The organism is Desulfovibrio sp. (assembly GCF_009712225.1).
GTDB lineage: Bacteria > Desulfobacterota > Desulfovibrionia > Desulfovibrionales > Desulfovibrionaceae > Desulfovibrio.
On record NZ_WASP01000008.1, the window covers coordinates 57,672 to 115,342 of the forward strand.

Annotated in this window: 47 protein-coding genes and 1 tRNA gene (1 of these 48 only partly in view); 27 read left to right on the plus strand and 21 right to left on the minus strand. The window is 55.8% G+C overall.

Going from position 1 to position 57,671, the window contains the following annotated elements:
* Positions 1–230 precede the first annotated feature (230 nt).
* The gene (locus F8N36_RS10695) at positions 231–1,166 is read right to left on the minus strand and encodes an FkbM family methyltransferase (RefSeq protein WP_291332801.1); all 936 of its coding nucleotides are present in this window, start codon (positions 1,164–1,166) and stop codon (positions 231–233) included.
* Between the two features lie 383 nt (positions 1,167–1,549).
* Here F8N36_RS10695 and F8N36_RS10700 point away from each other — a divergent pair, with 383 nt between their 5' ends.
* The 11 genes from F8N36_RS10700 to F8N36_RS10750 all read left to right on the plus strand — a co-directional run bounded on the left by F8N36_RS10700 (position 1,550) and on the right by F8N36_RS10750 (position 17,567).
* On the plus strand, positions 1,550–3,478 hold the full coding sequence (locus tag F8N36_RS10700; protein WP_291332802.1) for an ABC transporter ATP-binding protein: 1,929 nt from the start codon (positions 1,550–1,552) through the stop codon (positions 3,476–3,478).
* A 193-nt stretch (positions 3,479–3,671) separates the two neighbouring features.
* The gene (locus tag F8N36_RS10705) at positions 3,672–5,429 is read left to right on the plus strand and encodes a hypothetical protein (protein WP_291332803.1); all 1,758 of its coding nucleotides are present in this window, start codon (positions 3,672–3,674) and stop codon (positions 5,427–5,429) included.
* Between the two features lie 711 nt (positions 5,430–6,140).
* Positions 6,141–7,022, plus strand: coding sequence for an NAD-dependent epimerase/dehydratase family protein (locus F8N36_RS10710; RefSeq protein ID WP_291332804.1), 882 nt, complete (start codon positions 6,141–6,143; stop codon positions 7,020–7,022).
* Between the two features lie 354 nt (positions 7,023–7,376).
* Entirely contained in the window at positions 7,377–9,287 is a 1,911-nt protein-coding gene (locus F8N36_RS10715) for a TIGR04326 family surface carbohydrate biosynthesis protein (protein ID WP_291332805.1), read from the plus strand.
* Positions 9,284–10,201 (plus strand): glycosyltransferase family A protein, encoded by a 918-nt coding sequence (locus F8N36_RS10720; protein ID WP_291332806.1) that lies wholly within the window; start codon positions 9,284–9,286, stop codon positions 10,199–10,201. The genes F8N36_RS10715 and F8N36_RS10720 overlap by 4 nt, the downstream gene beginning before the upstream one ends.
* 3 nt (positions 10,202–10,204) lie before the next feature.
* Positions 10,205–11,284, plus strand: coding sequence for a DegT/DnrJ/EryC1/StrS family aminotransferase (locus tag F8N36_RS10725; protein WP_291332807.1), 1,080 nt, complete (start codon positions 10,205–10,207; stop codon positions 11,282–11,284).
* Between the two features lie 9 nt (positions 11,285–11,293).
* Positions 11,294–12,373 (plus strand): GNAT family N-acetyltransferase, encoded by a 1,080-nt coding sequence (locus F8N36_RS10730; RefSeq protein ID WP_291332808.1) that lies wholly within the window; start codon positions 11,294–11,296, stop codon positions 12,371–12,373.
* Positions 12,374–12,446: 73 nt separating this feature from the next.
* Positions 12,447–14,165: a DUF6056 family protein gene (locus F8N36_RS10735; protein WP_291332809.1), complete on the plus strand. Its 1,719-nt coding sequence runs from the start codon at positions 12,447–12,449 to the stop codon at positions 14,163–14,165.
* A 241-nt stretch (positions 14,166–14,406) separates the two neighbouring features.
* Positions 14,407–15,561: a glycosyltransferase family 4 protein gene (locus F8N36_RS10740; protein WP_291332810.1), complete on the plus strand. Its 1,155-nt coding sequence runs from the start codon at positions 14,407–14,409 to the stop codon at positions 15,559–15,561.
* 7 nt (positions 15,562–15,568) lie between these two features.
* A complete protein-coding gene (locus tag F8N36_RS10745) occupies positions 15,569–16,609 on the plus strand; it encodes a polysaccharide deacetylase family protein (protein WP_291332811.1) in 1,041 nt (346 codons plus the stop codon).
* Positions 16,602–17,567: a glycosyltransferase family 2 protein gene (locus F8N36_RS10750; RefSeq protein ID WP_291332812.1), complete on the plus strand. Its 966-nt coding sequence runs from the start codon at positions 16,602–16,604 to the stop codon at positions 17,565–17,567. The genes F8N36_RS10745 and F8N36_RS10750 overlap by 8 nt, the downstream gene beginning before the upstream one ends.
* Positions 17,568–17,594: 27 nt before the next feature.
* Here F8N36_RS10750 and F8N36_RS10755 read toward each other — a convergent pair whose 3' ends face one another.
* The 7 genes from F8N36_RS10755 to F8N36_RS10785 all read right to left on the minus strand — a co-directional run bounded on the left by F8N36_RS10755 (position 17,595) and on the right by F8N36_RS10785 (position 25,749).
* Complete coding sequence (locus tag F8N36_RS10755) at positions 17,595–18,530, minus strand: GDP-L-fucose synthase (RefSeq protein ID WP_291332813.1); 936 nt, start codon at positions 18,528–18,530, stop codon at positions 17,595–17,597.
* A 3-nt stretch (positions 18,531–18,533) separates the two neighbouring features.
* On the minus strand, positions 18,534–19,682 hold the full coding sequence (gene gmd / locus F8N36_RS10760; protein WP_291332814.1) for a GDP-mannose 4,6-dehydratase: 1,149 nt from the start codon (positions 19,680–19,682) through the stop codon (positions 18,534–18,536).
* 73 nt (positions 19,683–19,755) lie between these two features.
* Positions 19,756–21,309, minus strand: a complete 1,554-nt coding sequence (locus tag F8N36_RS10765; RefSeq protein ID WP_291332815.1) for a mannose-1-phosphate guanylyltransferase/mannose-6-phosphate isomerase — start codon at positions 21,307–21,309, stop codon at positions 19,756–19,758.
* Positions 21,310–21,422: 113 nt separating this feature from the next.
* Positions 21,423–22,826 carry a phosphomannomutase gene (locus tag F8N36_RS10770; protein WP_291332816.1) on the minus strand — a complete coding sequence of 468 codons (1,404 nt, stop codon included), beginning with the start codon at positions 22,824–22,826 and terminating at the stop codon, positions 21,423–21,425.
* 296 nt (positions 22,827–23,122) lie between these two features.
* Positions 23,123–23,198: transfer RNA gene (locus tag F8N36_RS10775), tRNA-Ala, on the minus strand.
* 147 nt (positions 23,199–23,345) lie between these two features.
* Complete coding sequence (locus F8N36_RS10780; protein ID WP_291332817.1) at positions 23,346–24,965, minus strand: DUF3880 domain-containing protein; 1,620 nt, start codon at positions 24,963–24,965, stop codon at positions 23,346–23,348.
* A 247-nt stretch (positions 24,966–25,212) separates the two neighbouring features.
* On the minus strand, positions 25,213–25,749 hold the full coding sequence (locus tag F8N36_RS10785; RefSeq protein WP_291332818.1) for a superoxide dismutase family protein: 537 nt from the start codon (positions 25,747–25,749) through the stop codon (positions 25,213–25,215).
* A gap of 180 nt (positions 25,750–25,929) precedes the next feature.
* On the opposite strand from F8N36_RS10785, the gene F8N36_RS10790 reads away from it, so the two are divergent.
* The 9 genes from F8N36_RS10790 (at position 25,930) to F8N36_RS10830 (ending at position 35,974) form a co-directional block, all read left to right on the plus strand.
* Complete coding sequence (locus F8N36_RS10790; protein WP_291332819.1) at positions 25,930–26,610, plus strand: RlmE family RNA methyltransferase; 681 nt, start codon at positions 25,930–25,932, stop codon at positions 26,608–26,610.
* A gap of 32 nt (positions 26,611–26,642) precedes the next feature.
* Entirely contained in the window at positions 26,643–27,380 is a 738-nt protein-coding gene (locus tag F8N36_RS10795) for a YebC/PmpR family DNA-binding transcriptional regulator (protein ID WP_291332820.1), read from the plus strand.
* Positions 27,381–27,637: 257 nt separating this feature from the next.
* Positions 27,638–28,453 carry an ATP-binding cassette domain-containing protein gene (locus F8N36_RS10800; protein WP_291332821.1) on the plus strand — a complete coding sequence of 272 codons (816 nt, stop codon included), beginning with the start codon at positions 27,638–27,640 and terminating at the stop codon, positions 28,451–28,453.
* Positions 28,454–28,581: 128 nt separating this feature from the next.
* On the plus strand, positions 28,582–29,034 hold the full coding sequence (mlaD, locus tag F8N36_RS10805) for an outer membrane lipid asymmetry maintenance protein MlaD (protein ID WP_291332822.1): 453 nt from the start codon (positions 28,582–28,584) through the stop codon (positions 29,032–29,034).
* 2 nt (positions 29,035–29,036) lie between these two features.
* Positions 29,037–29,681 (plus strand): phospholipid-binding protein MlaC, encoded by a 645-nt coding sequence (locus F8N36_RS10810; RefSeq protein WP_291332823.1) that lies wholly within the window; start codon positions 29,037–29,039, stop codon positions 29,679–29,681.
* On the plus strand, positions 29,671–30,516 hold the full coding sequence (locus F8N36_RS10815; RefSeq protein ID WP_291332824.1) for a VacJ family lipoprotein: 846 nt from the start codon (positions 29,671–29,673) through the stop codon (positions 30,514–30,516). Before F8N36_RS10810 ends, F8N36_RS10815 begins: the two co-directional genes overlap by 11 nt.
* 385 nt (positions 30,517–30,901) lie before the next feature.
* A complete protein-coding gene (locus F8N36_RS10820) occupies positions 30,902–31,888 on the plus strand; it encodes an ABC transporter ATP-binding protein (RefSeq protein WP_291332825.1) in 987 nt (328 codons plus the stop codon).
* A 390-nt stretch (positions 31,889–32,278) separates the two neighbouring features.
* The gene (locus tag F8N36_RS10825; protein WP_291332826.1) at positions 32,279–34,036 is read left to right on the plus strand and encodes a methyl-accepting chemotaxis protein; all 1,758 of its coding nucleotides are present in this window, start codon (positions 32,279–32,281) and stop codon (positions 34,034–34,036) included.
* A gap of 180 nt (positions 34,037–34,216) precedes the next feature.
* The gene (locus tag F8N36_RS10830; protein ID WP_291332827.1) at positions 34,217–35,974 is read left to right on the plus strand and encodes a methyl-accepting chemotaxis protein; all 1,758 of its coding nucleotides are present in this window, start codon (positions 34,217–34,219) and stop codon (positions 35,972–35,974) included.
* A gap of 127 nt (positions 35,975–36,101) precedes the next feature.
* Here the strand turns inward: F8N36_RS10830 and F8N36_RS10835 are convergent, their stop codons facing one another.
* On the minus strand, positions 36,102–37,070 hold the full coding sequence (locus F8N36_RS10835; RefSeq protein WP_291332828.1) for a DMT family transporter: 969 nt from the start codon (positions 37,068–37,070) through the stop codon (positions 36,102–36,104).
* A gap of 109 nt (positions 37,071–37,179) precedes the next feature.
* On the opposite strand from F8N36_RS10835, the gene F8N36_RS10840 reads away from it, so the two are divergent.
* On the plus strand, positions 37,180–38,637 hold the full coding sequence (locus F8N36_RS10840) for a PLP-dependent aminotransferase family protein (protein WP_291332829.1): 1,458 nt from the start codon (positions 37,180–37,182) through the stop codon (positions 38,635–38,637).
* A 90-nt stretch (positions 38,638–38,727) separates the two neighbouring features.
* Here F8N36_RS10840 and F8N36_RS10845 read toward each other — a convergent pair whose 3' ends face one another.
* Entirely contained in the window at positions 38,728–40,527 is a 1,800-nt protein-coding gene (locus tag F8N36_RS10845) for a methyl-accepting chemotaxis protein (protein ID WP_291332830.1), read from the minus strand.
* A gap of 277 nt (positions 40,528–40,804) precedes the next feature.
* On the opposite strand from F8N36_RS10845, the gene F8N36_RS10850 reads away from it, so the two are divergent.
* Positions 40,805–40,963, plus strand: coding sequence for a hypothetical protein (locus F8N36_RS10850; protein WP_291332831.1), 159 nt, complete (start codon positions 40,805–40,807; stop codon positions 40,961–40,963).
* Positions 40,964–41,141: 178 nt separating this feature from the next.
* Here F8N36_RS10850 and ilvC read toward each other — a convergent pair whose 3' ends face one another.
* The 7 genes from ilvC to F8N36_RS10885 all read right to left on the minus strand — a co-directional run bounded on the left by ilvC (position 41,142) and on the right by F8N36_RS10885 (position 46,916).
* Complete coding sequence (ilvC, locus tag F8N36_RS10855) at positions 41,142–42,143, minus strand: ketol-acid reductoisomerase (RefSeq protein ID WP_291332832.1); 1,002 nt, start codon at positions 42,141–42,143, stop codon at positions 41,142–41,144.
* A gap of 348 nt (positions 42,144–42,491) precedes the next feature.
* On the minus strand, positions 42,492–42,980 hold the full coding sequence (gene ilvN / locus F8N36_RS10860; protein WP_291332833.1) for an acetolactate synthase small subunit: 489 nt from the start codon (positions 42,978–42,980) through the stop codon (positions 42,492–42,494).
* Positions 42,981–42,991: 11 nt separating this feature from the next.
* Entirely contained in the window at positions 42,992–44,683 is a 1,692-nt protein-coding gene (gene ilvB, locus F8N36_RS10865; RefSeq protein ID WP_291332834.1) for a biosynthetic-type acetolactate synthase large subunit, read from the minus strand.
* 25 nt (positions 44,684–44,708) lie between these two features.
* Positions 44,709–44,936, minus strand: a complete 228-nt coding sequence (locus F8N36_RS10870; protein WP_291332835.1) for a DUF465 domain-containing protein — start codon at positions 44,934–44,936, stop codon at positions 44,709–44,711.
* A gap of 194 nt (positions 44,937–45,130) precedes the next feature.
* A complete protein-coding gene (locus tag F8N36_RS10875) occupies positions 45,131–45,433 on the minus strand; it encodes a YggT family protein (protein WP_291332836.1) in 303 nt (100 codons plus the stop codon).
* Positions 45,434–45,477: 44 nt separating this feature from the next.
* Positions 45,478–46,158 (minus strand): HAD family hydrolase, encoded by a 681-nt coding sequence (locus F8N36_RS10880; RefSeq protein ID WP_291333076.1) that lies wholly within the window; start codon positions 46,156–46,158, stop codon positions 45,478–45,480.
* Positions 46,159–46,163: 5 nt separating this feature from the next.
* Positions 46,164–46,916, minus strand: coding sequence for a hypothetical protein (locus F8N36_RS10885; RefSeq protein WP_291332837.1), 753 nt, complete (start codon positions 46,914–46,916; stop codon positions 46,164–46,166).
* Between the two features lie 380 nt (positions 46,917–47,296).
* Between F8N36_RS10885 and pdxS the strand changes: the two genes are divergently transcribed.
* Positions 47,297–48,178 (plus strand): pyridoxal 5'-phosphate synthase lyase subunit PdxS, encoded by an 882-nt coding sequence (gene pdxS, locus F8N36_RS10890; protein WP_192113958.1) that lies wholly within the window; start codon positions 47,297–47,299, stop codon positions 48,176–48,178.
* Entirely contained in the window at positions 48,178–48,756 is a 579-nt protein-coding gene (pdxT, locus tag F8N36_RS10895; RefSeq protein WP_291332838.1) for a pyridoxal 5'-phosphate synthase glutaminase subunit PdxT, read from the plus strand. The genes pdxS and pdxT overlap by 1 nt, the downstream gene beginning before the upstream one ends.
* Here pdxT and F8N36_RS10900 read toward each other — a convergent pair.
* Positions 48,729–48,953 carry a hypothetical protein gene (locus F8N36_RS10900; RefSeq protein ID WP_291332839.1) on the minus strand — a complete coding sequence of 75 codons (225 nt, stop codon included), beginning with the start codon at positions 48,951–48,953 and terminating at the stop codon, positions 48,729–48,731. The genes pdxT and F8N36_RS10900 overlap by 28 nt on opposite strands.
* A 26-nt stretch (positions 48,954–48,979) precedes the next feature.
* Between F8N36_RS10900 and F8N36_RS10905 the strand changes: the two genes are divergently transcribed.
* Positions 48,980–49,375 carry a TraR/DksA C4-type zinc finger protein gene (locus F8N36_RS10905; protein ID WP_291332840.1) on the plus strand — a complete coding sequence of 132 codons (396 nt, stop codon included), beginning with the start codon at positions 48,980–48,982 and terminating at the stop codon, positions 49,373–49,375.
* 105 nt (positions 49,376–49,480) lie between these two features.
* The gene (locus F8N36_RS10910) at positions 49,481–51,235 is read left to right on the plus strand and encodes a GNAT family N-acyltransferase (RefSeq protein WP_291332841.1); all 1,755 of its coding nucleotides are present in this window, start codon (positions 49,481–49,483) and stop codon (positions 51,233–51,235) included.
* Between the two features lie 272 nt (positions 51,236–51,507).
* Here the strand turns inward: F8N36_RS10910 and F8N36_RS10915 are convergent, their stop codons facing one another.
* Positions 51,508–53,196 carry a bacteriohemerythrin gene (locus F8N36_RS10915; protein WP_291332842.1) on the minus strand — a complete coding sequence of 563 codons (1,689 nt, stop codon included), beginning with the start codon at positions 53,194–53,196 and terminating at the stop codon, positions 51,508–51,510.
* 96 nt (positions 53,197–53,292) lie between these two features.
* Between F8N36_RS10915 and yedF the strand changes: the two genes are divergently transcribed.
* Positions 53,293–53,895, plus strand: a complete 603-nt coding sequence (gene yedF / locus F8N36_RS10920) for a sulfurtransferase-like selenium metabolism protein YedF (protein ID WP_291332843.1) — start codon at positions 53,293–53,295, stop codon at positions 53,893–53,895.
* A gap of 146 nt (positions 53,896–54,041) precedes the next feature.
* On the opposite strand, the gene F8N36_RS10925 is transcribed toward yedF, so the two are convergent.
* Both F8N36_RS10925 and F8N36_RS10930 read right to left on the minus strand, forming a co-directional pair.
* Entirely contained in the window at positions 54,042–55,241 is a 1,200-nt protein-coding gene (locus tag F8N36_RS10925) for an iron-containing alcohol dehydrogenase (protein WP_291332844.1), read from the minus strand.
* A 553-nt stretch (positions 55,242–55,794) separates the two neighbouring features.
* On the minus strand, positions 55,795–57,671 hold the 3' portion of the coding sequence (locus tag F8N36_RS10930) for a hypothetical protein (RefSeq protein ID WP_291332845.1). 1,120 nt of this gene lie beyond the right edge of the window; only the last 1,877 of its 2,997 coding nucleotides appear in the window; the start codon falls outside the window, past its right edge; the stop codon is at positions 55,795–55,797.

The window sequence follows — 57,671 nt, forward strand, 5'->3', positions numbered from 1 at the left end:
TGAAGTCAAACCGCCAAATCTTTTGGCGGTCAAGCATCCATCAGCGGTCGAATCCGTCTGATCCAATAATGGCCATGATCTTTTATACGTGCCACAGTGATTAGCCGCAAACCCGAGTGTCCCTTGCCAACTGATCGCAAGCATTGAGTCCATGCAAGTACGGAGCGCAACATTAAATGACAAAATACGCTACGACGTTGACACGTTATCGCAACGGACAACTGTAAAAATTACGCCGATCGAACCCATATTTGATTGTAAGTATTTGAAAATGGGGTATCACCAGAGAACATTTCCGAGTGTACCTTTTTCTGCAACACAAACCCGCATTTTTGCATTATGTCTGATATTGTTGCAACCTGATCATGAAAATCATCGTTTCCTTCAATGAGCACACTTTTCACTTTTTCGTTACTCAAAACATCTTTCATCCCTGAAAGAACAAGATGCTCAATGCCATCAACATCAATCTTTATATAGTCTGGAACAGGAACAACACCGTTGGCTGCCAAGAAATCGCCCGTTGACCCTACCGTGGAGTACGCAAAGGCTGTCTCAAGAGGATTTCCATCAAATCCAAAATCTTTGCCAAATGTTGAACAGGCACTTCCATTGCATATATTGCTCAGTTTAAATGTACTGCACTCGGTAGCATCAGAAAGGGGAACAGGAACAATTACAATTTTGCTTTCAAGGCCGTTTGCAAAAATATTCTTTGCCAGAACTTCCAGATTAAAAACAGACGGTTCATAGGCGTACACGGCAGCTTGACGTGTCTGGGCGGCATAAAGGGAATACAGGCCCACATTGGCGCCGACATCCCACAGGGTAGCACCCTGATCCATTGAGTTAATCCACTCCAGGGTTTCGGGCTCTTTGGTGTGGAAAGTATCAGCTCTAAACCAAAGGAGGGAGTTACTGACACAGAGCTTAAGACTGAAGCGAGGTGCACCGGTGGAGCCGCCGCTGCCAAGATTAACTGTGTGCCACTGATTGTTGCATAGCTCTATAAGACAATCCTGCGTAAAACCACGGCGACTACGACCAATCTTTTTTTCAAGCCACACAAGATGACGGACAATCCCAAGTGAAACAGCCTGCAAAGCTGCATAATACAGATTTCCGGTTGCCTTTATAATAGGGATCTTTAACCATTTTGTTTTCATATCTATCTCCAAAAATCAGCCCAACGTCAGTCAACATTTCTATGTCTAGCAGATTTTTTTGCAATTTGGTATGCGAAACTCAAGTTCACTATCAAACCAGCTTCCATAACTACAAAAACACCCTTACAAAGGCAACATGACAGCAAATATACTATTTGAAGCAAGTTGAAAAGTAGGAAATGCGCGAGTCCGTGATTTTCGGCCAGACGGATTTCTCAAAATAAATTAGACCTCAGTTCTCCATCAGCATGGGCAGCGCGACCCTATCTATGGATGCCCATGGCAAATCGTTTAAAGAAGGGCTTTTTTGCGCTCACCCCAAAAATTCAAACAGCATTTTATGTTATTGAAAATTTTGCATAGCTGGCTTAAAAGGGTGGCAGATGGCATTTTCATTACTATTGCCAATCCGAAAATCAGCTGACACTGGCATTCGCCTCCCCCTTCCAGATAAGGGCTACCCAATCACCCTGCTGCTTGTGCGGATACCCTCAAGCACGCTACCACACTTCATGCTTCAATACAAACTCACCCACATTGCCAAGCAGTTTTACACCATTGCCAGCACTGCTAGCCGCAGACAGTTCATATGGCTTTGCTTTCTTAATATAATCATTGGTTTGTTTGAAATATGCGTTGCAGGCGGCATTTCATTGCTGGGTGTCGCAATGTCCTCACCAGAGGCCCTGACACGCTTCCCCCTGCTGCCAGTCATTGCCGCCTCCATCCCTTTTCCTGATCAGGTTCCCAACGCTTTGCGCATGCTTGCAGTTGTTATGACATGCATCGTCATTGCAACAGCCGCCAAAAATGCACTGTTAGCCTACCTGACGTGGCTACAAAACTATTTTGCCCAAAGCATGGCCTGGGCCATGGGTGAAAAGCTGTTTCAAAGCTTTCTTACTGCTCCATATTTATGGCATACGCGCCAAAATTCGGCAGAACTTCTGACGACGTTAAACTGGAAATCACACATTTCAATTTTTTCAGTTGCCCTACTTACGTTACTGACGCAAACGATTATTGCAATTTTCCTTTTCTCCAGCGTTCTCTTTGCCAACCCGGTGATGTCTGCATTTCTTTTTTGCACCATCGCCTTTTTTGCAATAGCCATTCACAAGTATGCACAAAAGCAACTCTACGGATTATCCACTGCCATACGCGAGTATGATATCCAAAATGCAAAAATTTGTATGGAAGGGCTGCATGGCATTCGAGAAATCATTATATATGACAAACTTGCTGCCTTTATGGATGCTTACTCGCAGTTTATTGATTCATACAGAAGAATTGCCAGCAAACAGTCGCTGTTTCCTGGTCTGCCGCAGTGGTGCCTTGAAAGTGCGGGGATGGCTCTGCTGCTTGTGGTATTGTTGTTTCTCATAGGCCTTGGCAACAGCGTGGCAGAAACCACTGGGCTCATTACCCTTTTGGCTGCGGTTTCGTGGAGACTGCTTCCCGCTGCCAACAAGGCTCTTGGCGCAATCATGAACATGCGCACTTCGCAGCCAATAGTGGAACGGTTCCTGACCCTGCTTGATACCCCGCAAAGTATTCCTGCCATCAGCGAGCGGGAACTCTTGCCTTTTGGCAATAATATTTTGCTACAAGATGTAACGTTTTCCTATCCAAACGCCGACAAACCTGCGCTTGATCACATCACGTTTTTGATCCCCAAGGGCAAGATGATCGGTCTTATTGGGCCCTCCGGCTCTGGTAAAAGCACACTGTCATCGATCATAAACGGTCTTGTGGTACCTGAAAGCGGCCAACTGCTGGTGGATGGCAAGCCCTGGGACCCCAAAAACAGCAGGCTTAAAATTGGTTATGTACCACAAAACCTGTATCTGCTAGATGCCAGCCTTGCAGAAAACATAGCATTCAGCCGGTGGGGCGAACCCATTGATGAGGCGCGGGTTCTCAAGTGCTGCAAGATGGCCGCCATTGATTTTCTAGAAGATCTTCCCACAGGTATCCATACAATTATTGGTGAACGCGGAGTACGGCTTTCTGGTGGGCAGGTGCAGCGAGTGGGTATAGCCCGTGCTCTTTACGACAACCCGGATATCCTGTTTTTTGATGAGGCCACCTCTGCCCTCGATGAGGGCGCAGAACGGGAAATACAGGCAACGGTAACATCCCTGAAATCGTCAATAACACTGCTCGTGATTGCACATCGCCTGCACACCGTTGCGGAATGCGACATCGTCTACTGGGTCGAAAAGGGCCGTATTGTACGCCAAGGAAGCCCCGCAGAAGTACTGCCCGAATATGAGGCAGCGCTTGCACAGACACCGGGGCAAACGGTATAATCTGCTATCAGCCAAGGCAATCTGCCAGTTATCTGGGCCTGCATTACCGACCTAGCCTCAATGAAGCTTCCTGAAGTTGGGATATAACTGAAACAATTGTCTCCGCGACGCAGCATACCGGAAGTGGCGCACCTTTTAACAAAGGTATGTTGGTGCCCACCAATTCGCAATCATCCCCCCCAAATACACTGCCATGTCAAACACCTATATTGCCCTTTCTGGCCTTGCCCCACACTGGGGAACCCATCGCAATACACTTCCACTGACAGACGGTTGCTGCATACGCGGCGGCGAGGAACACTGGCGTAACTTTGGCGACCCGGTAGACATGGTCCGTTTTCATGGTGAAGGTGAAGTAGTCGCCGCACAAAACTTATGCAACCAGCTTGCATTATCTTACATATCCATACTGTCAGATGCGCTCGAAGCACGACTTGACCTGAGGTACGGCCAACGCTTTTACCAACGGCTTGTTGCACCCTGGCTTGTCTGGTTTATTCAGGCCGCCTACGACAGATACATGTCCATAAGCAGAGCCGCTTCGATTCCGGGGGTTTGTTTTCTTACCGGCGAGGGCATCCCGCATCCTCGTCCCAGTGCTCTTGACCACCACTGCGAGACAGCAGGCAGTGACTGTTTCAATCTTCTTTTTTATTCTGACATTGTACGTGCGCTAAAACTCCCGGAAAAATCTCTGCCGGTTCTCGACCCATTTCCTGAAGGCAAATACTGCTTTGGCGATTCTGCTTCAAATATTTTTATCAAAACAGCGTTAAGAACAAGCCTTCTTGCTTTTGAAAAACTGTTTTCCCGCTCTACACATCTTTGCTATGATGCCTATGGGCTGGCCCCACTTCGTGACTTGCGTCACTATAAGCGAGGGCTGTTGCCCATGGCCCACAGCATCGAACTCAACCTTGAGTTGGACACCCGGTTCCGGTCTACTCCACTACCGAACTCATGCCCTGATGATTTTTCCCACGTTCTGAGCGCGCTGATCCCTCGCTATCTCCCTGTGGGATTGTGTGAAGCCATTCCGCATTTTGTTCAGTGGGCAAAAGCGCAAACACTACCAAAGCATGGCGCCATAGCCACCTCTGTTGGCCTGTACAATGACCCCGCCTTGATGGTGCTGGCTGGCGTTCGGCAGCGCCCTCTCGCTATTATAGAGCATGGCGGTAACGGCATGCTGCACCAAAGCGACCCACATCTTTTTGCGCAAATGATTACTGCTGACCGATATTATTCAATGGGACAGACCCAGTTTGCACTCCCATCACCCTATCTTGCATCTAACGGCAAACGCAAAAAACTTTCGCCGCCGCTGCTGGTTACCAACGACGGAGGGCGTTATTTGCCCAGAATAATGCCCACCGTGTGCGAAGGGTCGATGATTCCTTATCACCAGAGACGCAAGGTTTTTCTCTCTTCCATACCGTCTGAAGTTGCGCCGCAGATTCGCCTGTACTACACAGAATACGGGTGGGGAGTACGCCAGAGCACATTACAGGACTTTCCCCACATCCAGTTACAGGAAAGTGGCCAGGTTCCCATGCCGCAAGCGCTTTCTGATACTTGCTTGATAATACTGGACCATTACTCAACCTCCCTGCATCGCGCCATGGCAACTAATACTCCCACGATGATTTTCACGCCGCCAAGTGGATTCTCAGCAGAGGCAGAAGAGGTTATTCGCGTCATGCGCTCTGCCGATATCTGGCACGACACTCCAGAAGATGCTGCCCGTTTTTATTTGTCACTCATTGGGAGCAATGCGAGCAACTGGACTGAGGTAGAAGCCAATGTAAAGGACTGGTGGTTTGGTAGCGAAGTGCAGCAGGCACGCAAGGCTTTTTGCGATAAGTTTGCCCACACATCCCAGAGCTGGAGCAGGGAATGGCTTGTTGCCCTGGATGACCTTGCCGAAGAATGGGAAAGTCTTCGTAATTAAAATTTGTGGTTTCAGCATGAAATAGTTGGGATGTGCCCTAGTGAGCACCTGCCCCAGGTGGAGCATCGCAAAGAGTTATAAAAATATTTTGCAGCACAATCGCTGCACTCGAAAAAGCAGCTCTTTCTGTTGCCTCTATCTCTTTTTTGTTCCCGCCGCCTTTTCCCAGAGGGCATCAGCCTGCTCGCAAAGCATTCACGTTGGCGCACGTTATGTCCATGATTTACCGGACAGATGTTCTTGTGTGACGCGCCAGCCTCCCTGGCGAGGAGTATTAGCAGCGCACCGCCCGCTTTTACCAAGCGACTGATCATACCTGCGAGCAAGCCAGAAACAGTGAATACAATCCGTTCATCAGCTTGTGGCAATGCTGGCATACCTAGGCAAGATCAGCTCTCGACCCCTTCAGACTAATCGGCTATACGGGCGGCAGAGCCTAAACCAAAGGCGCCGGCAAAAATTTTATCCAGATACAGAGGAATGGGAACAGTCACAGCCTCCTGCGCTGATGATGACAGCACGCATAAAGTTTCTGCAACTTATGGGACAGAGCTTCTCAATTTTCGCATAAAAAACGGTGAAGATAGCATCGGCAATCCCTCTGAACTGTAACCTACGCTGAACTCTAAACAATACCATAACATAAAAAAAGTTTAACGTCCCTCACTGTGCAAAAGTACAAAGTATACCAGACCGTAAAATGAGGAAAATATGAAGAATAAGAGAATATTAATTACTGGCATTTCAGGTTTAATCGGAAGAGAAACTATAAATTTTCTAAAAGATAACGACTTTGAAATAGTTGCAATTTCCAACAATGCTCCTATTGCGGATAAAACAATTGAGCACATCAAGTGCAGCATTTTTGACACGCAATCTCTTCAATCTTTTATAGCATCGACAAAACCAACACACCTTTTACACCTGGCATGGAAATCAACTGGCAATTTTAATTCCAATGAAAATTACGACTTTATTTCATCTTCAATCAGTATGCTCAGGGCATTCGCCGAAAGTGGCGGGGGGAAAGTTGTAATCGCGGGAACCTATGTTGAATATGGATATAATAACAGCCTGTTAAGTGAATTTTCAAGCACAACATCGCCCTTGTACACATACGGACAATGCAAACAACACCTGCACGCCATTGCAGAGTCATTCTGCAAAAGCAATGACATTTCATTAAATTGGGGACGAGTGTTTTCAGTATACGGGCACGAGACAGACCCTCGACGCCTGACTGCATATGTGGTGAGCAACCTAAAGAATGACAAAGAAGTCATTATTAAAAGCGGATCATTAATACGTGACTATATTTATAGCAAAGATGCAGCAGAGGCATTTGTGTGCCTCCTTAAAAGCCCCATAAGTGGGCCAGTAAATATCTGTACGAGTGTTGCAACATCAATTCGTGATTATGTTTTAACAATTGGGAAATTATTGAACAAGGAACACCTTGTGCACTTTGTAGACGAAAAAAGTGATCAACCTGAACGGGTTGTCGGCGACAATACCAGGTTAATAAAAGAATTTGGATTCACTCCACAGTATACACTTACAGAAGGCCTCAAAGAGGCACTGATAAAATACTAGCAAACTGGCGCAACAGATTCCTGTATCAGCAAAAAACTTCCCCAAAAACCAGGATCAAGGCGGGGAGGCAATCCATCCCGGAGCAAGGCGTATTTATAAGCTGATGCCAGCCGGTTACGACAGCGGATGAAGAGAGCGTCGCCTGAAAATTCCTGCTGCGACAAGTGTCCTGATGGCACTATTCTGAGGAGTACATTCTCAAAAAAGCGCTGGTGAAAATCAGAAACGTACAAAGTTGCATGTGCAGCAGTGCAAGATAAAAACTGTCTTACATCCAACCTACACAATACAATAAACAATCAAATCCTGTTAATATTTTTTCAAGCAGAGAAACACAGTCGGGTTGCACATAGCATGATAAAATCCACAATTGGTCAATCGAACATCACGGGCCTCGACCAGAATCTCCCAGAATTACATGTCTACCAGAATGTAATGTCCAAGGAACATTCCGGAACTGGCCTTTTGTGGAACCAGTGGGACTGCAACTGCGCCAGCATTCTCGACCTCCAGACCCGTTACTTCGAGCAGATACGCGAAGAATTTCTCGAATTTATCTGCGCCCTGGGCAAGAGCGACATCCGGGGGAAAAAGCTTAAAGACCATTTTCGGCTTAAAGACGGATTTTCTACATGGTGGATATCCAGCCTGTTTGAACGGCACCCGAGCTGTTACGGCCAAAACCTGTTTGAGATATTCAAACTCCGCGCGCTTGAGATACATCTGACAAAAAATCCATGTGCGGCCCTGCACCTGCACGGCAACAATGCCCCTCTGGCTGAAGCCTTGGGGCAACTCTGCCTGGCGCTGGGCATTCCGTTTCACAGGCACGCAGCCGGCCCCAAGCCATCCCGTTCATTCAGGCAGCGCCTGAAAAAGGCCCTGCAATCCTGTTCCCCCACAAACACCATTTTTTATGCCTTCAAAGCCCTGCACTGGTGGTTCGCCACGCGCAGGCGCTTTCCCGCCAAGCCCTCAGTTACGCCGGGTAAAGGTTTGCTACTGGGCACATGGTTTCCCAATGTTGACAAGCAGGCCGCTGCCAAGGGGCACTTTCGCTCACGCTACTGGGAGGCAGCGCACGACGCATTGCCCAAGAACCTTCCTGTTCACTGGCTCTTTGTTCATGTTGATCCCAAAGAAAAAATTCAGGCCAATGTGCAACTGCGCGACAGCCTTATGCCAGAACACGGCAAAGGCGATATGACCTTTTGGGAAGAATGCGTGACACCAAGCGTGGCACTGGAGGCATTTAGCCAGTGGCTCTCTGTGGCTGCCAGGGCACGCAAGCTGAAAGCTGAAGTAGGCAAGGCCTTTATGTGGCCCAATTCCCACCTGAATGTTTACCCCCATCTGCGCGATGCGTGGCACGACTCCACTCAAGGTGGTTTTTTGCTGGATCAACTGCTATGTCGCAAAGGCATACAGGCGTATTGCCGCGCTATTGGACCACAGAACGCCTGCATTACATCCTCTGAGCTGCAGTCGTGGGAAAGACTGCTCTTTGAAGAACAACACCGGCAAGGCTGCCCCCATGTGCTGGCAGTACAGCACTCGATTGTCCGCGACGCAGACTTCAGATTTTTTGTTGCCCCCCAACAATGGACTGACAGCGAATTTACGCGCCTGATGCCCCACACCTTTTATGCCAACGGCAAGGCGGGGCTGATGGCGATGCGCCACGGCGGTTTTGCCGCCGACAGGCTGGATATGGTGGAAGCTGTGCGCTTCATGTATTTGGCAGAGGCAAAACCGCTTCCAGAAGTGGAGCCGCAACGGCTGCTTGTTGCCACATCCTATTTCGCCAAAGAAACAGAAGAGATGCTGAAACTGCTGGCAGAAGCCGCCAACAGCAGTAGCGCCCCGTTGCTGAACAATATTGTCATAAAGCCGCATCCATTCCTGCCCGTTGACCATCTGGTTGAAAAATATTTTTCCTCAAAGCCAGTTATTGCCGATGGCCCCATAGAAAACCACCTTACCCCTGGAACCGTCGTATTTGCAGAATCGGGCACCTCTGTGGCGTTGCTGGTGTTGTGCAGGCAGCTTCCCCTGCTGTTGTATATTGCGGCAGACACATTTGACCTTGGCATCATTCAGGCCGATACTCCGGTTGCCCGCATACGCACGGTGCAGGACCTGATTTCGGCCCTGCCACCCAAACCGCTTGGCTGCACTATTGACGACTACTTCTGCCTGGACACTTCGCTGCCGCGCTGGCACGAACTCTTCAACAAAATTTTTCAGAACGGTAACCATCAATGAACAAATCTAGTCAACAGCCGCTGTCAGGAGAGCATCCCTTTTTTTCTGTTATAATTCCGTCCTATAATTGCGCCCAATTTTTGCGCGAAGCGCTTCAAAGCCTGAACAACCAGACATTCCAGAATTTTGACGTGCATATTTCAGACAGCCACTCCACAGATGGCACTGACTGCGTCCCCCAGGAATTCCCCAATCTGCGCTGCACGGTTCACACCAATGACCGCTTTGGCAATATAGCCGCGTCACGCAACCTTGCCGCATCACACGCCACTGCTCCCTGGCTGGCTTTTTTGGATGCGGACGATTTCTGGACTCCAGACAAGCTCGCCCGCATCAAAGAGTCAATTGTCGCAAATCCTGAGGCCGTAATATTTTGCCATGCAGAGCATATTTTTCAGGATGGAAAGATCATAAGTGATCAATACTACTCACCACGAGGCGACCATCTTCCCTCAACCCTCATATTCGGGGGCAACGCGTTCAGCACGGCTGCCACGGTACTTCGCCGCGATATTTTTGAAAAAGTGGGCGGATTTGACGACAGAGAGGACATAATCACGGCTGAAGATTACAATTTGTGGATATGCGTCAGCCCTTATGGTGAAGCCGTCTTCCTCAAAGACATTCTTGGCTATTACCGGCTGCACGGCAGTAATTCCTCCGCAAAACTCAAGCGCCACCTGGATGCCACCGAAGCTGTGCTGCTTAAGCATCTGGCTCCGTATCGCGCCAGATATGCATGGGCCGTAAACAGGCGGATGTTCAGATTCACTGGCCGCTGTGCGATTGATATCCTGCGCCACAAGCACTGGATACCTGGCGCGCAATATGCCTTGAAGGCGGCAGGATACGCCCTGTGCATGGCTGTCAGCTGGCGTCCTGGCGTTCAGGCCTTTCCACACAGCCCTGAGTAACGCATGAGATTAACCCGCAAGCCTCCCACTCGTTATTGGCCCCTGCTGTGCAAACACAACCGGGGCAGCACCAGCCCCGACCAGCACTGGCTGTGGTGCGCTTCGGGGCGCGGAGGCATTGAACTTGCGTGCTCAGCCGCGAACCTGCGCGAGGGACAAACAGTACTGTTGCCTGAGTATATTTGCGATGTAGTGCTGCACCCCCTGCAGCGGCTCAAACTGAAAGCCGCATGGTATTCTCTGAATACGGATCTTACTCCGAATTGGCAAAGTCTTGAGGCGCAGTTGCCCGGCGTGCGGGCTGCACTGCTCATGCACCCGTTTGGCCAGCCGCAGGATGCTCCACGTTTTACAGCCTGCTGCAAAAAGGCGGGAGTGTTGTTTATTGAAGACAATGCCCACGGTTACGGCGCAACCTTAAACGGGCAATTGCTTGGAACATTTGGCGATATGGGCGTTACATCACCCTGGAAGCAGTATGCTGTTCCCCATGGGGCTGCACTGTGGCTTCAGGATCCGCAAACTGCAGACAAAGCCAAAAGCCAGTGCGCACACTGGCCTGTGGCCCCGGTTTCCATAGCAAAGTCATGGTGCAGATCACGCCTGCGTGATGTTCTTACGCTTGTTCCCACGCTGCGGCGGGCCATCATACCACCGCCTGATGCAGACATGGACGAACCCGAGCAACCGCAGCCCCCCTGCCTGGCTCACCCTGCGGTACTGGCTGTTCTTGCTGGTGTTCAGCCAGCGCGAGATGCCGCCCGGCGCCGTGCCATTTACGCAGAATGGCAAACCTTCACTGAGGGCAAGGAGCTTACCCCGGTTTTTTCATCACTGCATCCAGAGGCAGCCCCATTGTGCTTTGCGGCCTATACGGCCGATATAACCACCCGCCAGCGCTGGCTTCGCTGGGGTTGGCAGCACGACATTGCCGTGCACACCTGGCCCACCCTGCCAGAAGAGTTACGCAACCGGCCTCAGGCTGCCGACCGCTGGCAACGCCTGCTTTGCTTCCCCATCCACCAGGAAATGGACCCCAGCCTTTTACGCGCGATGTTGGACAGCCTGCCACCTCCATGTTAGAAGCCACGCATGCGCATCACCATTGAAAAATCTATTTCTCAACTGGATTCTGTCTGGCAACAATGGGAAACTGAAGGCAGTCTGCACGCTTTCCAAACACGGGCTTTTGTACAGACATGGATTGAAACCGCAGCAGCGGCGCAGCATCGCCTGCCCCGCCTGGCCCTGGTTGAGCTTGATAACGCTCCGGCCATGCTGTTCCCTCTGGTGCTTCGCCCCAGATTTGGCATGCAGGTTCTGGAATTTTGCGGCGGTCTGCTGTGTGATTATGAGGCTCCGGTTCTGGCCCCGGACTGTCCAGATCTGGACGCCCGAACCTTCCAGAATATCTGGAGCAGCATTGTTCGCCAAAGCGGAGCTCAGGCTGCGCATCTTCGCCAGATCAGCACGGTTATTCCCAATGCTGATGGAACAGAACGTTCCAACCCTCTCACCCTGCTGAAAGCCTGGAACGCTGGCTCCTCAAGTGCCTCGCATAGCGGCGGGGTGGACGGTGCAACGCATCTTGGGCGCATTCACAAGAAAAAACTGGCACAGGATTCCCGCCGCCAGCTCAAGCGGCTTGCTGAGCTGGGTGAAGTACGCTTTGCCACAGCAGCCCTGCCTGAAGAGGCCATTCGCTTCACAAAGGCCATGATTGTGCAGAAACGGCGGCGTTACGCAGAAACCGGCGTATTCGATATTTTTTCAATGCCGGGGCACAACGAATTTTATCTGCGCATGTCGCAGCAGTGGTGCGGGCCGCAGGACAGCCCACGCGTGCATGTTTCGGCCATGATGCTCGACGATACGATTCTGGCCACCCATTGGGGCCTGCAATGGCGCCACAGCTTCAATTATCTTATGCCAGCCCACGAAGGTGGGGCTTTGCAAAAGTATTCGTGTGGACGACTTCTACTCGAATGGCTCATATCGCAGGTGCTTGATAACGGTTGCACCTGTTTTGACTTTACCGTGGGCGCCGAAGGTTACAAGGCAGACTGGTGCAATATGGAGCTGCCCCTCTACGGGCACGTTCAGACAACAGGGGCACGCGGTCTTGCCTATGCGGCAATGCTGCGGCTGAAGCAGGCCATGGCGCGAACCTGAGGGTCAGCGCTCACCCAGCAAAACAAACATTGCCTGCAGTCGCCTGACATGTGCAGCCAGAAAGTGAACAAGTATGTGCAAAAACGCCGTTTTCATTGTGCTGTTGGCTATTTTTTTGCTCTTTTACTTTCTTGCATCTCATGCCCCGATGTTTGCGGACGATTATTCCTTTTTCTTCGACAACCACACCAATCTGCTGCAAACAATCTGGGAAAAGTACTTCACCTGGGGCGGGCGTCTGCTTGGGCATGCATGGATGATATCCGTGCAACACATAAGCCCCCAGCTTTTTGGCTTTATCGCAGCGGGTGCGGTATGCCTGCTTCTCACTGGTATACACCTGCTGACATACGGGCGCGAGTGGAAAGCGAACACAACCCTGTGGCAATGCCTGTTTCCTTTTGCCATTTTCTGGTTCTGCCTGCCTGAAGCATGGGAAGTTCTGCTCTGGCGAACAGGAACCATCTACCTGCTAGCCGCTTCGTGTGCCTGCTTTTTCCTTGTGCCATACCGCTTCTACATGGACTCTGGCAGGTGGTTGCCGCAGTGGCTGGCCTTGCCCTTTGTACTGTTTGCGTTCTCAATCCCTTTCTGGGTTGAAGTCGTCATTCTGCCCACGCTCTTTTTGGGGGCGTTTATGCTCTACCGCAGGCGCAGCCGCAACGTAACACCTGCATGGGCCATGGCGGCTCTGGCAGCTCTGGCGCTGGGCACGGTATTCAGCATTGGTGCTCCGGGCAACTTTGCAAGGGCGAATTCTGCCAACGCTTTTCAGCTGGCAACATTTATCTCTAATGCAATTACCCTAACCTATAAATATTTTTACACCATTTTCCCTTCCCTACTGGTTTCCGGCTTCTTCTTCGTGATATTCTGGAAAAAGCCCAACCCGGCGCAGGCCTTTCCCACAGCACTCGTTCTGGCTTTTCTTGCTTCCTCTGTTTTTTCAGCTGTCATAATTTTTGGCGGTGGCTCCGCGTCATACCGGGCTCTGAGCATGGCCTTTGTGCTGGCGCTTGTTGCGGCCAATATCTCCTTTGGTGCGGCCCTCGCCCGCTGGTCGGCACTCAAGGCGCTACCCGCCCTGTGCATACCGCTGCTCCTGTTTGCCACCCTTCAGACCTGCAGTGATTACCAGCACCTGTTGACCGCTCAGGACGCGCGCACGGCTCATGTAAAAGCGGCTTTGCAACGAAACGAGGACACCGTCTACGTTCAGGAATACCCGGCGGTACGGCAAAAAAACTATTTCTTCCTTGATACACTGCGGGGCAATCCCGTACCGTGGCCAGTGCAATTTTCAAAGTGGTTCGGGCTCAAAAATGCCTATCTGCTTATGGATGCGGCCCCCGCCACACTCAAGGATGCGGCCAGTCAGGCCTGGGCAGGTAACGTGACAATCGGCCAGGGCCTTGCTCTTCAGGGAGTCTACGTTACACCGCGCGACAACGGCAAAGTGGTTTCGGCAATCTTTCAGGGCGCAACAAGCACAATTGAAGAAATTTTTTTCCTTACTGTGGCGCAAGACAGCTCCCTGATACCGTCCATTGCCAAACACCTGCTGCCCGCCCAGCAATATCCCGCCAGACTGACCACTACTGTTGAAAAAATAGCCTCTGAGCTTTTTGACAGAACACGCATTGAAATCGGCCCAAACACCACTATGGACCAAGGCAACAATACTGCCCTGTTTTATGCCAAGCTGCACCCGCGAGGTGGAACAACCGGCAACATTGCTCTGGTAATTCGCATTAAGGCTCATGGCGAGGCATTCTATATCCGGTGTTTTTAGTACATTTGATACCGCTTGCGGTACAAATAAATCCGAGATATTATAATTAATACAGTTTGATTTTTCCGGGAGCGGGGAGAGCCGGCCCCAGGCGGGGTCAGTATATAGCAAACATATACTGATGCATGTTTCTATGAAGCTGAAGGTTGACACCACACTGCTTTAGACAAAATACACATTCCCTTTTTCCAATTAACAGGTAAAGTCTCACCAACAAAGACTGTGCTGCACACTATCAACGATGCATAACAAAAAAATTATTTTCCTTGATCAATATGGCTCTCTGGGTGGAGGGCAACAGGTGCTGCTGGAACTGGTACTGGCTGCACAATCTTTGCCTTGCGACATAACGGTACTCATCCCCCGTGGTAGCTGCGCCGACAGGCTTGCCTCCATGGGTGTGCAGGTGGAGCACATTCATGAATGCCAGCTCACCAGTGGTGAAAAAACGTTTAGCGACATATTGCAACTCATCGGCAGTGGCTTGCGTGTTTTTTTTCAGAAACGAAAACTGCTGAGAAATGCCGATGTAATTTATGTAAATGGCAACAGATTGATGCCAGTCGCCTTATTTTGCATGTTTTTCTTCGCAAAAAGGGCTGTCTTCCATATCCATCTCAACCACGGAAATCTTGAAAAATCCGTTTTTTCCTACATCATCAAGCTCCGTAATACGGTGGCAATAATCGCGCCGTCAGCCTTTATACGCACCCAGCTGTGCCAGTTCTCATCAAAATTCAACACCCCCAAATTGCGGCTTGTTGAAAATGGACTGGATTCACGCTTCAGCCAGATACCCTTTTGTGATCGATTTTTGGAAAAACCCATCCGCCACATTGGCATTGTCGGTCGCATTTCGCCAGAAAAAGGGCAGGATGTACTGCCGCATCTGGCGTTGCAGTTCCCAGAGTTGACCTTTCATGTTCTCGGAGATTCTGCCTTTTCCGACAGGCAATATGAAGAGCGGCTGAAGGCTGCCGCCCCTGACAACATAGTATTTCATGGATGGGTGGAGAACCTGCCAGCCAAGGTTGATGAAATCGGCTTGCAGATATGCCTTGCGCCTTCAAGATGCCCAGAGTCCAGTCCGGGGCGCAGCTTTGAAGCCGCTCCCCTTGTACCGCTGCAAATGCTTGCCTTGGGCTGCATGGTGGCGGTGCGCTCGCTTGGAAGCCTGGAATACCTTGCTAGGGAACTTTCCCTCCCTACTTTTGAAGAGGATCAGGACATTCCCGCCTGCCTGCAAACAATATTGCAAATGCCCGCACATCAGCTGAGTCAAAAGTGCCAACAAGGGTATACAACCGTAATGGCCCAATACAGTCATGACGCTTTTCAGCAACGCCTTCGTAGCCTGCTCGCCGATGTTTGCGGCGTACAAACCACAACACGGTGATCTGCTGATGCTTCCTCTGCCAATCAAACGCCTACTTGTGGAGACCGCACGGGGCGTGGGCCGATTGCCTGGCATTGCCCGCCTGAGTTCCCCGCTGCGCGGCAACCCTGTAATCGTGGGCTATCACCGGGTCCTGCCCCGGGATCAATGGCAAGAATACCCCTGCATTCATGCAGATCTGGCAGTCACACCGGCTCTGTTTTCCGAGCATATGGCCTACTGGGCTGCCAATGCCACCCCTATATCCATGGATGACGTTGCTCAGGGCAATCTGCCCAGACAGGCAGTTGCTGTGGGCTTTGATGATTTTTATGCCGATGTGGCTCTGCACGCTCTCCCCATACTGGAAAAATACAATATCCCCGCTGTTCTGTACTTATGCACAGATTTTGTGGAGGGCACCCCTTTTTTGTGGTGGTATGGCATTGATGCAGCAGTAAACAGTGGCGAGAAGCATCTGGATCTACATTTTGCAGGTGAGCACTTCACGGGGCCATTGCGTACACCTTCGCAACGCCTGTCCATGTTTCGCCGCCTCAATGCATTCTGCTTCAAGCAAAGTGAAGAGCAACAAAGGCTGTTCATCGAATGCCTTGGTACAACCCGGCACTGCTATCAGCGCGAAGCCCTGCCCACATGGGAGATGGTTGGCAAACTTGCAGCTCATCCGCTTGTCACCATTGGCGCACATACGCTGAATCACGGCGCGCTTGGAACACTCTCAGAGCATGAATGCCAGCGCCAGATGCAGCAATCACGCTTACTCATTGAAGAAAAGCTGGGCAAACCCGTGCGGCATCTGGCGTATCCCTTTGGGGGGCATAATGCTGCGTGGAACCGGGAATACGCTCTTGCCGCCGAGCTGGGTTTTGCCACAGCCGTAACCACAGAGCGTGGAACAAACAGCAGCTCCACCAGCCAGCACGCCTTGTTCCGTTCTGTTGTGCTGCAGGAACACGGGCTGTCCATGCTGGATTCGTTAAATACAGGATGGGACAACGCACTTCGGAACGCCAGAAAATGCATTTCAGGACGCGCCCATGCCTAAAATTACTATCGTTATTCCCGCGTACAATGCTGCTCCCTGGCTGCCTCACACCTTAAAATCTGTACAGCTGCAGACACACACCGACTTTATCTGCCAGGTTGTGGATGATGGTTCCACAGACAACACGGCTGCAACATTTGACAGCTGCGTTGGCAACGATCCCCGTTTTCGGCTGGCGCAGCAACAGAATGCAGGGGAGTGTCAGGCCCGCAATGCGGGTATTGGGATGGTGGAAACGCCGTTGGTTACCGTGCTGGACAGCGACGATATCTGGCACCCCACCTTCCTTGCACGCATGACCACAGCCCTTGCCAGTGATCGCGTTCGCCTTGCGTGGTGCCGCTTTGCAATGTTTATGGATGGTACCAGCCAGCGCAAGCCGCAGCCTTGGTGCAATGTCCACCAGACTGGCAACATATGGTGGGACATGCTGCTGGACTCAGTTTTTTGCATGGGGGCGTGGGCCGCAAAAACAGCAGATGTGCGCAGTGCGGGCCTGTTTGATCCATCCCTGAAGGTTGGTGGTGACCGCGATTTTGCCTTGCGCCTGCTGGCCCTGTGTTGCGCCAATGATCCCCATGCCGCTGTCGGCATAGACGAGGAACTTCTGTTCTACCGCCAACGAGCGGGCAGTGCCGTGCGCAATAGCGACGAAGCCCTTAAAACGGAATGGAATACCATGTGTCGCCACCTGGAACACCCGCTGGTTCCTGCGCAGATCAGACGCCGCGGCTATTCATTTCTGGCATTCAAGATGGCGGTTATTGCTGCTTTTGGCGGGCGGGATCTAAAGACTGCGTTTCACTGGTACGCCAGGGCTGTACGCCTGTGCCCCACCAATATGAATCTGTATCTGCTGCCCATCCGCAAGCTGGCAATGACCTTTTCCCGCAAGGAAGACCTGCCTTGGCTCCACGAATTTCTGGCAATGCCCCTTCCCGCTAAAGAAGCACATTAAATCCGTGAGCCGCGCGAAACTACTCTCCTAACTCCTGGGGCAGCTTTGCAAAAAAGCGCGATAGGTGTCGCGCAAGCCCTGTTCCAGCGCAATGCGCGGTTTCCAGCCCATACCAAAAAGCTTGCCCGAATCCATGAGTTTGCGCGGGGTTCCGTCTGACCTACTGGTATCGGTGCAGATTTCACCAGCAAATCCCACCACTCGCGCCACCATGCGGGCAATGTCCATAATGGTGTGTTCCACGCCGCTGCCCACGTTCACATGTTCAAAATCTGAATAGTTTTCTAGTAGAAACACGCAGGCTTCGGCCATGTCATCCACATGCAGAAATTCGCGCAGGGCCTTGCCCGTGCCCCAGATGGTCACGGATTCTGCGCCCGATTCCTTTGCCTCATGAAAGCGGCGTATGAAAGCGGGCAGCACGTGGCTGTTCTGCGGATGATAGTTGTCATTGGGCCCATACAGGTTGGTGGGCATGGCGCTGATGGCATCTAGGCCGTACTGCTGGCGGTAGGCCTGACACATTTTTATGCCCGATATTTTGGCAAGGGCGTAGGCCTCGTTGGTTGGCTCCAGCGCCCCGGTGAGCAGGTATTCTTCCTTGATGGGCTGAGGGCACAGCTTGGGATAAATGCATGATGACCCCAAAAACAGCAGTTTTTTGCAGCCATTACGCCAGGCACTGTCGATGACATTGTTCTGGATTTGCAGGTTCTGATAAATGAACTCTGCGGGATAGGTGGCATTGGCATGGATGCCGCCTACCCTGGCGGCGGCAAGAATCACAACGTCAGGACGGTGCCGGGCAAAAAAAGCACGCACCTCGGCCTGGTCGCACAAATCCAGCTCTGCGTGGGTACGCGTGAGCTGCCGTTCGTACCCTGCACCCGTCAGGGCGCGGCACAGGGCACTGCCCGCAAGGCCACGGTGCCCCGCCACAAATACCAGCCAATCCTTGCGCATGCGCTACTCGTTGTGGCTGAATGTTTTAAAGCCCGCCACCTTGCACACGGCATCGCGCATGCTCAGGGCAAGGTCTTCGCGCGCCATTTCGGCAACCATGTCTTCAAAGGGAATTTTTGGCTCCCACCCCAGCATTTCCTTGGCCTTGGCCGGAAGCCCCAGCAGGGTTTCCACCTCTGTAGGTCGAAAATAACGGGGGTCAACGCGCACAACAACGTCGCCGGGTTTGAGGTGGTTTTGCAGCCCACTCCGGTTGCCAGCCACATGCTGCAATCTGCTCACGTCAACGGCTGCCACCGTGCCGGTTTCGTCCACACCTTCGCCCTGCCAGCTCAGGCTCACCCCAAGCTCTGCGGCTGCCGCGTTGACAAAATCGCGCACAGAAAACTGCCGCCCGGTGGCAATAACAAAATCATCCGGCTTTTCCTGTTGCAGCATAAGCCACTGCATTTCCACATAATCTCTGGCATGTCCCCAGTCACGCCTGGCATTCATATTACCAAGGTACAGGCAATCCTGAAGCCCCAGCACCATGCGCGACATGGCGCGTGTAATCTTGCGGGTAACGAATGTTTCACCGCGCATGGGCGATTCGTGGTTAAAAAGAATGCCGTTGCAGGCATACATGCCGTACGCCTCGCGGTAATTGACCGTAATCCAGTAGGCGTACAGCTTGGCGCAGGCATAGGGCGAACGCGGGTAAAACGGAGTTTTTTCTGTTTGCGGAACTTCCTGCACCAGGCCAAAAAGTTCTGACGTCGAGGCCTGATAAAAACGGGCAGTGTCCGTCAGTCCGGCAATACGAATGGCCTCAAGCAGGCGCAGGGTTCCAAGGGCATCCACATCTGCCGTATATTCCGGCGATTCAAACGAAACCTGCACATGACTTTGTGCGGCCAGATTATACACCTCACCGGGTTTCACTTCCTGTATGAGGCGCACCAGATTGCTGGAATCGCTCAGATCGCCGTAATGCAGAATAAAGCGCCGGCCAAGGGTGTGGGGGTCTTCGTAAAGATGGTCTATGCGGTCAGTATTGAACAGTGATGCGCGCCGCTTGATACCGTGCACTTCATAGCCCTTGCGCAACAGAAATTCCGCAAGATAAGCCCCATCCTGACCGGTTATGCCGGTTATAAGTGCTTTTTTCATATTTTTTCTATTGCCCGCCAAATGATGAAGCTACACGCCCCGAATGTCTTGCTGCCTGCAACGAGACAAAAAACTACTTTGCACCACGCGCACTGTCCACGGCCTCTTGCGGCAGCACAGACGCCGGTTCTTCGCGCCCGTACACATCGGCAAAGCGCACTATGTCATCTTCGCCCAGATACGCGCCAGACTGGATTTCAATGAGCACCAGCGGGATAACGCCGGGATTTTTGAGCCGATGCCTTGCACCCACGGGTATGTAAGTGGACTGGTTTTCTGTAAAAAAATGCACAGAATCCCCGTTGGCGACCTCAGCCGTGCCGCTCACCACAACCCAGTGCTCGGCCCGGTGGTGGTGCATCTGCAACGAAAGCTCGGCACCGGGATTGACGACAATGCGCTTGACCTGAAAGCGCTCGCCCGTGGCAAGTGATTCGTAGCTGCCCCAGGGCCGGTACACAAGCCGGTGCTGACGGCATTCGGGCCGCTGGTCATGCTGCAGGCGGCTCACAATCTTTTTGACATCCTGCACCCGGTCGCGCGGCGCAACCAGCACTGCATCCTGAGTTTCCACCACCACAAGACCGGTAACACCCACGGCTGCCACCAGCCGGTGGCTGGCATTGAGATAACAGTCTTGCGCATCCTCGGTCATTACGTCGCCAAGGCTTACGTTACCGCAGTGGTCACGCTGCCCGACCTGATAAAAGGCCTCCCACGAACCAAGGTCGCTCCAGCTCATGTCCAGCGGCACCACCGCCGCCAGCGAAGTGTGCTCCATCACAGCGTAATCCATGGAATCAGCAGGGCAAGCCCCAAAGGCATCCTTGTCTGGGCGGCAAAAAGCATAATCTTTTTTGCGGCCTTGCCAGGCTTTTTTGCAGGCTGTGTAAATGCCCGGAGCAAAACGTTCAAGCTCTTGCAGATACACAGAGGTTCGCAGCAAAAACATGCCGCTGTTCCACAGGTAGCCGCCCTTGCCCAGCATGGCGGCAGCCGCCTGCGCGTCGGGTTTTTCCACAAAGCGGGCAACCCTGTAGCAGTTGTCTCCCAGTTCCTGGCCCTGCTCTATGTAGCCAAAGCCAGTTTCCGGCCCTGTGGGCGCAATGCCAAAGGTAACAATATGGCCCTGTTCTGCCAGCGCCGCCCCGCGCCTTACGCCTTCAAAAAACATGGCTTCGCTGCCAATGGCATGGTCAGAGGGCAGCACCAGCATGAGGGGGTCGGCATCGCCACTGCGCAGGGCAAAGGCCGCCAGCGCAATGGCTGGGGCAGTATTGCGCGGCGCGGGTTCCAGCAGAATTCTTGCATAACGGCAGGCTGTGCCCGATGGGCCATCAGCTTGCGCGCTGTGCGCGTTGTCTTCATGCACGGAATTCTGCACCACCAGACCGGAAGCAATGCCGCAATCATACAGCTCTGCCGTCACATAAAACCTGTGGGCCTCGTTGCACACAACAACTGGCTCCATGCTGCCTGGCAGGCGACAAGCCCGTGATACCGTATCCTTGAACAGGGTTTTGCCGTCACCCAGGTCAACAAACTGCTTGGGGTATGTCTCGCGCGAGAGAGGCCAAAGGCGGGTTCCGCTGCCGCCACACAGAATGACCGGGGCGATATCTGGCATGGGCGTCCTCATTCATTACAGCAATCGTAACAGGCAGAAAATTTACCATTTCCCTACCCTGAGGCAGCCGGGCATGCCATGCTGCAAACCCGCTTTGCCTCAACCAGCAAGGCTCAGGCGGGCACGGCCCCGCCCATGTCTTTCAGCAGGTCAAGTATCTCTGCGGTTTTTTCGTCCACAAGGGCCTTGTTTCCTCTGCTTTCCACATTGAGCCGCAACAGGGGTTCGGTATTGGACATGCGCAGGTTGAAACGCCACTGGTCAAATTCCAGGTTCACCCCGTCCATGCTGTCCTCGTACCTGGCCTTGGGGGCGTACCTGTCGCGCACCAGTTTCATGAGGGCGGGGGCATCCTGCACACGAAGGTTGATTTCGCCGCTGCACGGATAAGCCGCCATGCGCTCGGCCACAAGCTCCGCCAACGACTTGCCGCTAGTATGCAGCAATGCGGCCACCAGCAGCCAGGGCAGCATGCCCGAATCGCAGTAGGCAAAATCGCGAAAATAATGATGAGCACTCATTTCGCCGCCATACACAGCGTCTTCGGCGCGCATGCGTTCCTTCATAAAGGCGTGGCCGGTCTTGCCCATCACAGGCTGCCCACCGGAGGCCAGCACGACATGGCGGGTGTTCCAGTACACCCGGGTGTCATACACAACCTTGCCGCCGGGCATGCGGCGCAACAATTCCTGCGCCAGCAGGCCGATGCAGTAATAGCCTTCGATAAAATTGCCTTCTGCATCATAAAAAAAGCAGCGGTCAAAATCGCCGTCCCACGCAACGCCCAGATCCGCGCCCGACTCACGCACCGCAGCAGCCGTGGCCGCGCGACGCTCTGGCAACAGGGGGTTGGGCACGCCGTCGGGAAAGGTTCCATCGGGCTGCATCTGACGGCACACAAATTCAAAGGGCAGGCAGGGCATGAGATCTTTGAGCACAAGGCCAGCGCAGCCGTTACCGGCATCGGCAACAATTTTGAGAGGCTTGCGACCCGGCACGGCAGCAAGCCTTCCGGCACCGCTGTATTCCAGCAGCCACGCCACATAGCTGGCACGAAACGAGGCCTTGTGCATGGGCGGTGCAGACACGCAAGTTTCCAGGCCGCCCTGTGCCAGAATGCCTGCCACCCTGTCGCGCAGGGCAAACAGGCCCGAATCGCGGCTGACAGGTATGGCCCCTCGCCGCACCAGCTTAAAACCGTTTTCGTCTGCCGGATTGTGGCTGCCCGTAATCATTATGCCCGCGTCAAAGGGCTGGTTGGCGGCGGCATAATATATTTCTTCGGTACCGCACATGCCAATGCATGTAACCTGCGCACCGGCCTCGCTCAGACCCAGAGCAAGCGCATCGCGCAGTTCAGGCCCCGAAAGGCGGGCATCGTGCCCGATAACAACGCTCTTTGCACCGATAACTTCAACCACCGCCCTGCCCAGGGCACGGGCCAGCTGGGGGTTGAGCGCGTCTGGCACATGGCCCCTGATATCGTAGGCTTTGAAGCACGCAAGTGAATTGCCCATGACGCTCCCCTTCATCATATGATGCACGGCCCGTGTCTGTTACGGGCAGCATAGAACAATGCTTACATTTTACCCAACTTACACACCGATTGCCAATCATTTTGGCGCTCACACGCTGGATTCTCTCCCTGTGAGCTGACGGCCAATGTGTGTGGCACCGCATGGTGCAGACCTCATACTCGGGTTTCACAATAAAAGGCAGCAGTCGAAACTCTGCCGGCGCCGCCAATATGTGCACAAAAAAATGTGCACAAAAAATAAGGGGTTACGGTATTATCCGTAACCCCTTGATATTGTGGTGGAGAAGAAGGGATTTGAACCCTCGACCCCCGCCTTGCGAAGGCGATGCTCTCCCAGCTGAGCTACTTCCCCACAATGGAAAGCTAAACGCAGGAATTGACCAATAGGCAAAACTGTCCGGCTTGTCAAGCAGTTCTGTTTGCCAGAGGCGCAGAGCAAGCGCGTGTTGCTGGCATCTGCATTACTTCCGTTCGCGCCCATAAACTGCTGACCGCAACCTCAGGCCAGCGTTTCAATGATGCGCAAGATGCGGTGTTCATAGCCATGAACTGCGCGCAAATGTTCGCGCCAGGCGCGGCGCAGATCAAGCGCCCCTGCGGGGTGAGCCTGCAGCCAGGCGCACCTGTTCATAAAATCATCCGGCCCGTGCAGGCGCATGGGGTCTACCAGCTCATCCGGAAATATCTCGAGCCCACGCGTGGCATCACTGAGCAGCAAGCCACCACTGGCCCATACGTCAAAGTGGCGCTGGCTCAAGCTGTGAGGCATGAGCAGGCTGGTCACGTTCAGTACGGCCAGTGTCTGAGCATAACAGTCTGGTAGCGTTGTATAATAATCTATCGGCGGGAGGATGTCGGCACCGGGCAGCAGGGCCTTCCAGCCCTCGTCACCGATCACGCGTGGCCCGCCAGACCCGCCCGCCCCTGCCGCCAAAAGCCAGCGGGTTCGGTTGGCCTGCGCGCAGCGCTCGGCCCCAAGGCCGGGACGCCGCACATCGTAGCCCGGCCACAGGCTGCCGCCCAGTCGACTGTGCCACCAGAAGAAATGCGGCGCGTCCTGCGGCCCGGTGCTGCGCGCAAGCAGGCTCGCGGCTTCGGCCTCCAGCGCCTGCGGCACAGTGGCCGCAGCAAAAAAATGCTCCTTTTCGGGAAAGGCCGACCGCCCCACAAACAGCGGAGGCTGCAACCTCGCGGGCAGGTCTGCAAGCTCGCGCCACATGTGCGGGGCCACGGCCAGCGGCAGATGGTAAACCCGCTCCGCGCCCTGCTCTTTCAGCCCATCCACAAAACCGGCATCTGTCACATAAATATGGGCATCCTGCCACCAGGGCAGCTTCACCCCCGAAAGTACATGCCAGGGATTATCCACAAACCACAGGGCCACAGGAATGCCCATGGCCCGGCATAGGTGAAAAATGCGCCCTTCGGCATCCATCCCCCGCAGGTTCACCGAAAGCAGCAATTCGGGATTGCTGCCCTGCAAAAAATCACGCCAGTTTGCAGTAAAGGCATCCCCGGCGATACTGCCTCCCCCAGTTCGGGTTTGCGGCTGGGGCAGATTTTCCAAAACCGGCCCAAGGCCGCACAGGGCAAGGGCATAGCGCAATTCCTGATGCAGCAGCTGCCCGTCATTGCCCGGCAGCAGCACAGCCCTGCCCACGGCATTCCGAGCGGGCAGAGGTGCAGCTGCGCTTTGCGCGGCATCAATCCTGCCCAGCACCGGCCCCCAGAAATGGGGATCAATCCGCAGCCCAGGCGTGTAGACATGGCAGCGGCAAGAGGCGGCCAGTTCCACAGCCTCATGTACGCTGACAGCACGCCAGCTTGCAGGCAGGCATGCGCCCGGTTCAATCCCCGCCTGCGGCATGGCCTGCTTATCAGCTGGTTCCCGTGCCTGCTGGATTGCACTGGCAATACGTGGAGATTCCAGCCAGTAAACTTCACCGGCACCCGCCAGAAATGGCAGATTCCAGGGTTGCCCCGGCCCCAGCCCCAGAAGCAGAACAGCGTCGCCATTGCCCCGGCAGCTCCAGGCTTCCGGGCCATCGGGCAGGCTCATGCTACGCCCAGAAAAATCGGGCAGGCTCACCCTTTTGGGACGTGTATTTTGCTCGGCCATGACTCCCCCGGAACTTTCACCAGCTTCAAGTACAAACGTGCGATGACACCTGCCGCAGATTCTCATAAAAAAACCCCGCCGCGGCAAGCTGACGGGGCATATGGTCAATGTTGGTTGAGGCTTATTGTGGCCTGCTCCTGCCAGAATCGCAACTCCAGGCCCTGCAACAATATTATTGGGTGCCGACAGTCGCGCCAGCGATTTTCAACCCGCCTCTCAGCGCGCCGTCAAGATCCCCTGCTTCAAACTACTTGATGACGCCGCAAGCTATGCGGGCACCGCCGCCGCCAAGAGGCGCAGGCTGATCGGAGTAGTTGTCGCCACCGGCATGGATCATGAGTGAACGGCCCTTGATATCCTTGGTGGTCAGATCAGCCACATGCAGCTTGGCCTTTACAGTCTGCTGGGCATCGGCAGTGATAAGGGGCAGGTCACCCTTGTGTCCGTGCTTGCCGGGGCCTTCGTGCTTGCCTGCGTGGGTGGGGTCATAATGCCCGCCAGCCCCGAGACCGGCCACATTGACGCCGTCCTTCTGGGCAGGGGCGCAAGAGGGGTTTTCATGAACATGCATGCCGTGGTCGCCCGGAGCTATGCCCATAACGTCCACAGTAATATCCATACCGCCCTTGCCATCATCATCAAAAACAACAAAGCCGATGGCTTCGCCAACGCCTTCGCCACTGATCTTGTTTACCGGAACCTTAACACTTTCTGCCAATACCGTCTGCGCGCCCAGTCCAAGCATGCAGCCCGCAATGCAAGCGGCCAAGAGAATCCGTTTCATAACGACTCCTTACAGGTGACAGTGTGCATAACAGTTACTCTAAAAACTTATTGAAAAAGTATCCTGATAGCCCCCGCCGGTCAACAGGTTTGCGCAAACTTTGCAGCAAGGTTTGAGGGGCGCAACTGCCTACTTGGCGAACGCAAGAAAAAAGGATACGGTTACCTGTTGGAACTCACCATGAAAGAATACCGCGATCATTATTTCCTCAAAGCCAAGCGCGAGAACTACCCCGCGCGCTCGGTCTACAAGCTCAAGGAGCTGGACTCCAAGTTCCGCCTGCTGCGCCCTGGCCAGCGTGTGCTCGACCTTGGCGCGGCCCCTGGCTCGTGGTCTCTCGGCGCAGCAGAAAAGGTGGGATCGCGCGGGCTGGTGCTGGCCTGCGACATCCAGAGCACCGAGACGGTTTTTCCGCCGCAGGTGACCTTTATGCAGGAAGACGTGTTTAACCGCTCGGCAGAATTCGAGGCCAAGCTCATAGAGCTGGGCCCCTTTGACCTTGTCATCAGCGACATGGCACCGCGCACCACAGGCACGCGCTTTACCGATCAGGCCCGTTCGCTCGACCTTACGGTCGAAGCGCTGGCCGTTGCCTGCCTGCACCTCAAAAAGGGCGGCAGTTTTGTGGTCAAGATTTTTATGGGGCCGGATATTCAGGAGCTGCTTGCGCCCATGCGCAAGGCTTTTGATACGGTCAAATCATTCAAGCCCAAAAGCTCGCGGGCCGAAAGCAAGGAAACATTTTTTGTGGGCCTTGGTTTTCGCGGTCAGGCGGGCGTTGCCCAACCGGCAGACATGCCGGGCGGAGCCGCTGGCGAACCTTCGCAGGAAGTAGCCGACGACGCGCCGCCGGGCATATAAACTTATACTCTACACTAGGTTTCGGAGGTTTTATGTCAGGTCACAGTAAATGGGCCAATATCCAGCACCGTAAGGGTCGCCAGGACGCCAAGCGCGGCAAGATTTTCACCAAAGCCGCCAAGGAAATCATCATCGCAGCCAAGGGCGGCGGTGATCCTGTGGGCAACTCGCGCCTGCGTGCGGCCATTGCCGCCGCCAAGGCTGTCAACCTGCCCAAGGACAAGATTGATGCGGCTATCCGCAAGGGTACGGGCGAAGACGCTGGTGGCGACCTGACCGAAACCTTCTACGAAGGCTACGGCCCCGGTGGCATTGCCATTATGGTAGAAGTGGCAACTGACAACAAAAACCGCACTGTTGCAGAAGTACGCCACTTGTTCACCAAGCACGGCGGCGCCATGGGCGAAAACGGCAGCGTGGGCTGGATGTTTGACCGCAAGGGCGTCATCACCGTGGACAAGGCCGCCTACCCCGAAGACAAGATCATGGAAGCCGCGCTTGAAGCCGGTGCAGACGATGTTATCGACGATGAGGATGTGTGGACCATCCACACCGCCATGACCGATTTCACCTCTGTGCGCGACGCGCTCGAAGCTGCGGGCATTGCCATGCAGAACGCCGAGCTGGCAATGATTCCGCAGAATCTGGTGGCGGTTAACGCCGACATGGGCATGAAGGTGCTGCGCCTCATGGACGCTCTGGACGACAACGACGACGTACAGAACGTTTACGCCAACGCCGACTTCCCCGACGACATGCCCACCGACTAAAAGTACGTGGCAGGCCTGCCCTGCCACTGGTTTGCGGATGTTGCCGCATTGCAGCCCAGAGTGCTGCGCGGCCACATCACATTCTCCGAAATACATCCGTGCGGCGGGTCAACAGCCCGTCGCACGGCACCTCAGCCGCGCTTGTTCCTCCCGCCTCACTGCGTTATGCTGCACCACGCCACAAAGCCGCAGCGCGTAAACAGAGCGCGGGCACCCCACCCAACAGACAAATCACCCCAGAGGCACAGGCGGTATTCATGCAGGCATGGGACATTGAATTTAGGGCTCTCAGCGTTGGCTACGGCGAACATGTAGTTCTGCGCGATGTCAATGCGGTGCTGCCGGGCGGCAAGGTTTCCGTGATTCTTGGCGGCTCAGGCTGCGGCAAGTCTACCCTGCTGCGCCACATCATCGGGCTTTCCCGCCCGCAGGCCGGTCAGGTGCTCATAGGCAACAACGACCTTTTTGGCCTGCCTCAAAAAGAATTTCGCCGCATGCGCCGCCACATGGGCGTGCTGTTTCAGGACGGCGCCCTGCTTGGCGCGCTCTCACTGGTGCAAAACATCACCCTGCCCCTTACCGAGCATCTTAATCTTTCTAAAGAGCTGGTGCGCGAGGCTGGCCTGAGAGTGCTGCGCATGGTGGGTCTTGAAAATTTTGCCGATTTTTATCCCAACCAGCTTTCCGGCGGTATGCGCAAGCGTGCCGGCCTTGCGCGGGCCATTGTGGCGGAGCCGCGCATTCTGCTGTGCGACGAGCCCACATCGGGCCTCGACCCTATCACCGCCGCCCGCATGGACGAGTTGCTGCTTGCCATGCGCAAGCAGTACAGTGACATGTCGGTGGTGGTGGTGAGCCACGACCTTGCAAGCCTGCGCGCCATTGCCGACCACGTGCTCGTGCTTGGCGAGGGCCGCGCGATTTTTTCAGGCTCGCTGGACGACCTTGAAAAAAGCGACAACCCCTACCTGCGGCAGTTTTTGCGGCGCGAACCGGGCGACACCGATGCCGCCATGCAGGAAGCGCCCAACCCCGAGGTACGGCAGGCGCTTGACCACTGGCTGGCATCATAAGTTTGCCAGTGGCTTCCCCTGGCACGGGCAAATACCTACCGTATCAGAGGGCTTGAAACTTTATCAGGGCACACATATACTGCCATTGAATCTTATTGCCGAATTATTTGTGGAGATGCCGAAACCTTATGAACACTGTTCGTGAAACCGCCGTGGGCCTGTTTGTTTTGATCGGCCTTTTGTGTGTTGCCTATCTGACCATCAAGCTTGGCAAGATGGAGGTTTTCGGACAACAGGGCTTTGAACTGTCCGCCAGTTTCGATTCCGTTTCCGGCCTGAGGGTCGGGGCGGATGTTGAAATGTCTGGCGTGCCGGTGGGGCGTGTCATCAGCATAGGGCTTGACCCAGACCCCGTGCGCAATCAGGCTGTTGTACGCCTGCGCCTCGACAAGGACCTGAAACTTTCAGACGACAGCATAGCATCTATCCGCACCAGTGGCCTCATAGGCGACAAGTTTGTCAGCCTTTCGCGGGGTGGCTCCGAGCACATACTCGCCGCTGGCGACACCATTACTGAAACAGAATCAGCCGTTGATCTCGGCACCCTGATCGGCAAATACGCCTTCGGAGGAGTCAAATAGCCATGTCTACCCATGCGATCATGCGCCATATAGTTTTCGGTTTCCTTTTTGTGCTCATGGCAGTTGCCGTGCAACCTTCACAGGCGCGCGCCAGCTCACCGGCACAGACTGCGCTGGAAACCTCCATCACGCGCATTCTCGGCTCCATCAAGAATCCGGACTACGTCAACCCGGCCACTCGCAAGCCCCTGCGCCAGCAGATTGAAGACGAAGTTCTGCATATTTTTGATTTTAAAGAATTTTCTTCGCGCACGGTTGGCCCCCGCTGGTCAACCTTTACCCCTGCCCAGCAACAGCAGTTCAGCGACGCTTTTGCAGAGCTGCTGCTCAACACCTACCTGAGCAAGATTGACGGCTACAACGGCGAGCAGGTCGTGTACACGGGCGAGGTCACCTCGCCCAAGGGCGACCGCACCGAGGTGCGCACGGTCATCACCATGAAGGACTCCAAAAAGGTTCCCGTGGCCTACCGCATGCTGCCCAAGGACGGAACGTGGTTTGTTTATGACGTGCTGATTGAAAATATCAGCCTGGTCAAAAACTACCGCACCCAGTTTCAGGATATTCTGAACAGCGGCAGCCCTGACCAGCTCATCGCCAAGGTCAAGGCCAAGGCGCAGGAGGTTCGACAGGGTAATGGGCAGTAACACCTCATCACCAGTGCCGGGACATTTGTGTGTCTCCGGCATTTTGCTGGCAGCCTTGCTGTGCCTGTGGCATGCGCCCACCAGCGCGGCCACCAGCCAGTCGCCTGCGCCTTCCACGGTGTATGGCAAGGCTCCCCAGCTGCAGCCGGGGGCCATCACGGTTGCCCCATACGGAACCATGCGGTCTGACAACAGCTTGGACGACTACGACAATGAGCCTATCCAGAGCATTTCTGACCCCATCGAACCCTGGAACCGGTTCTGGTTCCATTTCAACGACATATTCTTTCTGTATGTCGCCAGGCCGGCCTATACAGCGTGGGAAACGGTTACCCCGCACCAGCTGCGATCAGGGCTGAAAAATTTCTTTTCCAACCTGCTTTTTCCTGTACGGTTTGTAAACAATATCTTGCAGTTCCGCTTTTTTGAAGCAGGCGTGGAGTTCGGGCGGTTTGTCATCAATACCACTTCCAGCGCAGGCTTTGCCGACGTGGCCAAGGGGCACAAAACCATTGTGCCGGTTGACCCCACGGGCGAGGACTTTGGCCAGACCCTTGGCCGCTGGGGGATTGGTCACGGTTTTTACATAGTATGGCCCATCATTGGCCCCAGCTCGGCGCGTGATACCGTTGGCCGTGCGGGCGACCTTTTTGCAGACCCCATGTTTTACCTGCAGCCCACCGAACTTGCCCTTGGCGTGGGCGGCAGCCTGCGGTTTAACGCCCTTGGCGACGTGCTGCCCCTCTACGAAGACCTGAACACCGTGGCTGTAGACCCCTACATTGCCATGCGTGAGGCCTATGTTAACTTCCGCAAGGCGCAGGTTATGCATTAGGCGTAGTTAGTACAAACTGAATGAAAGCCTCTGGCGGAAACATGTTGTTTCAAAGCCGGGGGCTTTTTTTGCACCCTCTGATTCATTTTTTGCTGCACCTCAAACACGATGTTTTTCGCCTGTCAGGCGATTAGGACGCCTATGCAACCGCGAAAGGTAGAGGTTATGCGACTAAGCCATTAAGTCTGGTGCAAATCCATTTTGCGGGTTTGGACTGCCCTCGACGGCATTGCCGCCGGGCGGAAAGGCGCGGATATCATTCCTGACAGGCTCTACACCGCTACCGAACTCCCCTGCCTCTGGCCCCCTACCCTTCGCTTTCCATCCGGGGCAAGCCTCAACCAACAAGCTTTTTTTTGCCCCCGCCTTCTGTTAGGCTCAAAACATGAACGAGCCCCAAGCCCCCTCCGCCCCCCTGCTGCAACTGGATAACCTGTCGGTGACCTTTACAACGACAAACGGCCCCCTGCATGCCGTGCGCAATGTGGATTTCAGCATGAACGAGGGCGAAACGGTCTGTCTTGTGGGCGAATCCGGCTGCGGCAAAAGCCTTACGGCCAAAGCTATCATGCGTCTTGCACCAGCCAATGCTGTGCTTGGCGGACGCATACTGTTGCACGGACAAAACCTGCTGGACCTGCCGGAAAAATCCATGCACACGGTGCGCGGGCGCCAGATCGGCATGATCTTTCAGGAGCCCATGACATCCCTCAACCCGGTGCTCAAGGTTGGCGACCAGGTGGCAGAGCCATTGCGCCTGCACGAAGGTCTGAACCGCGCGCAGGCCCGCGAGGCGGCCATAGAACTGCTGACCGAGGTTGGCATTCCCGCGCCTCAAAGCAGGTACGATGATTACCCCCACCAGCTCTCGGGTGGCATGCGCCAGCGCGTCATGATTGCCATGGCCCTGTCGTGCAGACCGGGGCTGCTGCTGGCCGACGAGCCAACCACCGCTCTGGACGCCACAATTCAGGGGCAGATTCTGCGCCTGCTTGCCGCCCGCTGCCACGAACGCCGCATGGCCGTGCTGCTGATCACCCACGATCTGGGCGTTGCGGCCCAAATGGCCGACACCGTGGGCGTCATGTACGCGGGCAGGCTGGTTGAGAGCGCCCCGGCGCAAGATCTGTTTGCCGATGCGCGCCACCCCTACACTCAAGGGTTGCTGCACGCCGCACCCAGCGCCCGCTCACGCGGTCTCGAGCGCCTGCCCACCATACCGGGTACGGTTCCCTCGCTGCAAAACATGCCTGCGGGCTGTCCCTTTCACCCCCGCTGCACGGCGGCCATGCCCCGCTGCAAGACAGAAATGCCGCCCACCATTGCCCAGGGCGCGCACCGCACAGCCTGCTGGCTGGTAAACCCTGCCTGAGATGACAACGGGCCTGGCCCTTTGTCGCCGCCTGTGCACTTTGAGCCTCGAGCATCAAGAAACACAATCATCACGCTTAGCCAATAGCCAGGTCCCCCTTGCGCAGACATATTGCCTCTGCTATAAACCTTTTCTTCAAAACTCCGTAAGTTCAGATAGTAGATTGCCGGGTTTTCGCCTGTTCGATGGCCCGCATTCCTCCGCCGCAAAAGCGCATCGCCCCCCCATAATTGCGATACGCAGGCACTGTCCTTGTATTTGCGGCGCATTCTCTCTCCGCCAGACTGTCAGTTGAAGGCCGCCCCCCTTTGCGGCCCATGTTTGCTGCCAACGTAACTCTGACCTGCCACAGGCAGGCCGGTGTTCAGCTGTATGTGGAGGAAGCCTTACATGAAACTTGGCGCAAAACTTGTGCTCTCCTTCGGCTGTCTGATTGCGGTAATTCTGGTCTCTTCTGCCATTACCATTCGCAACGTGGGTGAAATGAACGGCAAAGTGCGCGAAATTGACGAAGCGTGGCTGCCCTCTGTCATTGCCATTCAGTCCATGAATGTGCAGCTAAATTCCCTGCGCGCTGACCTTGCGTCAATTATGTCGCAAAACTATGCGGAAGAAATCCACAAGTACGAAAAGAATCTTCAGGATTCCATAAATTCCATCCAGCGCGACCATACTGCCTACATGCAGCTGCGCAGCACCACCCCCGGCATGGAAACAGAAGAAGGCAAGGCGCTGATGACGCGCATTGCCGACCTTTCCGAACAGGAAAGCAAGGCGCGCGACGGCATCATCAAGGGAGTACTGGACGGGAGGCGCGGGGTGGCCAATGTGGCCTATGACAAAAAATATCGCCCTGTATTCCAGCAGCTTGGCGACACGTACGGCGAAGTGGTTCACATAAATGTTACCGGCAGCAAGGCGGCGGCCCAAAGTGCAGCAGACGCGGGGCAAAAAACCAGCAACATGTCCATTGCCATAACACTGGCGGCAGTGCTCATCAGCATCTGCATTACATGGATACTCACCCGTTCGGTTGGTCGCCAGCTGGGTAAAGATCCTGGCGAACTGGCGGTCATTGCCCGCCGTGTTGCCAACGGCGATTATGATATAGACGACGGCGGCCCCAAAACCGGCGTCTACGCCGACATGGTTTCCATGGCGCAAACACTCAAGGAGAACATGGCCCGGGCAAGGCAGGAATCGGAAAACGCCCGCAACAGTGCGCAGCAGATAGAGCAGGCGCTACGGCAGGCAGAGGAAGCAAGCACAGAAGCCCAAAGCAAAACCACGGCCATGCGCGCGGCAGCAGCCAGTCTTCAGGATGTGGCGCACGTGGTAAATGTGGCCACCACCCAGCTCGCGACGCAGATCGAGCAGTCCGACAAAGGCTCGCGGCAAACTACCGGCAGGCTCACAGAAGCGGCCACTGCCATGCAGCAGATGAACGTGACCGTGCAGGAAGTGGCCCGCAATGCTTCTGTTGCCTCGCAAGCCTCCACCGAAACACGCATCAAGGCCGAAAACGGCTCGGAAATCGTCAAGCGATCCCTGCACAGCATCGACGAGGTGCACAAGGTTTCCATGGAGCTTAAAGACGACATGGCGCAACTGAACGAGCACACGCAGAATATCAACCGCATCATGGGCGTCATTTCAGACATAGCCGACCAGACCAACCTGTTGGCCCTCAACGCGGCCATAGAAGCGGCCCGCGCGGGCGATGCCGGGCGCGGCTTTGCCGTGGTGGCCGACGAAGTGCGCAAACTGGCGGAAAAAACCGTGGCATCCACCCGCGATGTGGCAAATGCCATTGAGGCCATCCAGTCCAGCGCCACACAGAGTATCAATTCTGTGGACAAGGCCGCCAGACAGATAGAAGAAGCGAACGATTACGCCAACCAGTCTGGCGTGGCGCTTGCCGATATTGTGGCCACCATCGAGAGCACGGCGGATCAGGTAAACGCCATTGCCGCTGCCAGCGAACAGCAGTCTGCCGCCAGCGACGAGGTAAATGGAGCCATCAGCGAAATCAACGAGATGTCACAGCAAACCACGCAGGCCATGGGGCAGGCGGCAGAGGCCGTTGCCAACCTTGCGGCCCAGGCCCGTAACCTCATGGAACTGGTGGAGGCCATGAACCGCGACTGATCCTGAGGCCCTGCCAGCAAAGCCAGATACCCGCATCAACTGACAAAGCGGTGGTTTTTAAACCACCGCTTTTTTGCGTTGCATGCCTTGCAATCTCTATAAAAACCATTAGCACGCTAATTGCATAGTATATACAGTCATCGCAGGTGCGTGGCGCACAAATTCAGGAGGTGATAGCCTATGCGACTAATTGTAAAACTTGGCTTATCTTTCTTTCTTATTACACTTGTAATACTTGCCATGAGTGGAATATCAATTAAAAATATTTCATCAATGAATAAAAAATTTACTGAAATAGACACATCTCTTCTTCCATCACTCATTGAATTACAGGAAATGCAGCTGAAATTCTGGATAATCCGTTCAGACGTATTGGCTCTTATTTCACAAACTGCCTCCTCAGAGATAGAACGCTACACCACCAACATCACCAGCACTCTGGATTCCATCAGGGAAAACCACGACAGGTATTTTGAAATAGTTGGCGAATCTGAAGACGAAAGCCATACTAAAGCCAAAGATCTCATTGAAAAAATAGACGCAATTTCACGCAAACTGAATACAGTTCGCAAGGAAATTCTTGCATTTGTTCAGTGTGAAGAACGTGGTGAAGCAATAAGTATTTTTGAAAAAAAATACACCCCGCTTTTCAGCAGCCTTGCTCCTCTCTATGCAGAACTTATGGAACTTACAAAATCTGAAAGTAGAAAGGCTACTGCAGAGGCAGTTACTACCGGAGAAAATGCCGTCACAGGTGCATTTATTCTCAGTGCTGCCGCAGTGCTGTTCAGTATCATTGTTTCGCTGGTGCTTTCGCGCTCCATCAAGCGGCAGCTTGGCAAGGATCCCGGCGAGCTTCAGGCGGTGGCAAGCCGTGTTGCCGCTGGCGACTACGACATTAATGACGCAAAGAACGACAGCATGGGCGTATATGCATCCATTGTTGCCATGGTACAGGCCCTTAAAACCCACATAGAAAGCGCCCAGCGCGAATCGCAGATAGCCAGGGAGCAATCGGCCAAGGCCAACGAAGCGCTGCGCCAGACTGAAGAGGCCAACTTGCAGGCTCAAAGCAAAACCGAGGCGCTTCGCACTGCCGCCGCCAGACTTCAGGAAGTGGCCCAGGTGGTAAGCGCCGCCACCACGCGCCTGGCCGCCCAGATCGAGCAGTCTGACAAGGGCGCGCACGAAACCTCGGCCAGACTGAGCGAGGCCGCTTCTGCCATGCAGCAGATGAATGCCACGGTGCAGGAAGTGGCCCGCAACGCATCCGTCGCTTCGCAGGCCTCCAGCGAAACACGCGACAAAGCCGAAAATGGCTCGGAAATCGTCAAGCGTTCCCTGCACAGCATTGATCTGGTGCATCAGACTTCCATGACGCTGCGGGACGACATGTCGCAGCTGCATAACCACACGCAGAACATCAACCGCATCATGGGCGTCATTTCAGACATTGCCGACCAGACCAACCTGCTGGCCCTCAACGCGGCCATCGAGGCCGCACGCGCGGGCGACGCCGGGCGCGGTTTTGCCGTGGTGGCCGACGAGGTGCGCAAGCTGGCGGAAAAAACCATGGCCTCGACCCACGATGTGGCCAGCGCCATTGAAGCCATACAATCCAGCGCCACTCAGAGTATGGACTCTGTGGACAAGGCCGCCAAGCAGATTGAAGAGGCCAACACCTATGCCAACCAATCTGGTGTGGCTCTGGCCGATGTTGTCTCCACGGTCGAGGGCACTGCCGACCAGGTCAATGCCATTGCCGCAGCCAGCGAAGAGCAGTCGGCAGCGAGCGAAGAGGTAAACCGCGCCATAACCCAGATCAGCGAGATGTCGCACCAGACATCGGCTGCCATGCGCGAGGCCGCAGACGCGGTGGCGGAACTGGCCGGGCAGACAAAAAACCTTATGGATCTGATGTCCAGCATGCAGCAATAATACACAAGGGGGCCGTTGCAGCCCGAGCAGTGCGTGTCTCGTCTGTAACGGCCCCCTGCATCTGGCAACACCAATAATCTCGGCCAACGACCAATATCAGCAGGAACTGTTCTTTTGCCCCAGGGCGCTAGGCAGCGCAACGCGCCTGCGCTTCCTCCGATTCTGCGGCAGTGTTTTTTGCCGAATACTGCCTTTTGACGATATACACGCCCGCCATGACAACCACGATGCCGAGAATTTCCAGCGTTGAAAGCTGCTCTGAAAACACGACCCATGAATACACCGCCGCAATGGCTGGCTGGGTCAGACAGATGACAGAAGACAGGTTTACGCTGAGCTTGCCCTGACAGTGCGTGAGCAGATTATGCCCCACCACCTGCACGCACAGCGTAAGCGCAAGTATGGGCCATATGTCGTCCCAGCTCTGCGGAACCTGCAAGCCCTCCACCGCCAGAGAAGCCACAAACAGCCCCACCAGCCCGCCAAAAGCGCTCACAAACATGATTACGCTGCTCTTAATGCTGTCGCGCAGGCGGTAGGCAATGAGCAGAAAACCCGCATAAAAAAATGCCGCCGCCAGAGCCAGAAAATCGCCAAAATAGTTGGCAGGCACCGGGCTGGCCTTGCCGCCCACCAGCAGCAGCACGCCAGCAAGAGTTACGGCCGCACCGGGCAAAAACAGCCTTGGCAGCCGCTCGTGAAACAGAAAATACGAAACGGGTATTACCGTAAAAGGCGTGAGATTGGTAAGCAGATTGGCATTGGCAACGGTGGTATAGCCAAACGAGGTATTCCACAGCGCCACATCGCCCGCCAGAAACAGACCCGCCACAAAAAGCAGGGCCACCTGACTACGGGTAAGCCGGTGCAACCGGCCATAGGCCAGCGGCCAGAGCAACGGAATGGAAAACAGCATGCGGTAAAAACCCGTGTTGATCGGCGACAGCCCGCTTTGCCGCACAAATATGCCCCCGGTCGCCAAAAAGGCCACTGCCAGCAGGGCCAGAAGCACGAACCTTGTGGCATTGTTTCTCTGCCGCGTGCCGCCCTGCGCTTCTGTGTTGTCCTGCGCCGCTGTTTCGCCCTTTGTGCCCATAACTGCCTACCTGCCTTGAGTTGTCATTGCTGCCCCCTTTGATATAGTGCCATTGGCCCTATCAAAAGCGCCACCTTGCATATAATTTATGGTGCCACCCGGAGAGCGCATGATCAGCATCAACAAGGCTAGCTCTGGCCCCCTGTATCTGCAGATATACAACCAGCTGCGACAGGACATAGCCAGCGGCGCACTGACAGAGGGCGCCGTGCTCACCGGCAGCAGAATGCTGGCAACCATGCTGGGCGTAAGCCGCAATACGGTGGATAACGCCTACGGGCAGTTGATGGCAGAGGGCTACATTACCCCGCGCAGGGGTGTCGGTTTTGAAGTGCTGCACGTGCCCTGCCTGGGGAGGGCAACGCCTTGCACAAAAAAAGCAGGCACAACATGTGCGCAACATCCGCAGCCCGACCATCCAGAATCCCGGTCAGCCCATACCCAGCAGCCCCAACCAGACAGTATTGTCTACGACCTTACCAACAGCAGCCACACGGTTGACCTGTTTCCCAAGGGGCTGTGGAAAAAGTACACGCTCGAATGCCTTGAAATGCTGGAACGCGAAGAAAAAATTTCTGCTCTCCAGGCCATGCAGGGCGAGCCATACCTGCGCAGACATCTGCTGGCCTACCTCAAGCGCATCCGGGGGGTGCACTGCACCGAAGACCAGATCATCATCACCTGCGGGCTTCAGCAATCGCTGGAATATATTTGCAAAATGGCCGCCCGCCACGGGCAGACAATCCTGATGGAAGACCCCGGCTACAACAAGGCCGCCGCCGTTTTTCGCAGCAACCATATAACAGTGCAGACAGTACCGGTGGACGAAAACGGCCTTACAGTATCGAGCCTGCCCGCACAAAGCGGGGCGTTTGCCCTTTACGCCACGCCCTCGCACCAGTTTCCCACTGGCGTAACCCTGCCCATCGGGCGCAGGCACGCCCTGCTAGCCTGGGCCCAGCGCAACAGTGTCTATATTCTCGAAGACGACTTTGACAGCGAACTGCGCTACTATTCCAAGCCCATCCCCTCGCTGCAATCCATTGATACTACGAACAGGGTCATCTACCTTGGCACTTTTTCCAAGGGCATATCACCCTCCATCCGCATGGGCTACATGATTCTGCCGCCGCAACTGGCAACGGTATTTCGCGAAATGTTCGCGGAATACAACAGCACCGTACCCGTGCTCAACCAGTACATCATTGGTCGCCTGCTCGAAACCGGACAGTACGACAGGCATATTCGCCGTCTCGGACTTGTATTCAAAAACCGGCTGGCCCTGTTTATCAAGGAGCTTACGGGCCTTGGGGCTGGCGTACGCATAACAGGCAACGGCACAGGCCAGTATTTTCTGTTGCGCTTTCCCGAAGGCACAGACCAGCAAAAACTGATCGCGCAGGCGCTGGCCCACGGGGTGCGTGTGTACCCCACCATGCAGTTCTGGCAGGAAAAAGCCGAATGTCCGCCGCACACGCTGTTTCTGGGGTTTGGGAAAATCCGGCTTGAGGATATTCCCGATTGCGTGGCGAGGCTCAAGGCAGCCTGGGCCGGGTGGCTGCAATAAAAGATCAGGGCTGTTGCGCCAGCCAGGCAGCGCAACAGCCCCAAGGGTATGCATATGGGGTCAGCTGTTTGAGCTGGCCCGCTGCGGAAGCTAGTTTTTCATGTCCACAATCAGTTCGGCCAGACCTCTGGCCTGCTGGGCCAGCTCGGCCACGGCCTTTTGAGCCTGATCCATGGCATCCGCCGTCTGGCGGGCTACCTGGGTTACGTTGTCGATGGAATGGTTGATTTCTTCGCTGGCAGCAGACTGCTGGCCGCTGGCCTCAGCAATGGCATTGACCTGACTGGCCGTGGATTCGACAGTGGCAACAATCTCTTCCAGCGCCTTGCCCGACTGGTTGGCAAAATCTGTGGCCAGCTGTACCTGCCCCACGGCGTTATCCATATCTGCCACGCTTTTTGCCGTGCTCGCCTGAATGGCGGCAATGGCATTGCCCACATCCTGCGTGGATGCCAGTGTTTTTTCCGCCAGCTTGCGCACCTCATCTGCCACCACAGCAAAGCCACGCCCGGCATCGCCTGCCCGCGCAGCCTCGATGGCCGCGTTGAGAGCCAGCAGGTTGGTCTGGTCGGCAATGTCTGAAATGACATTCATGATGCGCGTGATAGCCTGAGAGTGGTTGTTGAGCTCGGCCATGCCATCCTTGAGCCGTAGCGATACTTCGTGCACGCCGCCGATACTCTGCACGGCCTTTTCCACTATTTCAGCCCCGGCCAGCGCCCGTTCGCGCGTACGGCCTGCGGCATCTGACGCGCTGGAAGCACTGAAGGCCACCTCCTGCACGCTGGCGTTCATCTGGTTCATGGCCGTGGCCGCGTCTGTGAGCAGCTGGGCCGAGTGCTCTGCCCCCCGGTCAGACTGCTCTATCTGGGCGGAAAGCTGGGTGGAAGCAGTGCTAACTGCCTGCGCCACCAGCTCAAGCCTTTGGGCGGCCTGAATCATGGCTGCTGTTTTATCCTTGGCCTTGCGCTCTGCTTCAAGCGCCTCTGCCTGCGCAAGCTGGGCCTCGCTGGCGGCCTTGCCAGCCAGACGGCTCTGTTCCTCGGCCTGAGCGATAAAGTCCCTGAGTTTGACCACCATGGCCTTCAGAGCCTGCTGCAGGGTGGCTACCTCGTCGCGGCCAGTAGCTTCAAATTCCTCATCCAGGTTGCCCTGCGCCACGGCGCGGGCGTGATGGGTTATGCCAGCAAGGGGCCGGGTTATGGAAACGACCATCACGTATGAGAGCGGGCAGATGCCCAGCAGCAGTACCGCCAGAAAAATACCGCCGTACAGGGCTACCCTGCCATGCAGCAAGGCGCGCATGGTACTGCTCAGGTGGTTTTCTGCCTTGTCCACATTGTCGATGTACACGCCGGTACCGATCCAGAAGGGCGTGCCCCCGATCTGCTCCGCGTAGCCCAGCTTGAACACGTCGCCAGCGCCCGGTTTGGGAAATACAAAGCCCACAAAGCCGCCGCCTGACCGCGCGGCACTGTGCAGTTCGCTCACATAATGCACGCCCTTGCTGTCGGTAGTATTGCCGAGATCCTTGCCCACCAGCTGCTTTTGCGTGGGGTGCGCCGCATTCACCGTGCCCTTGTACACATAAAAATAGCCGGAATTGTCGCTTTCAAAGCGCACCTTGTCCACATACTGCGTGATGGTGCGCAACTGGTCCTCTTCTGCCTGCCCGGTCACAAGGGCCGACAGACCAAGAGCCTGCGAATGGGTTATGTCCTTGATGCGCTCTTTCTGGGCATCAAGCAGCATTTCCTTGGCAAGAGCCGTGCCGTCGCCAATGATACCATCGGTCATACGTACAGAAATCGCCGCAGTAGAAACAATCATGGCGATCATGATAATGACAAAAACTACAATCCGCTGGCTGATGCTGAAATTTCTGAGCACGTCTGAATCTCCTCAGTAAACACGGTACAGGCTGGCCGGAAAGGGCCGTCGCAAGGGTCAGCGGCACAAGGCCGCGCGGCAGGGCTGGCACAGCATTGCTGTACCTTCTGTTGCGCAGGAATGCGGAAGCACTGGCCGGACATATGAAACTTTGCCGCCTGCGCCGGTAAAACACAGGGACAGATGGAGGGGCAAATTACACAAAAGCTGTGTGGAAAAGGTAATGCGGAAGGCAGGTGATTCTTGATGCATTGGCAAGCCAGAACAGCAAAAAACCATGCCCGCACACTACGGCACACCGACCAGCCGACGCGGCAAACCGGCGCATGGAAATCATCAGCTTCATATACAGATGCTGCATGTCATCACTGTGGCAAATAGTAATTATTTTGGCAACATACAAAAACAGATAAAATCTATCAAACTACTGGGCTAACAGCCCGATCGTGTAGCCAAAACAGTAATGATAGCCAACAGGCTCAACGATGCCAGCACATTTCGATTACCCTATATAAAAAAGCATTGCATGTTGAAAAAAAAGAAGGCCTTTCATGCAGATAGCGCGAAAGGCCTTCGTAAAGCCGGTATCCAGGGCTGAGCCAGCCCGGATCAGACTAGTCTTTCTTGTCTTTCTTGAGCCACGACATCATGCCGCGAAGTTCCTTGCCCACTTTTTCAATCTGGTGTTCAGATTCGTTGCGGCGGGTGGTGAGGAACATGGGGTACTTGGCGCGGGCTTCGAGAATGAAGTTACGCGCAAACACGCCGCTCTGGATGTCCTTGAGCACGCCCTTCATTTCCTTCTTCACTTCTTCGGTGATCAGGCGGGGGCCAGTGACGTAGTCGCCGTATTCAGCGGTGTTGCTGATGGAGTAACGCATGCGGGAAAGGCCGCCCTCGTACATGAGGTCAACGATGAGCTTCATTTCGTGCATGCACTCAAAGTAGGCCATTTCGGGCTGATAGCCAGCTTCCACCAGAGTTTCAAAACCGGCCTTGATAAGGGCGGAAACGCCGCCGCAAAGCACGGCCTGTTCGCCAAAGAGGTCGGTTTCGGTTTCTTCACGGAAGGTGGTTTCGATAACGCCCGAGCGGGTGCCGCCCACGCCCTTGGCATAGGCCAGGGCAATCTTGAGGGCTTCGCCGGTGGCATCCTGATGAATGGCCACGAGGCAGGGCACGCCGCCGCCTTCGGTGAAGGTACGGCGCACCAGATGGCCGGGGCCCTTGGGAGCGATGAGGAACACGTCCACATCCTTGGGGGGCTGGATCTGGCTGAAGTGGATGTTGAAGCCGTGGGCGAACAACAGGGCCTTGCCCTTGGTCAGATTGGGCTTAACGTCGTTTTCGTACACGGCGGCCTGTACTTCGTCAGGCAGCAGAATCATGATCAGGTCGGCCTGAGCGGCAGCTTCGGCAGCGGAAACAGGCGTAAAGCCGTGTTCCTTGGCCAACTCGTAGTTGGCACCGCCGGGGCGCTGACCCACCACGACCTTAACACCGGAATCGCGCAGATTCTGGGCATGGGCATGGCCCTGGCTGCCATAACCAATGATGGCAACGGTCTTGTTTTTCAAACAATTAAGGTCTGCATCCTGATCGTAATAAACTTTCATCTGAACATCCTCTGAGATCACTCACGGTTAGACAAAAAAATACATTCCTTACCGCCCTTGCGGCAAGGACAGAGGGGGGCCAACTGGATACGGCGGGCAAGGCCGCCTGAGGGACGTTTTGCCAATGACCCGGGGTGGATTGAATGGATATACGCACCACCCCGACCTCGTGCTCGCTGTCAAGAAGGCCTTGTGGGCCATTGACCCGCGCACGGGCTTGACGCTCCTGTGCCGCAGCGGCGCAATGCCGCGCGACAGGGTTCTTTTACGCGCAGTCAGGCCGTGCCGTGTGGGGTGCTCTTGTGCCAAAACACCCCGGCAAAAGGCCGCGCTTCGCGTCCCGGAACCCTAATCCGTTTTCTTGGAACGACGCATGGCCACCGCACCGGTGCGCGCCAGTTCCTTGATTCCAAACCGATGCAACAGGCTGATGATGGCGTCCAGTTTGTTCTGGTCGCCTGTGGCCTCAATGGTCATTTCATTGGGGCTCACGTCCACCACTTTGCAGCGGAATATTTCAACAGTTCGCAGAATTTCGCCCCGCATGGGGCCTTCTGCCTGCACTTTGACAAACATCATCTCACGCGCAACAGCGGGGATATCCGCAAAGTCCACCACCTTGATGACCGAGACAATCTTGTGGAGCTGCTTCATGATCTGCTCCAGAATAAGACTGTCGCCATCTGTGGTGATGGTCATGTGCGAAACACCCTCTTCAAGCGAGGGGGCCACGTTGAGCGAATGGATATTGAAGCCGCGCCCGCTGAACAGGCCAGCCACACGCGAAAGCACACCGGGTTCGTTTTCCACCAGCACGGAAAGCACATGTCGTTGCATAGCCATCTCCCTTACACCAGCAACATTTCATCAAGCGCCGCACCGACTGGCACGATGGGGTACACGTTTTCTTCGCGTTCTACCACCACGTCGATAAAGGCAGGGTTGGGCGAAGCCAGGGCCTTTTCGAGCACGGCCCGCATGTCCTCAGCCTTTTCAATGCGATAGCCCTCGGCCCCATAGGCCTCGGCCAGCTTCACAAAGTCGGGCTGGGCTTCCATGTTGGTGGAACTGTAGTTGTTGTTGTAAAAGAGCTCCTGCCACTGGCGCACCATGCCCAGATAGCGGTTGTTCAGAATGATGACCTTGATGGGCAGCTTGTTGCTCACCACTGTTGCCAGTTCCTGAATATTCATCTGCAACGAGCCGTCGCCCGCCACTGCAATGACTTTCTTGTCGGGGAAGGCAAACTGCGCGCCCACAGAGGCGGGAAAGCCATACCCCATGGTTCCGAGACCACCGCTGGTCAGCAGGGTGCGCGGCTTGGTGAATGAATAGAACTGGGCCACCCACATCTGGTGCTGGCCCACCTCGGTGGCAATGATGGCATCGCCCCCGGTAATGTCGTACAGGGCTTCAATGACAGCCTGCGGCTTGATATTGCCGTTATCCTGATAGCACAGGGGCTTGCTCGACTTCCACTCGGCCACGGCGGCAATCCACGCGGCGTGCTCGCCAGCCCAGTCCTTGTTTTCAAGCTTGGCGTCGCAGATTTCGCTAATGCCCTCCAGAGCCAGGCGGCAATCACCCACCACAGGAACCTGCACCTCCACGTTTTTGCGAATGGAGGTGGGGTCGATATCGATGTGCACAATGCGGGCCTTGGGCGCAAAAGCCGCCAGCCTGCCGGTTACGCGGTCGTCAAAGCGCGCGCCCACGCACATGAGCACGTCGCAGTTGTTGATGGCCAGGTTTGCCGCATAGGTGCCGTGCATGCCCACCATGCCGAGCCACAGGGGATCGGTGGCGGGGAAGCCCCCAAGCCCCATGAGCGTGCAGGTAACGGGAATCTGCAGTTTGCGGGCGAGGCTGGTGAGGGCCTCGGCCGCATTGGACATGATTACCCCGCCGCCAGCCAGAATAACCGGCCGTTCAGCCTTGGCCAGTTCTTCCACCGAGCGGCGCAACTGGTTGAGGTTGGGCTTGTAGGTGGGATTGTAGCTGCGCATGTAGATGTCTTCAGGCCAGACAAATTCTGTCCGCTTCTGCATGACATCCTTGGGCAGGTCCACCAGCACCGGGCCGGGACGCCCCGACCGGGCAAGATAAAAGGCCTGGCGGATGGTAAGCGCCAGTTTGGTGATGTCCTTTACCAGAAAGTTGTGCTTGGTGCAGGGCCGGGTAATACCCACAATATCCACTTCCTGAAAGGCGTCGTTGCCAATCAGCTGGGTAGGAACCTGCCCGGTAAAAATCACCAGCGGTATTGAATCGGAATAGGCCGTGGCTATGCCCGTGACCGTGTTGGTGGCGCCTGGGCCAGAGGTAACCAGACATACGCCGGTCTTACCTGAGGCACGGGCATAGCCGTCAGCCGCGTGCACAGCTCCTTGCTCGTGCCGTACTAGCACATGGCGTAGTTCCGGGTGGCGCGGTAGTTCGTCGTAAATGTCAATGACCGCACCGCCGGGATACCCGAACAGCACATCCACGCCCTCTCGCTTCATGGACTCAAGGAGAATCTGCGCACCAGTACATTCCATGTCCGACTCCTTAAAAAAAGCCCGGCTATCCTTGTTTCTTCAGACGATCCAGAACAGCCATGAGCTGGGTTTTGCCTTCGAGCTTCTGCTTTTTCAATTGCTTGAGCGTCTGCTCTTCGGTTGGCGAGCGAAAAGCCTTGGTTTCAAGCTTTTCGACCTGCTTTTCGTAGAGCACATGATCTTCCCAAAGGGATTTCAGCTCCGGATCAGTGGCAGCATACGTTTCCAGAAGTTTCAGTTCTTGCTGATCCATAAGAAATCTCCATTGTTAGATGTTCATAGGCTTATGCCTGCGCATCAACTGAGGCTTTTACCCTGGTGGATAGCCCTGCATGAGCCCGCCCGACCTTTGCCAGCGGTGCCGCATGACATGGGTTCATCCCCTTGGCGCGGATTCTCAGAATATCCGCATGGAGCAACTTACAAATCCTTATAGCCCGGCCCTTGCTAATGAAGGGTCATGGCATACTGTGCCAGCGAGGCCACAACAATTCGGTTAAACAGCTCAATGGCCAGCAACACCACCACGGGCGAAAAATCCATGCCGCTCGTGTAGGTGAAGGGCAGCCATTTGCGTACACGGTAAAATACGGGTTCGGTCATGGTGCGCAGGGCGCGCACTATGGGATTATACGGATCGGGGCGCACCCACGTAAGCAGGGCCGCGATGATAACAATCCAGAAATAAAGGCTGAGCAGCGACCCAAGCACCAGGGCAACGGCACTCAGGGTATTGGCAAGAACAATCATGAGCCCTCCAGCGTGGCTTTCTTTTTTATTCGCACAGGGTTGGCCTAAAGGCCGGAAACAGGCGGCAACACTGCATCAAGCGCATTGTGCAGGGCAGTGTAGTCTGCAGCCGTAATCTCACCCCGTAGCGGGCCGCCGTTAAATGCGGCAAATATTACACCCGCCCCTCTGGCAGCCTCTTTGTCGTGCTCGCTGTCGCCAACAAACAGCACGTTTTGCGGAGGGCACTGCCATACGGCACATATGTGCCGCGTACCCTCGGCTGAAGGCTTTGGTGCGGCTGTATCCGCCGCGACCACAGGATTAAAATAGGAGGGCAGGGAAAAAATGTCCAGAACCGTTTGTATTCCATCGAGCTTTCGGTTGGTGTGCACGGCCATGCGCACCCCCCTGCTTCGCAGGTTGTCAATAAAGCTCATAAATCCGGGTTGTAAACGAAGCATGGGCACGATATCGCGATGGTAAACCACTTCGTTTCTTGTCACATAATCGATTTCGTGGTGCAGGTGCGGCGGCACTATGTGCAGCAACGCCTGACGCGATGTGGCCATGAAGCTGTAAGCTTCCTGCTCCTGGGTCATGGGCGGCAGCCCAAAATAGGCCAGTACCCGGTTGTAATAGATGTTGTTTGCCGAACGCGAGTCGATCATCACGCCGTCGCAGTCAAAAATAACGCCTGCGATACCGCGGGGAAACAAGGCCTGAGCGTTGAACGGCTGCGCCATTTCTGTCACGCCTCGACCCTCCAGGTTATCCACACGCGCTCAGCATCCAGCGGCGGCTGGCCGGTGGGCCGGGTGTGGCCAAGCACCTTCCAGCCCGGGGCGCGGGTTTCCACCGCAACGGCCCTGGCCGCTGCGCCCGCAAGAAGCCCCTGCCTGTTCGGGGCCGGGACAAAATCAAACAGATCAAGCAGATCTTCACGCATGGGGTCTTCAATAATCAGGGGGGAGTCTGCGGGCACAAAGTAGAGTGCATTGGCCGTCACCAGACGCCACGGCGGCACAAGGCCCGCATCCAGCGCTATGGGCGCGCTAAGACGCACCAGATCACCCGTGAGGGCGTCGGGCGCAAGCCCGTCCAAGTCTTCGTCGGCATCCACGCCAAGGGCGGCGGTGAGCCCGCCCGCCGTGTTGGCGAAACAGGCCGTAAGTTCAGCCAGATCAGCCAGTCTTTCCTCTTGCAGCCAGGTCCACAGCAGGGTTTTTTGCGCCTGGCTGAGCGCCAGCTGTTCCTTGCGGGCAGCCTCTGCCGCAAGCGCGGCTGCTGTGTTGCCGTCCGAATTATCCAGCCCCTTGATCAGGGCCATTTCGGAGGCGCGACGCGCGGCGCGCGAATTGCCAGCGGCGGCAGCAGCCCCAACCGGCAAGCCGGAAAGAGCAGCGTCGCCCATCTGTTGCAGGTCGCCAAGGCAAGCCTGGGCCTCGCGCGGCGAAAAAGGATATTTATCCGGGCAGAAATAATCGGCGGGTGCATCGGGCAAGCCAGGCCAAAGGCGCAAAGCCCCGCTCCACTGGGGGGCTGATCCTGTCCCGTCGATCGGGGCATGATCGGGTTGCGCGGGCGTTTCAAACGCGTGCGAAGGCAGTGGGCCGCGAAGCAATGGCAAAAGAATGGGGGAACTTTCTGTCATCATACTTCCTTTTGAGTCCTTAAGCATAGCCAGAGGAAGCCCGAAGCGCAAGCCACAGTGGGCCGGAGCAAAAGTTTTTTGCCCCGTCACGCACCGGGCGAGGATCATGACAGGTATCATATTGTCAGGTGCGGTTTATTGACATATATACACGCCAGCAAAGCCGCCGATTGGGCGGTGCGCAGATATTTATCACAAGCCGTTCCACGGCTCAGAAGGAGTAGAAAGATATGGAACAGGGCACCATCCGCCTGAAGACAGGCCTTGCTGAAATGCTCAAAGGCGGCGTGATCATGGACGTCACCACTCCCGAACAGGCTAAAATCGCCGAAGCAGCGGGAGCTTGCGCAGTCATGGCCCTGGAACGCGTACCCGCCGACATTCGCGCCGCAGGCGGCGTGGCCCGCATGGCCGACCCCACCATCGTCAAGCGTATCATGGAAGTGGTGAGCATTCCCGTCATGGCCAAGGCCCGTATCGGCCACTTTGTTGAAGCCCGTATTCTTGAGGCCATGGGTGCGGACTATATCGACGAAAGCGAAGTGCTCACCCCCGCCGATGACAAATATCATATCGACAAGCGCGACTTTACCGTGCCTTTTGTGTGCGGTTGCCGCAACCTGGGCGAAGCCCTGCGCCGCATCGCCGAAGGCGCTGCCATGATCCGCACCAAGGGTGAACCCGGCACCGGCAACGTGGTTGAAGCCGTGCGCCACTGCCGCCAGGTGATGGACGATGTGCGCAAGCTGTGCAGCCTGCCCGAAGCCGAAGTTGCCAACTACGCCAAGGAAATCGGCGCTCCCCTTGAAGTGTGCTACGCCGTGCGCAAGGAAGGCCGCCTGCCCGTGGTGAACTTTGCCGCTGGTGGCATTGCCACCCCCGCCGACGCCGCCATGATGATGCACCTCGGCTGCGACGGCGTGTTCGTCGGCTCCGGCATCTTCAAGTCTGGCGACCCCGCCAAGCGCGCCAAGGCCATTGTGCAGGCCGTGACCAACTACAACGATTTCGCCATGCTTGCCGAAATCTCGCGCGATCTGGGCGAACCCATGGTGGGCATTGAAATCTCCACCATTCCTTCTGCCGAGCGCATGCAGGAACGGGGTTGGTAATGTCTGGACTTTGTGTAGGCGTTCTGGCTCTTCAGGGAGCCTTTCGCGAGCATGTGGCCGCTGTTGCCCGCCTGGGCGCAACGGCCCGCGAGGTGCGCCAGCTCAAGGATATTGATGGCATCGACGCCCTGATTATTCCCGGCGGCGAAAGCACCACCATGGGCAAGCTGCTTAACGAATGGAACATGCTTGAGCCCCTGCGCCAGCGCATACTCGACGGCATGCCTGTTTATGGCAGTTGCGCCGGGCTGATTCTGCTGTGTCGCGAAATTGAAAACTCGGACCAACCCCGCCTGGGCGTGCTAGACGCAACCGTGCGCCGCAACGCTTTTGGCAGGCAGGTGGACAGCTTTGAAACCGATCTGACCATACCCGAGATTGGGGCCGACCCCATCCCGGCGGTTTTCATCCGCGCGCCAGTGATCACCGGCGTAGGTGCGGGCGTAACCGTGCTGGCAGAAGTAAACGGTCAGGCTGTAGCCGTGCGCCAGAACAACATTCTGGCCACGTCCTTCCACCCCGAGCTCACGCCAGACACACGCATGCACAGCTACTTTCTGTCTTTTTGCGGCAAATAGCCGCAAGCTGAACAGATAGAGACAATAAAGCCCATCCCGCAAGCGGGGTGGGCTTTTTCATTTGAAGCACCCGTCGCCCCTTCTGCCCCCCCTGCCCTCCACAAATTTGCCGCCAACATGACGCACAAATTCACCTGCGCGTCACCGTAACGCAAACCTGCAAGTTCATGATGCCCCAAGAGCAACAGTTCAACCATCGGAGCAATCCCGGAGGAGGCAGACCATGGACAACATGCACACTTTGCAGCGTCTACAGGGTGAACTGAACGAAGAAATGCACCGTCTCACCCAGCTGCGCGACGTTTTTCAGGCGCAGCACTGCGCGGACGAACTGGACGCAGCCAGCCATCTTGAGGCGGCCCACATAGCCCATTGCAGCGCCCGCCGCAGCTCGCAGCGCATTCAGGAACTCCAGAGCCTTGTGAGCCTGCTGCGTCACGGCGGCCCGCGCCGCTGTGAGGAATGCGGCGAAGAAATTCCCCTTGCCCGTCTTATGGCCGCGCCGGGAGCAACCCGTTGCTGCGAATGCCAGCAAAATATCGAAAACGACATGCAGATAGGCATGATCCAGATGAAGAAAACACAGTTTTCCAACGAATGCTGCGCTGAATACTGCTAGTGCACCCTGCGCGACAGTAACCCACAAACAGCTTTCGCAGAATCGGAACCCGCCAGCAAGGCGCATGCAACGCGTGCGCCCTGGCCCAAGCACAGGAGAATCCACATGCCCGGCAATGCAGACACCTTATCCCTTGCGCCTGGCCGCCCGCTGGTCAGAAGTGTTGGGCGGCTGGCCCGCGCCATGGCCCGCCAGATTTCGGGCTTTGCCCGGCTGGGAAAAATGGCCTACACGCTTCCCCAGTGCGGCGACCCCCAAACCTTTGCTACGGCCTGCCTCACGGCCCTTGATGTAATCCCCGAGTGCCTGCGTGGCGACCTGGGTCGCATCCCCGCCGAAGGCCCGGTCATTCTTTTTGCCAACCACCCTTCCGGCGCGCTGGAAGGGTTGATGATGGCCGCCCTGTGCGGCAGGGCGCGGCCCGATCTCAAAATCCTCGCCAGTGCCGCTCTCTTGCGTATTCCGCAGATTGCCCAGCTGGCTCCCATGCTGCTGCCGCTCGACCTTTCTGGCGGCGCGGTATCCAACGCAGCTGTGCTGCGCAGCGCCATGAACCACCTGCGCAAGGGCGGTGCCCTGGGTATTTTTCCTGCTGGCGAGGTGGCTCGCTGGCACTTTGGGCGTGGCATTGCCGAGCAGCCCTGGTCGCGCCTGCTCAGCAGGCTCACTGGCCGCAATTCGGACGTTCCCGGCCTGAACTTTGTGCCCCTGCACATGTCTGTGCGCTACAACCCCCTGTTTATCGCTGCCACCATGCTGCGCGACAATCTGGGCGAGGCGCTTCTGCCCCACACATTGTTCAGGCAGCGTGGCAGCAACGCACGCATGATCGTGGGCGAGGCCATTGCCGCAGATACTCTGACCGGCCTGACCCACGAACAGCGCACCCACTGCCTTGGTCTGTGCCGCTCTGCCCTTGGCTCCGAAGTTCACACAGAACGCCGCGCCGAGCAGTGCGCGCCGCTGGCCACGGCAGCGGAAAAAATGGACATCATGGTCAGCCTGGCCGCCCTGCCGGAAGACCGCCTGCTGGCTCGCGAAGGTCGCTATGCCGTGTATCTTGTGGAAGGTGACGAATCTCCTCTGTTGCTCGACGAACTGACCAGAAGGCGCGAGGAGGCGTTCCGCGCTTTGGGCGAAGGCTCTGGCCAGTCGCGCGATACAGACTGCTACGACCCGCAGTATTCGCACCTGTTGCTGCTGGACGAGGAAGGCAAAAGCATCGCCGGATCATACCGCGCCCGCGTTGTCCGCCCCGAAGACACCCGGCACTGTTCAAAAAAACACCTCTACACAGCCTCTCTCTTTGACTACGAGCCGGAATTTTTCCAGCAGTGCGGCAATGCGCTGGAATTGGGCCGCGCCTTTGTTTGCCCCGAATACCAGCGCGACTACACCCCCCTGCTCCTGCTGTGGAAGGGCATTGGCCAGCTGGCCCTGCGCAACAGGGTGCGTACCCTGTTTGGCCCCGCCAGCATCGGTCTGAATTACCGCCAGCAGTCTGTGGACCTGTTGTGGCGGCATCTGCGGCTGCGTCACTGGGATGCGCCGCTGGCCACCCTTGTGCGCGGCAAGCACCCCCGCAGACTGCGTGAAGAACTGCCCTTTGCCCAGCACCTCGACTACAAGGCCGTCAACAACCTGGTGCGGCAAATGGAAGGTGGACGCACCCTGCCCATACTTTTCAAGCATTATCTGCAACTGGGCGGACGCATTGCCGCCTTTCACGAAGATCGCACCTTTGGCACACTCGACGCACTGCTGGTGGTTGACCTGCTCAACGCCCCCGACAAGCAGTTGCGCCGCTATGTGGGCGAGGAAGGCATGCGCAGGTTGCGTAACAGTTCCGCGCCAGTCTAGCTTGCGGCTGTGACCGCCTTTTTGTGGCAGTACGCCGCAGACAGAGGCTGATAAAAACGACTTTTCATGGACCCGGCATAAACACCCTGCAATCAGCCGTCCCTCACGGCAGGGGGGGGCCCCCCCCCCCCCCCGCGGCGCCCCCCCCCCCCCCCCGGGGGGGGGGCCCCCCTTCTGCATGTGATGCTGCATATTCCACAGCGCTGCCTGCAACAAAAAAGGAGGCCCCTTGGGGCCTCCTTATCACGTTCAGTCTACCAGCTCTGCCAGCTTTAAAAGCCGGGCTCCTTGTCCTCTGTACGCAGGAAAGGCAGATAGGTGGGGTCTGTGCCCATAATGTGCTGCACCAGCCAATCCTTGAGGAAGGTCAGCAGATCCATGCTTACCGTGGCAGTACCCATGCGCAGCTGCTCTTCCACTTCATCCAGCTTGGCGACGAATTTTTTGTGTATCTGCATGTGTTCTGCGGCGGCCTTGTAGGCGGGCACGTTGAACAGCTTTTCTTCGTCACCGAAGTGCGTAGCCGTGTAGTCGCGCAGTTTTTTGAGCACTGCAATCATCTCAGAGATGGGCTTGTTGTGCGTCATGGCCTGATGGAGCTCGTTGATGTAGTCGATGAGCAGCTTGTGTTCCCTGTCCACCAGCGGCACATGCAGAGCAAGCTTGGGCGTCCATTCCACAAACCTGTTCGAGGTGGCCTGATCATAATCGCCTGCCACCAGGGCGTTGACGATCATGTCCAGTTCTTCCATGCCGCTCTGAAAGGCCAGCAGCGACGCGGTGAAGACTTCCATGTTTTTGGAGGTCTTTTCTGCCGCGCCGCGAATCTCCTCAAGGGCTCCATTGGTTCCCGCGCTACGCTCGGACTGCTCTACCGCGCCGGAGGCAATACTGCCAAGGTGGTCTGCCGTGTCGGCCATGCTCTGCAGAATGGTGCGCATTACCGAACCGGCATTGGTGGCCTTGTCTGCCGCATCCACGCTCAGCTGGGCGGCGCTGTCCACGGTCAGCACATTGCGGCGGGTTTCTTCCTGAATGGCTTTGACGGCTTCTTCCACTTCCTTGGTGGCGCCCATGGTCTTTTCAGCCAGTTTGCGCACCTCGTCGGCCACTACGGCAAAGCCGCGCCCGGCCTCGCCCGCGCGGGCTGCCTCGATGGCGGCGTTAAGGGCCAGCAGGTTGGTCTGGTCGGCCACCTCGTTGATGACACTCATGACCTGACCGATATTGCTGGCTTTTTCACCCAGACCAGCCATGGCTTCCTTGAGCTGCACAATGGTATCGCGCACCCTGTCAATGGAACCCACGGCGCCCACAACTTCCTGCTCGCCCGTGGTCGCGCTGGCGCTGGAACTCTGGGCACTTTCTGAAAGCTCTCGCACACGCAGCGATGCAAGACTGGCAGTGTCGGCCACCTGTTCCATGGCGGCGCTGGTGTGTTCAAGCCTGTCGCGCTGCACGGCCACACTGCCGTTCACGTCCTTGATCAGGCTTGCAAGCTTGCGCATGTCGCCAGAGAGCCTGTTGCACACGTCATGGGCCTTGTTCAGGGCTATAACGCCCTTTTCACGCCTCTTGCGCAGGGTTTCGACCAGGGTTTCAGATTCCTTGAGCTTCTGGTCAAGCTCGTTGTTACGCGCCTGCAATGTCGCAACAACCTGAGGATCAACCTTGGCTTTCAGCGTATCGCGCAGGGTATCGATGCACAGCACAGCCCGCAGTTCCACCTCGGCCTCGCCAGAAGGCGATGAAGCCCCCGGCCTCGGGCTGGCAAGCGGCGCTGCACCAAGGCACTGTTCCAGGCGTGCCGTCCGGTTGCGCCTGCTCACCCACAGCCACATATCCACTGCCGCACAAACAAAAGCAATGCTGGCAACAAGCCAGCCAATGCCCTGTATGCCCCCCAGCAAGGCAAGACCTGCCAGAGCGACAATTATTATTACCTGAAGCGCAATGCCCATATATGCCTACCTTACTTTAACTTGCCTATCGGCTTTTTTCTCTCTACCCTTACCCTTAATAGTTGTAAATCTCACATACTTGGCCGGAGGATAATTATGGAACAGCTTGATTGCCGGGGGCTTGCCTGCCCCCAGCCGGTGATACGCAGCCGCGATGCCGTGACGGGCGGCGCTCGGGCACTTGAAGTGCTGGTGGATAATGAGCCTGCGCGTGAAAACGTGCGGCGCTTTTTTGAAGGGCGCGGCTTTTGTGTTGCTGCAAATCAGGAAGGCCCCGACTGCTGGCGCATAAGCGCCACTGCAGATGGTGAGGCCCCCGCCCCGCAGCAGACACCGCAGGCCGCGCCCGCAGCAGAAGGCAACAGCCGTACTCTGGTGCTCATAACCACAGAAACCATTGGCCGTGGCGACGACGTGCTGGGCGGCAAGCTTATGGGCAACTTTCTGGGCACCCTGCCAGAGCTGGGCTCACGTCTGTGGCGCATTGTGCTCATCAACGGCGGCGTGAAACTGGCATCATGCCCCGGACCCGCCCTCGATGCGCTGAAAAAGCTGGAGGCTGAAGGCGTTTCGGTGCTGGTTTGCGGCACATGCCTTGCACACTTTGGCCTGCTGGAAGCCAAGGCCGTGGGCGACACCTCAAACATGCTTGATATTGTCACCAGCCTTGATCTGGCGGGCAAGGTCATCCGTCCCTGAGGCATCGATCCTCGGGCATGGTCTGCCCACAAACGCAAAAAGCGGCATGGACCCTGTCCACGCCGCTTTTTGCGTTATTGTAGTTCCAGAAACCTCAGCAGGACCGCCAATGGAGGCAGTTCAGACTTCCGGAATCGTCTGTTCCGCTACAGGGCAGCCTTGTAGATGCTGGCCACGGCCGCATCGGTCATGGTGCGGGGGTTGGTGAGGCCGCAGGCGTCCTTCTGGGCGTTGGCGGTCATGGTAGGAATGTCGGATTCACGCACTTCCTTGCCATACTTTTTGCCAAGAGCGATCAGGCCGTCAGGAATGCCCACGTCCTTGGAAAGAATGTTGATGGCGGTGATGGCCTTGCGCGAGGCTTCGTCGGCGCTGATGCCCTGGGTCAGTTCGCCCAGCAGCTGGGCAATGCGGCCAAAACGGCGGCGGCTGGAGATGCGGTTGTATTCGCACACATGGGGCAGCAGAATGGCATTGCATTCGCCGTGGGGCAGGTCATAGAAGCCACCCAGCTGGTGGGCCATGGCGTGCACGTGGCCAAGGCTGGCGTTGTTGAAGGCCATACCGGCCAGATACTGGGCGTAGCACATGCCTTCGCGGGCTTCCTTGTCGCGGCCGTTGGCAACGGCGCGGCGCAGGTAGCGGTTGATGTATTCCATGGCTTTTTCAGCGCAGGCGTCGGTCATGGGCGTGGCGGCGGTAGAAACATAGGCTTCTACGGCATGGGTCAGAGCATCCATGCCCGTAGCGGCGGTAAGCGCCGGGGGCATGCCCATCATCAGAACCGGGTCATCGATGGCAACACTGGGGGTGCAGCGCCAGTCAACAATGGCCATCTTAACCTTGCGCGAGGTGTCGGTGATGATGCAGAAACGCGTCATTTCCGAGGCCGTACCAGCGGTGGTATTTACTGCAACATAAGGGGGGAAGGGCTTTTTGGACTTGTCCACGCCTTCGTAGTCATGGATCTTGCCGCCGTTGCCAGCGAGAAAGCCCACGCCCTTGCCGCAGTCGTGCGAGCTACCGCCACCAAGGGTAACAATGCTGTCACACTTTTCCTTTTTGTATACTTCAAAGGCTTCGGCAACGTTGTTGTCAGTGGGGTTGGGGATGGTTTTGTCGTATATGGCGTACTTCATCTTGGCGGCATCAAGAATATCGGTGATCACTTTAAGGATACCGGCATTCACGATGCCCTGGTCGGTCACAACCAGGGGCTTGGCACCGCCAATGCTTTTCAGACGAACAGGAATCTCTTTAGAACATCCCTCACCCACCAAAGTGACGTTGGGGATAAAGAACGAGGTGATCTGACCCATATGCATGCTCTTAAGATCTGTACTCATTCGTGACTCCTTTTGTTATACAGGGGCACATCAGTATGAAATAGCCCTGTGGTAAGTAAGAATTACTCCTGTGGTAAAAAATATCCCATATAAAATGCCAATGCAAGCATATCAGTGCAATTGTTTAGTTCTTTTTTTCTCTACATATTCACATTTGTAAGTTATTTTTTGCACAAGCTTTTGCATCGCAAGAGGCGTATATACACAGAATACCTTTGATTGATTGAACACACAATGCTCTCGATTTAATCAAAACCGTGATATAACAGGATTGTTGCACGCCAGCCTTTTTTATCCACCCCAAAAACGAAAAAGCCACCGCCAAAAGTTACCTTTCGTCGGTGGCCTGAAGAAGGGAACCGCGTCGTTCCCATACTTCGCATGTATGGCGGGTCAGGGCCCGTCAGCGGCGGCAAGCGCCGTAGTTGCAATGAGAGGTTGTGAATTCGTGCCCCAGATACAAACTGCCCAATTTTCTTTAAATACAGACTGTTAGATAGCTAAGTAGCATTTTTCGCGGGCTTTGACCAGCCATAAAAAAATTTTTTATCCGTTAAAATGCACCGGGTTCGCGCATCTTCCCTGGCCGGCACATGCGGCTCAATCGACGCAGATATTCTTTGCGTTTATCCAGATAGAAAGCCAGCGGACGGGAAAAATTGCGGCCCAGCAGGCCGTCCACCAGCATCTGGCTGACCTCGCGCTCACGGGTAAGCACAAGCTGGGCCCGCGCGAGCACGTTGCGGTCGGCCTCTGGCATGGTTCTGGCGATCTGGCGAAAGGCATCCTGGGCACGCGGCTGGTAAAACCAGATATACATGAGGTCGAGGGCATTGATGATAAAGGCCCGCTCGACTTCCTTGCCCATCACACCACCGCTGCCCTGCAAGCCCCCAGGCTTGGCCAGCTTGATAAGCGCATCTTCGTCGGGAAACAGCAGTTCAAGGCGGGTATAACAGTCAAAAACGTTGGTCAGCTTGCTGCGGTAGTCCCACCGCCGCATGCGCAGGTTCACCTGGCTGTCGGCATAACCTTCAATAATGGCCGCTACGGTGTCCGATGCCGTTTTGGAAATAACGGCGGCACTGGGCACCAGATACATGGCAGGATTATCCACCCCCAGAAGAAAGGCTGCCTGGTACAGTACCCAGTTGTACAGCGACGAGATGGGGATGGCCATGATGCTGCGAAAGAGGTTTCCGATGGCCGCTTCCTTGGGAAAGCCGCGAAATACGTTGTGGGCGCACAGGTATATGCCGTTCACAAGACTGAGCACGCCGAAGACCACCCAGGGATTCTGGGCTGCGGTAATGCCAAGGGTTCTGTCGAGCAGCACCACACGCACCAGCATTTCGAGCAGCAGCACTGAAAACCCTGTAAACATGAGCGAATCGCACAAACGGCTTACATTTACCTGATCGCGCCAGTGTATGAGTGTGGAGCGCGTGGCCCCCTTGGCCGCCATGACCATCTGCACCACGTTGCGCACACCCGTGATGCCAAACCATATAAACGTGCCAAACCAGGCCAGAAACCACCAGTTCTGGGTGTACATGAACGAAAAAAACGCGGGGCAAAAGCCCAGCAGCACCTTGAGGCAGTTGCCAATGGTGCTGTTGAGATAGGCCGTGCCCAGAGGCACGTTTTCCTTTTCCGTGGGCTTGGCCACCAGACCGTTGCCGCTCGTAAGGCTCAGACCGCCCAGATTGAGCACGTTGCCCTTGCCGCATACCCTGAAATCCACACTGGCGGTTTTCCACACCGTATGGCGTTCCATGCCCAGATGGCGGCAACCCGGCAGAGGACTGAGCACCCTCAGGGCGCGCTGCCAGGGCGATGGATTGCGCGGCTTGATATAGCGCACGCATTCCTCAACGGGTGAGCACACGGGGATATCGGGCTGTTTCTGGTCACGGGCGTAAAACTTGCGGCTACGCGCGGGCAGGGTTTCGCGCAGAACAAAGCCCATGCCGTAAGAATCGCGGCTCACAGAGCTTGTGCCAAGACGCGACCCCAGAGGCTTGTTGCGGTAGTGTTCCCACAATTTCGGTACGTTGTGCAGAATATGTCGAAACTTGGCCGCCCGCGTCTCGTCCTGGTTGTCCATGCGCCGCACCATGAGGCGGATCATCTGCTTTACACGCGGGCCAAGTCCTTCGTTGAGCGCCTGCTGCAACTCGCTGATGGCCTTGAGGCTGGCGTGCTTGCCTTCCATCCAGCCGCGCATGTTGAAAATTTCCAGATGGCTGATACTGCCCTGACTGTCCCATAAAAGTTCGGCCACGTCTTCCACGCTCAGGCCCTTGGTGGTGAGCACAAGCCGGTAACCAGGGTTGAGGTCGGCCAGTTCACGGGTCAACTCGCCCACAGAAAGCTGCATGAGCGGAGGCAGCTCGCTGTATGTGCAGGGGTTGGTGAGATCGGGCATTT

Excerpts from the sequence above, each read along its gene's own strand:
- F8N36_RS10695 (WP_291332801.1), bottom strand. The coding sequence starts at position 1,166 with ATGAAAACAAAATGGTTAAAGATCCCTATTATAAAGGCAACCGGAAAT.
- F8N36_RS10700 (WP_291332802.1), top strand. The coding sequence starts at position 1,550 with ATGGCATTTTCATTACTATTGCCAATCCGAAAATCAGCTGACACTGGC.
- F8N36_RS10705 (WP_291332803.1), top strand. The coding sequence starts at position 3,672 with ATGTCAAACACCTATATTGCCCTTTCTGGCCTTGCCCCACACTGGGGA.
- F8N36_RS10710 (WP_291332804.1), top strand. The coding sequence starts at position 6,141 with ATGAAGAATAAGAGAATATTAATTACTGGCATTTCAGGTTTAATCGGA.
- F8N36_RS10715 (WP_291332805.1), top strand. The coding sequence starts at position 7,377 with ATGATAAAATCCACAATTGGTCAATCGAACATCACGGGCCTCGACCAG.
- F8N36_RS10720 (WP_291332806.1), top strand. The coding sequence starts at position 9,284 with ATGAACAAATCTAGTCAACAGCCGCTGTCAGGAGAGCATCCCTTTTTT.
- F8N36_RS10725 (WP_291332807.1), top strand. The coding sequence starts at position 10,205 with ATGAGATTAACCCGCAAGCCTCCCACTCGTTATTGGCCCCTGCTGTGC.
- F8N36_RS10730 (WP_291332808.1), top strand. The coding sequence starts at position 11,294 with ATGCGCATCACCATTGAAAAATCTATTTCTCAACTGGATTCTGTCTGG.
- F8N36_RS10735 (WP_291332809.1), top strand. The coding sequence starts at position 12,447 with ATGTGCAAAAACGCCGTTTTCATTGTGCTGTTGGCTATTTTTTTGCTC.
- F8N36_RS10740 (WP_291332810.1), top strand. The coding sequence starts at position 14,407 with ATGCATAACAAAAAAATTATTTTCCTTGATCAATATGGCTCTCTGGGT.
- F8N36_RS10745 (WP_291332811.1), top strand. The coding sequence starts at position 15,569 with ATGCTTCCTCTGCCAATCAAACGCCTACTTGTGGAGACCGCACGGGGC.
- F8N36_RS10750 (WP_291332812.1), top strand. The coding sequence starts at position 16,602 with ATGCCTAAAATTACTATCGTTATTCCCGCGTACAATGCTGCTCCCTGG.
- F8N36_RS10755 (WP_291332813.1), bottom strand. The coding sequence starts at position 18,530 with ATGCGCAAGGATTGGCTGGTATTTGTGGCGGGGCACCGTGGCCTTGCG.
- gmd (WP_291332814.1), bottom strand. The coding sequence starts at position 19,682 with ATGAAAAAAGCACTTATAACCGGCATAACCGGTCAGGATGGGGCTTAT.
- F8N36_RS10765 (WP_291332815.1), bottom strand. The coding sequence starts at position 21,309 with ATGCCAGATATCGCCCCGGTCATTCTGTGTGGCGGCAGCGGAACCCGC.
- F8N36_RS10770 (WP_291332816.1), bottom strand. The coding sequence starts at position 22,826 with ATGGGCAATTCACTTGCGTGCTTCAAAGCCTACGATATCAGGGGCCAT.
- F8N36_RS10780 (WP_291332817.1), bottom strand. The coding sequence starts at position 24,965 with ATGGCCGAGCAAAATACACGTCCCAAAAGGGTGAGCCTGCCCGATTTT.
- F8N36_RS10785 (WP_291332818.1), bottom strand. The coding sequence starts at position 25,749 with ATGAAACGGATTCTCTTGGCCGCTTGCATTGCGGGCTGCATGCTTGGA.
- F8N36_RS10790 (WP_291332819.1), top strand. The coding sequence starts at position 25,930 with ATGAAAGAATACCGCGATCATTATTTCCTCAAAGCCAAGCGCGAGAAC.
- F8N36_RS10795 (WP_291332820.1), top strand. The coding sequence starts at position 26,643 with ATGTCAGGTCACAGTAAATGGGCCAATATCCAGCACCGTAAGGGTCGC.
- F8N36_RS10800 (WP_291332821.1), top strand. The coding sequence starts at position 27,638 with ATGCAGGCATGGGACATTGAATTTAGGGCTCTCAGCGTTGGCTACGGC.
- mlaD (WP_291332822.1), top strand. The coding sequence starts at position 28,582 with ATGAACACTGTTCGTGAAACCGCCGTGGGCCTGTTTGTTTTGATCGGC.
- F8N36_RS10810 (WP_291332823.1), top strand. The coding sequence starts at position 29,037 with ATGTCTACCCATGCGATCATGCGCCATATAGTTTTCGGTTTCCTTTTT.
- F8N36_RS10815 (WP_291332824.1), top strand. The coding sequence starts at position 29,671 with ATGGGCAGTAACACCTCATCACCAGTGCCGGGACATTTGTGTGTCTCC.
- F8N36_RS10820 (WP_291332825.1), top strand. The coding sequence starts at position 30,902 with ATGAACGAGCCCCAAGCCCCCTCCGCCCCCCTGCTGCAACTGGATAAC.
- F8N36_RS10825 (WP_291332826.1), top strand. The coding sequence starts at position 32,279 with ATGAAACTTGGCGCAAAACTTGTGCTCTCCTTCGGCTGTCTGATTGCG.
- F8N36_RS10830 (WP_291332827.1), top strand. The coding sequence starts at position 34,217 with ATGCGACTAATTGTAAAACTTGGCTTATCTTTCTTTCTTATTACACTT.
- F8N36_RS10835 (WP_291332828.1), bottom strand. The coding sequence starts at position 37,070 with ATGGGCACAAAGGGCGAAACAGCGGCGCAGGACAACACAGAAGCGCAG.
- F8N36_RS10840 (WP_291332829.1), top strand. The coding sequence starts at position 37,180 with ATGATCAGCATCAACAAGGCTAGCTCTGGCCCCCTGTATCTGCAGATA.
- F8N36_RS10850 (WP_291332831.1), top strand. The coding sequence starts at position 40,805 with ATGCCCGCACACTACGGCACACCGACCAGCCGACGCGGCAAACCGGCG.
- ilvC (WP_291332832.1), bottom strand. The coding sequence starts at position 42,143 with ATGAAAGTTTATTACGATCAGGATGCAGACCTTAATTGTTTGAAAAAC.
- ilvN (WP_291332833.1), bottom strand. The coding sequence starts at position 42,980 with ATGCAACGACATGTGCTTTCCGTGCTGGTGGAAAACGAACCCGGTGTG.
- ilvB (WP_291332834.1), bottom strand. The coding sequence starts at position 44,683 with ATGGAATGTACTGGTGCGCAGATTCTCCTTGAGTCCATGAAGCGAGAG.
- F8N36_RS10870 (WP_291332835.1), bottom strand. The coding sequence starts at position 44,936 with ATGGATCAGCAAGAACTGAAACTTCTGGAAACGTATGCTGCCACTGAT.
- F8N36_RS10875 (WP_291332836.1), bottom strand. The coding sequence starts at position 45,433 with ATGATTGTTCTTGCCAATACCCTGAGTGCCGTTGCCCTGGTGCTTGGG.
- F8N36_RS10880 (WP_291333076.1), bottom strand. The coding sequence starts at position 46,158 with ATGGCGCAGCCGTTCAACGCTCAGGCCTTGTTTCCCCGCGGTATCGCA.
- pdxS (WP_192113958.1), top strand. The coding sequence starts at position 47,297 with ATGGAACAGGGCACCATCCGCCTGAAGACAGGCCTTGCTGAAATGCTC.
- pdxT (WP_291332838.1), top strand. The coding sequence starts at position 48,178 with ATGTCTGGACTTTGTGTAGGCGTTCTGGCTCTTCAGGGAGCCTTTCGC.
- F8N36_RS10900 (WP_291332839.1), bottom strand. The coding sequence starts at position 48,953 with ATGGTTGAACTGTTGCTCTTGGGGCATCATGAACTTGCAGGTTTGCGT.
- F8N36_RS10905 (WP_291332840.1), top strand. The coding sequence starts at position 48,980 with ATGGACAACATGCACACTTTGCAGCGTCTACAGGGTGAACTGAACGAA.
- F8N36_RS10910 (WP_291332841.1), top strand. The coding sequence starts at position 49,481 with ATGCCCGGCAATGCAGACACCTTATCCCTTGCGCCTGGCCGCCCGCTG.
- F8N36_RS10915 (WP_291332842.1), bottom strand. The coding sequence starts at position 53,196 with ATGGGCATTGCGCTTCAGGTAATAATAATTGTCGCTCTGGCAGGTCTT.
- yedF (WP_291332843.1), top strand. The coding sequence starts at position 53,293 with ATGGAACAGCTTGATTGCCGGGGGCTTGCCTGCCCCCAGCCGGTGATA.
- F8N36_RS10925 (WP_291332844.1), bottom strand. The coding sequence starts at position 55,241 with ATGAGTACAGATCTTAAGAGCATGCATATGGGTCAGATCACCTCGTTC.